Below are 57671 nucleotides of genomic sequence, written 5' to 3'. Positions count from 1 at the left end.
ATATCGGAGTGAAGCGAGTGAATCCAGGAAACAGGCAGCGAGTCGTCCCAGACCTCCGTTACCGAGTCCTGCATCCGCCTCCTGCTCTTCCACCTCTTCCAAGGAGAAACCCAGATCAGCTAAACTATCACGGACCAATTCCAATTCATTTACATTCAGCAGATTGTTGCCGAGCAGACGTCCAATCAGGAATTCCAGCGAGAAGTAATAGACCTGTTTATCCTGGCGCTGCTTGAACCCCTGATTCGACGCTGCCCAATCCTGGCCTGCATATTCACGAATCATGCTTCCCAGTACATGGTACACGTCTTCCTGTGTTGCTTCTTCAATCGGTTTGCCCAATTTGCTGACCAGATTCCGTGTAAATATGCTCTTGAACGTTTCCTTGTTGTCAAACAAAAGTAGGTTCCTCCCGGGGAAATCCTGCAGGATGGTGGCGATTCATACAAATCGAACTAAATTATATTTACACTGGCCACTTCGATGACAGAATAACCTTCCGATCGCTGTTATCCCCAGATTTTTTTGATTCCCTTTTTGAAATGGGAAAATCCGGGGATAAAGGCGAGCGCTACGCTTCTTCAGGTCATTTCTGTCCTCTCCGTTTTGTGTAATTATTCAAGTTGAATTTATATAATACAGGATAAAATTTGAAACCAGCATATGCTTTCGAAGCAGCTTTCTTGCAGAAAGCTTTTAGGCGACCGCTACGCTTCAGAATCGATTTCGTTCCCTTCACTACGTTTGCATGCTGGTGAGAACTTTCGAAGATGCAATTCATTCGTCGAAAGTGTATGAACCTTAAATCCATCCTACAGGATTTTTATTTTATATATATTTATAGAAGATATCGGTTACGTGTGGGCATTAGATAATAGTACTTTTCGCTAAAATGTATGGATTCGACGGGTCACCGATCAGCGTCTGTCCTCCGGTGAGCTTCACGTCTTTATCGAGAATGACGTTCTCAAGTACGGTTCCTTCACCAATGTAGCATTTTTGCATGATGATTGAACCCTTAATTTTGGCACCTTTAGCCACCTGTACGCCCCGGAATAAAATGCTGTCTTCCACCTCTCCAGCTACAATGCAGCCATTCGCGAGAAGTGAATGTTTAACATCGGCGGTATCCAGATATTTGGCAGGTGCTTCGTATTTAATTTTGGTCTGGATCGGATCTTCCTTGAACAGCTGTTCATATTGCCCTGTGTTCAGCAGATCCATACTGTTGCGGTAATAACTGTCAATGGAATTGATGACTGCGTGATAGCCATCATATGCATACGCAGCGATATTCAATCCATCCGGATTTTTTTGAATCACATCCCGAAAGAAATGGCTCTCGCCATGATCAATGCAGCGCTGCACCTGGCGCAGGAACAATTCCTTTTCCATAATGAAAATTTCTGTATATATATTCGCGTGATTAGCGCTTTGGTGAATGTCCACCACGTTACCGTCCCCGTCATGATCAACTTTGACACAGGCGTCATGCTCAGGCAGCAGCTGATCCACTTTTTTGCAGACCAGTGTAACGTCCGCTCCTTTACTGATGTGATACCTGTAGACATCCTGGAGGTCTGCTTTGGTCACATGGCGACTGCCCGCATGCACTACATATTGCCCTGCACCTCTGCGGAAGAAGTCCAGATTGTTATGGAAATGCTGCAAGTCCCCCTGTGATGTATCTGTTGGGTCGTTCCAGTCCGGCGGTAAAATAAACATGCCCCCATGCTTACGATCCAAATCCCAAGGCTTGCCGTCACCGAGATGGTCCATCAGCGAGCGATACTTACGACGGACAAATACCCCTATGCTCTCAATTCCGGCATTCATCATATTAGATAGAACAAAATCGATCAGACGGTAACGCCCGGCATAAGGCACCGCGGCTCCGCAGCGAAAGTACGTCAATTCCTTCAATTCCTCAAGTTCATGGTCAAGGTTAATAACTCCGATCAATGATTTCATCGCATGCACCGTCCTTTTGGCTTCAATTAGGCCTTGCTGGTTATTCCTTGGCGAAGCTGACGCTCCAGTTCTTCCTGATCGACGAGTAATATATCACTCTCATCTCCCGGTGCGGGCGAAATCTGTGTTCCATCCGGAATAACCAATCCTTCTGCAATGATTGCTCGGTGAATACGCACATTTTGCCCGATCTTCACCCTTGGCATGATGACAGAATCTATAACGGCGCTGTTCTCCCCAACCTCAATTCCGTAGAACAGAACGGAATGATTGACCTCTCCATGCACCACACTGCCTTCACTAATAATACAATTCCGCACTTTGGCCGAAGGCGAGATGTATTGTGCAGGTTGGTTCGGATTACGTGTGAAAATACGCCAGTCCGGGTCATTCAAATTAAACGGGGTATCTTCGTCCAACAAATCCATATTCGACTCCCACAGACTGCGAATGGTACCTACATCTTTCCAATACCCTTCGAACGGATATGCGTATAAGGATTTTTCATTTTCAAGCAATAACGGAATGATATCTTTACCAAAATCATAGGAGGTGGATGCCTGTTGTTCATCCTGGATCAGGAAACGTTTCAGTACATCCCACTTGAAGAGATAGATACCCATGGAAGCAAGTGTGCTCTTGGGCTCAGGAGGTTTTTCTTCGAATTCATAGATGCTATAGTCATCGTTGGTATTCAGCACACCGAACCGGCTGGCTTCTTCCAAGGAGACATCAATGACCGATATGGTGCAATCCGCATCTTTTTCTTTGTGATATTGGAGCATTTTTTCGTAGTCCATCTTATAGATATGATCCCCTGACAGAATGAGCACATGCTCAGGATCGAATTGTTCAATAAAGTTCAGGTTGCGGAAGATCGCATCCGCTGTACCCCGGTACCAGTTGCTACCGTCTTCACGTTCATGCGGAGGAAGTACGTATACCCCGCCGTTTTTCCGATCCAGATCCCAGTCACTGCCAATGCCAATATAGGAATGTAAGACAAGTGGTTCATATTGAGTTAATACACCCACTGTATCAATACCAGAATTAGAGCAGTTACTCAACGGAAAATCAATGATTCGGTACGTGCCCCCAAAATATACAGCCGGCTTAGCCAGTGATTTGGTCAATCCTTTTAACCTCTTACCTTGCCCTCCGGCAAGTAGCATCGCTACAACTTCTTTTTTCGCCATCATTACAGCCTCCTCCACGTGCATTCGTTCTGATTCATTTCAGAGCCCATAATCGATATTCTGTTGTGTGGACACTGTTGTCATGATTAGGAGCATGCTGTACAGATGTGTAACTGGATGAATCTTATTGCAGTTGAACTTCTTGGATTGTAAAGCCTGAAATAGAGATGATGCTGGTGTAGAATTGCCTTGACTGTCTTACAGAGGTGAATGTTAGATGCAGAACTTCAGGTGTAGCTCGTGAACAATGAAATAGACTACTCCTATTTACATTAAACACGAAACGGACTGGGGAATCTTACTGGAAAACATCGACATCAAGTTGCGGGTAAGATCACCCTTTCTCGTGCCGCTGTTATTCATATTATATTCGATAATAGAGAAGCAAAATCCTTTAGTTTTTGTACAATCATTAAATGGGAAAATAAGTAAAAAGTATGAGTTCACATGACAAAAAAGCCGACTTTCCATCCCGGCTCATTTTGTCTGTTATTTTTTGGACCCTGCTTGGTTCATGATCCTCTAGCTTCAACAAGATTGTACTTTGATGTATCCGTTTCTGAAACAGTCTATATAATTTTGCGGAACAACTCCATCACTTCATCCTTGGACGGTTGATAGGGATTGCCTGGTGCACAGGCATCTTTCATCGCGTTATCCGCAAGAAGTTCCACATCGGGATCTTTTACACCCAATTCAGACAGTTTCTCAGGAATGCCTACTTCCTTCGATAGCTGACGTATGGCCTCAATGACGTAATTGGAACACTCCTCATCACTTCTACCCTTCACATTCATACCAATTGCCTTAGCGATATGACGGAATTTGCCGGGTACATGCTTGGCGTTTAACTCTTCCACATAGGGGAGTAACATTGCGTTACAGACACCGTGCGGCAGATCATATACGCCACCCAGTTGATGCGCCATCGCATGGACATAACCCAGGCCCGCATTATTAAAAGCAATCCCGCCAAGGAAACACGCATACGTCATATGTTCCCGCGCTTCCAGATCACTGCCGTCTCTCACGGCTCTAGGCAAATATTCAAAGATCAATTCAACAGCTGCTGCAGCTGTCGCACTTGTCACTGTAAATCCACCCGGTGTAACCATCGCTTCTACGGCATGGGTCAAGGCATCCATTCCTGTAGCCGCTGTGAGACTTGCAGGTTTGCTGAGCATCAGCTCCGGATCATTAACCGACAGCGAGACCAGACTGTTGCGGTCTACCATAACCATCTTCACTTTACGTTCCTCATCTGTAATCACGTAGTTAATTGTCACCTCGCTCGATGTGCCCGCTGTTGTGTTAAAAGCCACAAGTGGTACGGACTTATGTTTCGATTGATGCAGTCCTTCATATTCACGGATATGCCCACCGTTCGTAGCTACAATACCAATCCCTTTGGCAGCATCCTGCGGTGAACCTCCGCCTATCGATATAATGGCGTCACAGCCATGATCCTGGAATACTTGAAGTCCATCATGTACATTCTGACATGTTGGATTAGGCTGAACCTCATCATATACAACATATTCTAACCCTGATTTTCTTAGTATAGACAGTACCTGTTCAGCAACGCCTGAAGTAATCAATTGACGATCACTTACAACCAGCGCCTTGCGGATACCCATCTGTTCAATCATCTGACCTGCTTCCTGTAAACAGCCTCTACCCATCAAGTTCACGGGCGGAACATAATATGCATGTGTTGCCATTTGAACCAGCCTCCTGTAACCCCTGATTTACTATCTCCATTGTAACTGAATCCGTTTTCAGATATAGTGAAATAAATCACAATGAGTCCGATAAATGTTACACTGAAGGTTGATTTTTACCTATAATGAAAAAGACGACCCAGACACCCGAAGGTCTCCAAGCCGTCTTACTTATCTATCTTAAAGCTTTATCCACTACTTATACCTTACTGAAGGTACTATTACTAAAAGCATCCTGACGAAGGCTTACAGCGCCTTATCGTTCACGCCGTCAAGCCATGCCTCAATATCGCCAATTACGGAGGATACACAGCCATCCTCGAATGGTGAGTTCAATCCAGCCAGTTCAACCAATCCGGTGAAGGACAGGCTTCCTCCCGCTTTGCACAATGTCAGATAGTCGGCCCATGCGGACTTCATGTCCTCATTGCTGCGTTTCCAGAACTGGAATGCACAGATTTGTGCCAACGTGTAGTCAATGTAATAAAATGGCGATGAGAAAATGTGACCCTGCTTATGCCAGAAACCACCCTGCTCCAGATACGCATTGTCTTTGTAATTGATGTGTGGCAGATAGGTCTTCTCAATGTTGCGCCATGCCTGCTTACGCTCCGCTGGTGTTGCATCCGGATTCGCATATACAAAATGCTGGAATTCATCCACGGCTACGCCATAGGGGATAAACAACAAACCGGAAGACAGGTGATCAAACTTGTACTTGTCCGTATCTTCCTTGAAGAACAACTGCATCCACGGCCATGTGAAGAACTCCATACTCATGGAATGAATCTCAGCCGATTCATATGTCGGCCAGTTGTATTCAGGCACTGCAAAATCACGGCTCTCATACACCTGGAAAGCATGACCTGCTTCATGTGTCAATACATCAATATCACCGGATGTACCGTTGAAGTTGGAGAAGATAAACGGCACTTTGTAATCGTTCAGGAACGTACAATATCCGCCGCCCTGTTTACCTTTTTTGCTTACCAGATCCATAAGCTCGTTTTCGGTCATCATCTGGAAAAAAGCATCCGTCTCTGGCGATAATTCAGCGTACATTTTTTTACCATGTTCGATAATCCAGTCCGCGTCACCCTTAGGTGTCGGGTTACCCGTCTTGAAGCTGAAGCCCTGATCGTAATAATACAGTGTATCCACATCGATCCGATTACGCTGACGCTCTCTGAGCTTGGTCGCTACAGGCACGATATAATCGCGAACTTGTGCACGGAAGTTGGCAACCATCTCGGCGTTGTAATCTGTACGGTTCATACGATCATAACCGAGTTCTACATAGCTTGGATAACCCAGTTTCTTCGCGATCTGTGTACGTACTTTAACCAGTTCATCGTAAATGCGATCGAATTCAGCCTCATGTTCAGCCATGAAAGTGTATCTGGCTTCCGAAGCGCGCTCACGCATGGAGCGATCCGTGGACAGTTCAAATGGATGAAGCTGTGGCAACGTGCGTTCTTCACCTTCGAACGGAATTTTGGCGGATGCGATCAATTGATTGTATTCTGTGGAAAGTTTGTTCTCCTTCTGGAGTTCTTCAATAATTTCCGGGCTGAATGTTTTCAGTGAAAGATCTGCCAGCTGGAACAGCTGTGAACCCCATTTCTGTTCCAACTCATTGCGGAATTTGGAGTTAACCAGTGCGCGGTAAAAATCCGTAATATATTCCTGCACAATTGGTGCATTCTCATCCAGAAATTCGTTCTCTGCCTTGTAAAACTCATCATTGGTATCAATGGAATGACGGATGTAGACCAATTGGGCTTGTGTCTCAAAATCACTGCGCAGCGCGTTAATCTGATCCATGAATCCACTCTGTTCTTCAACCGTTGCCGCAGCTTCAAAACCGCTCAACAGCTCACGGAAAGATGTCTTGATGTGTTCCAGATTCGGACGTGTATACGTATACTCACTAAATTTCATTATGTACACCCTTTCCTGTTTGGCAGAATTTCGGGAGCATCCCGAGTTAAACTACCCCCTATTATACAAAAGAGCAGCTAAAAAATCCCATCTTTACGAAAAATATTTGTCCATCGGTCAAATTGTGCAACACGACTGGTTACATATATTACGTACTTATGTAAGGTCAGTGCCTCAACATTTTCCCCACACAAATAAGCCCGCCTCGCGTTAGCGAAGCCAGCTTATAGGTTGTCTCTCTTCTTTTCACATTTAAACAATACTAGCTTTGGTCTTTATCCATAATCTGATAGAACCAGCCCATTCCGACCATGCCCACGACCATAATAACAGCCATAATAATGATATATGTCATGAATGTAACCTCCCTGCTTCCGTATATTCATCACACTACTACTAGTGTACACGGTGAAGCGCCATTTGAATTGACCGAACATTGACAAAAATACGAAATCTTTAATTTTAATAAATGGATTATTTCCCCGATCACACTAAATCATACGTACCTCGCTGCACGGTGCAAAGTTTCATCCGCCATGCTTACGGTGTATACTATACTTCTATGAAATGGAATTTGGATTTTTAAGCAGAAAGGTTGAAAGACATGTCAACTCGCATCCCCTTACGTCAGTTATTTCTTACTGTTTTATTAGCCCTTATGTTATCTGTTTTATCCGCTTGTGCTGATGGAGAAGCCCATCTAACGGTAAATATGGATGGATCAACGGATCTGGATCTCAATCTCAACGTAAAGAACTCCGCTCTTGGAAAAATTGGACAAGACAATCTCATGCCTCTGATTGCAGATGCATTGAATCGAAATAACTTCCAGGCAGAGGTTTCGGAACAAGGAGATCAGAAGCAACTCACAGCGACCACCCATTATGAAAAAAGCAATAAAACCAGCTTTAATACGTCCAAGTTACCACAAGGGATCAAGGTTGAACAATCAACTTCACCTGGCTTCTTCACTTCCAAAATGCATATTACAGCAGAAGCCGATCTCATGGAGTCCATGCCCGATGGTGAGATCAAAAATCAGATTAACAAGGTACCCAGCTTTCTTAAAAATCTCTTGTTAAAGGATGTTAACTTTGACTTTAAGTTGTCTTTGCCCATCAAGGCAGCTGATTCCAATGCAGATCAGGTAGAGGATGGCGGAAAAACGCTGATTTGGCACGTTTCACCCCTCCAGATGAATAAACTGGATCTGACTGTACAGGTTCCCAATATTCGGAACATCATTATCATGGCAGTCATTGGCCTACTATTAATCGCTGCTCTGCTCATTTGGTTTTTTGTTCGTCGCAGACGGGCCAGACAGCACCAAAGTGCAAGGTCACATCGCGGAAAAAATTAATTCTTCACACCAATTTTATTTGTGACTTGCCAAACGGTGTTATGGATAGTAGAATACATCCGTACTGTGTGAACGGTTAATTTTTTATTAAGCAAAGCTAAAGAGGTGACAAGTTTCATGAATATCCGCGAATGCCCACTACCTGGTATCGGAGTTAAGTACCAGTTTGATACAAAGGGCGGCCATCAGTTAGTCATTATTGTGCATGAGGACGGACGCCGTGAATTATTCTCCGTTGATCCACAAGACAACGAAGAACTCACTCTGATTGCAGATTTGGAAGATGACGAATGTGTGACTCTCTCCGGTTTAATCGGAGGCTGGTCGTAAATGACAGAATAACCTGTACCTTGAATTTCAAGGCGCAGGTTATTTTTCCGTTACGTTACCCTTTGAGAGCGAATATATGGAACCCATGTATTCAGTACGCGGCTAATCTCCGTGGAATGAAACGGTTTGCTGATAAAGTCCTGCATCCCGCATTTCAGACACTCCTCACGGTCACCGGCGCCTGCAAAAGCTGTAATCGCTGCAATAACCGGTATGTCTGGGTGGCTCTTTCTGATGTGGCAGGTCGCTTCAATCCCATCCATAACTGGCATTTGAATATCCATAAACACCAGGTCATATTGAACCTTGTTCAAAGAATCGACGGCCTGTGCACCATTCTCAACGATATCACATACTCCGCCAAACTTGCGCAGCATCTCCTCCAACAGATGACTGTTGACCGTTTGATCCTCAGCAATCAAAATTTTGATGTCATGGGCAAGACTAGCTCGATCCAATTGCAGTTCATCATTCGTGGTGATGTCAATCGGATCATTACTTTCCTCTAACCACCGCTCCACTACGAGGGTGAACTGGAATTCTGCCCCCTCACCGATCTCACTCTGTACGCCAATCGCTCCGCCCATTAACTCAACCAGTTTTTTGCTGATCGCAAGGCCTAGACCTGTCCCGCCAAACTTACGATTGATGGCCGGATCAAGCTGTGAGAAGGATTGGAACAATTGATGCTGCTTTTCTATTGGAATTCCGATCCCTGTATCTCTCACCTTAAAGGTCAACATCAGTTTATCCTGACCATGCTCATCTGAGAAATCAGCACCTACGCTCACCTCAATGCGGCCTTGCTCTGTGAATTTAACGGCATTACCCACCAGATTAATCAAAATCTGCCGGATTCGTGTCTCATCCCCTCGAATGCGTTCAGGAATGTGATCCGACACTTCACAATAGAGTTCAATATTTTTCTCTGATGCCTTCAGTGCAAACAGCTCGATCACCCCGCCCAGCATCGCCTTAATATCTACAGGTGCGCGCTCAAGATCCATTTTGCCGGCTTCGATTTTGCTGAAATCCAAAATTTCGTTCAAAATGTACAAAAGGGATTCGCCGCTATCAATCATAATTTCCGTAAAACCTTTCTGTTCATCATCCAGCTCGGTTTCCATTAACAGATGGGCCATGCCCATGATGCCGTTTAATGGCGTACGAAGCTCATGACTCATGATGGCGAGAAACTCGGACTTGGCTCGGTCTGCATGCTCTGCTGCTTCCTTGGCACGTATGATGTCCTTAACAGATGTCATATCACGGAAGACCAGAACTGCTCCGCGGGTTCTACCCTGATCCATAATCGGCTTCAATTGGAACTCCGCCAAAAAACTGGACCCATCCTGTCTCCAGAATACGGATTCGGTACGCGGCAGACCTCGTCCCTCACGAACAGCCTGTAGAATAGGTGTATCCCTGGATGGGTATGGGATGCCATCGCTCTGCATTTGGATCATCATCTGTTCTAATGGTTTGCCATTCATTTCACTTGGACAGAAGTTCATGATCTCCGCAGCGGCCGGATTGGCAAAGTTCAGATTCCCATCCAGGTCCAGTCCAATAACCCCCTCAGACATGCCATTCAAAATCAATGCCCGTTCATAACTAAGATTCTCGATCTCCTCGACGTAACGTTTGGACTCAGTAATGTCACTGGTAATCCCATAGACCCCGACAACTTTCTCCTCAAGTATAATAGGAACATTAATCACATTTGTTTCAATTCGCTGCCCATTTTTGTGAATTAGGCCTATCTCGTAACTCTGTGCATTGCCCTTCACCGTCTCCTCAAAATGGTATCGAGTCTTCTCCAGATCTACAGGATCAATGAGGTGATCAAAAGGTCGATTCAGCAGCTCCTCTTTGGTGTGTCCTGTCAACTGTTCCTGACCCATATTGGCTTTCAGCAGATTGCCTTCCAGATCAAGAGAAGCCACACCTAGGGGATTGCAGTCAAATAACGATCTGTACTCCTGCATGCTTAACTGTTGTTGCTGGCTGGCTGTGATATCCCGGGTTACGGCGACCATCTCCATCAATTCACCTGCATCGTCATATACATAGTGCGTAATCGTATCTGCCCATACCGTAGATCCATCCTTATGTAGCAGGCGATAATTGAGCCGTTTGGGAGCAAGACCCTTTCTCTGCTCTTCTACGTACGCTTCAACCAAAGGCACATCCTCCGGATAGATAACAAATGTTCCCGGCTTACCTATAACTTCTTCCAACTCATAGCCCAACATGCTTTTACATGCATTTGATACATATTTAAATGTACGACTAGAATCGGCATCATGTATTGCAATCAGGTCTAGTGAAGACTCCGCCAACAGCCGAGAGATGCGACTGCTCTCTTCCAATTGTTTACGTTGCACAATGAGGATTTCCTCTGCATCTTTTTGTTTCGTAATATCAGCAGCTTGTACCAGCAAATACAAGGGCTCACCATTCGTTTCATCCCTAACAATACAAGCTCTAATGGTTGCCCATAATAACGAACCGTCCTTTCGTTTCAGACGCACCTCCGTCTCGTACATCGGACTTGTTTCATGGGTCATTTCCCAAAACTTGCTGCGGAATTCCTCCATATGCAGATCTTCTTCGTAGATCATATGTATGACCGAAGTATCGATCAGTTCATCTTCACTGTATGCAAGCATCTCGCAAAATGCAGGATTAAGCTGCAACCACCGTCCATTTACATGCGATGCGACAGCAATGCCGATTGGTGCGTGCGTATACAACTGTTCAAACAGAGATCGGCTCTCTGTAATGGATTTCGACATTACATGTCCTCCTTTATGAGAATCTGAATGTATTCCGTATGAATAGATCGACCTGAACATAACTTCATCTATAGAGTACTACCCCAAATGCAAGGATTAATAAACGAGATCGGACAAAATTCCTGCATGAACCGACATATACTACACAATACCCGTGCTCTCCCGATTATACAAAGTTGAATATTCGAATAGGAACGGAGGTTATGGATCATGATCATTGTTGCTAATCAACCCGCCCAGCTGAACCGCTCGGAATGGTCTGCTTTTGAATGGCATTGGTTACAGCAACTCCAGAATCGGCCTACAAGGTATGTATACCAATCCATGGATCATCTTCGTTTTGAGTGGGACTTGAGGGGCTCTCTCGTGGATGCAGCGGAAGGATTGGATCGAAGTGGTGTGAGTTTTGCATCCTTTGAAAAATCCAGATGTAATCCTGCCTACTGGAATCGTAATGCGGAAGGTGGGTTCGAACTAAGATCAAACGTGTCCCCCGCCGACGGTATCCGGGATATCTGGAGGAATGGACACTTATATGCCTTTGAATGTGCAACAGCTACCGTTATTGTGCTGTATGGTGGCGTGCTGGGAAGCATTCGCGAAGACGCCTTTAATTCCCTGTTTCGAAATCTGTTACTCTTTGACTGGCATTATGACAGTGACCTGCGATTAACCGAAAAAAACGGTAGCGAAACCGCCCTGCCAGGAGATGTGCTGTATTTCAAGAATCCGGATGTTTCTCCGGAAACTCCCGAGTGGCAGGGAGAGAATACGTTCATGCTGCGCGAGAACTGGTATTACGGACACGGCATTGGTATTGCACGCGGCGAAGATATTATACGTACCCTGAATCAGTTCCGCGTTCCAGGTAGTCGGGTCTCCGCCTACTTGATGGATATGGTGATCTATCCGGACTTCTTTTATTTATCCCGATTCGCCAAAAACAACCAGAATAATATGGCCGCTGGTTCTACGCCTGTGTTACCCGGACAGTTATATGTACGACTTGGTGGCAGCCGTTATTTACGCAGCTGAACTACTGGAACAGAAACGGCTTTTACATTAAATTGCACGATACTTCAATCCAAGTGATGACAAACAAGCCCAATACAGCAGCAGTTAACCTGCCACCTCATTGGGCTTCTTTACATTCAAAAGATCATTACGGTATCAATATTCGCCTTACCTTTGTGCTACATCGAGGATCGCTCCTGGCAGTTTAAGCAATCGGGTCCAGTTGCACAACAACCTGTTTACCACTTACCTGAACACCTGTCGTTTTGCTACCGAATTCAGCCAGCGATTTGCTCAGTTGCTCAGCCCACTCCTTGCCTGCAACTCCTTCTTTGGCTCCATGCACCTGGATGACGAGTTTTACCGAATCACCCTTCTTCAGAATGCGCTCCGCTTGAGATTGCTTCGTCTCCCGGTCATGATCTTCCATCGCAAGGTTCAAGCGAATTTCCTTTACTTTACGTTTATCGGGGGATTTACTCGCTTTTTTCTTCGCCTGCTGCGCTTCCGCTTTGGCCGCTTCAGCTCCAATCAGCTTGCACGGAGGCGGACTCGTCATCAAGGACAGGCACACCAGATCTACCTTATGCTGCTTCGCAAGTAGAAGTGCTTCCTGCGTGGACATCACACCCAGATCTTCACCATTCAGGCCGGTCAACTGCACTTCGGCTGCTTTGATCTTTTCATTTTTGATCATGATTTCTTCCTCCTCTACATCAAAAGCCTGTCCTGACCATTTACGGATCAGAGCAGGCTAGGATGGTGTTGCTACGTATTTGTAATACATATCAGCGTACAAATACGCCAATCGGTTTGAGTTACAGCGTGTTGAATGCTTCCGTCAGGACCGGTACAATTTGTGATTTGCGTGATACTACGCCTTTCAAGATAGCTCTGCTATCAGACAGCGTCACATTGTAGGCTTTCTCCACTGCTTTAGTGGATGTACCATATGCCAGAGCTACGGAATCGTTGTTCAGAATGTCTGTTACGACAAATACAAACAGATCGAGACCTTTGCTGGAAATGATCGCTTCAATAGCTGCTTCAAGCTCAGGTTGCTTCACGAGAACATCATTCACGTCAACGGCATTAACCTGTGCAATTTCCACTTTGGATTGACCCATTACGAATTCTTTGGCATCCAGGGAGATTAGTTCAGCAATTGTTTTTTGGCTCAGATCCGCGCCGGCTTTCAGCATGTCCAGACCATATGTGTCTGCATCTACACCAGCAATGGCAGCCAGTTCACGTGCAGCGGCTACGTCCTGCTCTGTGCAAGTCGGGGATTTGAACAATAGGGAGTCGGAGATAATTGCAGACAGCATCAGGCCAGCAATCGGTGCACTCACTTCGATGCCATTTTCTTTGTACATTTTATTCAAAATGGTTGCGGTACAACCTACAGGCTCTGCACGGAAATACAGAGGTCCGCTTGTCTCAAAGTTAGCGATACGGTGATGGTCGATAACTTCAACAACAGTCACTTCCTCAATATCGCTTACACTTTGCTGACGCTCGTTGTGGTCAACCAGAATAACCTTGTTTACTTCATTTGCAGCTGTTTTAATCAGACGTGGTGCTGCAATTTTGAATTGATCCAGTGCAAACTGGGTTTCACCATTGACTTCGCCGAGACGAACAGCTTCAACGTCCTGACCCAATTTTGTTTTGAGATCCGCATAGGCAATTGCCGAACAGATCGTATCCGTGTCGGGATTTTTGTGACCGAAGATTAACGCTTTTTCCATATTCATAGCCCTCCGTCAATTCTGATTTATATAAGTTTAACCAAAGAATGTTTACACTTGCCACTCCGATGACAGAATAACCTTCCGATCGCTGTTATCCCCAGATTTTTTGATTCCCTTTTTAAAGGGAAAATCCGGTGATAAAGGCGAACGCTCCGCTTCTCCAGCTTTTTTCTGTCCTCTCCGTTCTCGTGTAAAAAGTTTAGTTGAACTTATATAGAAAATAAATGTCATATTTAATCATACCCTTACTGATTATAGCGCTAATAAGGCTTAATTCCAATCCCTTTACAGCGAATTAATTGCAAATCATTCTCAGGCAAGTCATTTTGAAAATAGCCAAACTTGGTCATACCCCTCAAGTCGATATGATATGTATCCTGTTTATTCCATCGTACAACCTTAAAAATTAGCATATGAAACTCTGATAAGCAACGAAAACATTAGATCTCAGGCTCTTCCGCGCTCTGCCCTTGCCGTACAAAAAGGGTCTGTAGACTCCCGTCTTCTCTAATCTCCAGCAGGTTCAATTGTGCTCCGTAGGCACAACCACCATCAATGCCAATTTTGTCTCCGCTCGGGTCAAACCAAATGCCTGTCTCATCATGCAAATGCTTCACGGGGGTGTGTCCAAATACGACCGTCTCTCTAATCGTCGTTGGTCTGGAATAGAATGATTCACGAATCCAGATGAAGTCCCGCTCGGACTGGCTTCTCCAATCCTCGATATCCGGGTTGATCCCGGCATGCACAAAAATATAACCCGGAATTTCGTACACCAGCGGAAGCTGTTCCAGAAAGCGTAGATGGTGTTCATAGTGTGTACGTATCCACTTTTTAGCTTCAGCATAAGCTTCCCAATCTATCTGTTGCTCATCAAAAGTAAGCTCCAGGTCCAGATAACTTGCCATCGTTTGTAATCCGCCATTACGAATCCAGTGTTGATCATATTGCTCAACATCCTGGGTAAGCGCCTTGACCATCATGGCATCGTGATTGCCTTTGATCACCATAATATGGTGCTGTTGTTGAAGCTGCATAATCTGTTCAATGACCTGTTTGCTGCTTGGACCACGATCCACATAATCACCGAGTAAAATTAATTCATCCTGCTGCGGATTATAATCTGCAAGCTTAAGCAGTGCATTAAATTCATCGTAACAGCCATGAATATCACTAATGACACATCTGGCATGTGAATCTCTCCTCTCCCTGATCACGCAAGAGTATAACCGGAACCTTGCAAGAGCAAGATTCCAGTCTGTTTAGAGTAGTTATTCCCGCTTGCTCACCATTAGTCCTGCTTGAGTCCAAAGGCTTCTGCAATCAAGCCGAATGAGCGCAGACGTGCTTCAAACGAATGGACTGCTGATGCAATAATGACTTCATCTGCTTCATGGCGTTCTGCCATTGCGGTAATTTTGTCTTTCACCTGATCCGGTGTACCCACGATGGAAAAAGAACGGCGCTGGTGGATCTGTTCCATCTCCATCGCTGTGAATGGATAGTTGTTCACCGTCTCCAGAGATGGGAATGAACTTTGTTCAAGACCTCGTCCAAGGCGTAAGAAGAAAAGTTCATTGCTGCGTGCAATTTCAGCGGCTTCCTCCTCTGTCTCCGCGCAGAATGCCGAGACAGCAATCATTGAATGTGGTTTGTCATTCAGGATGGACGGCTTGAAATGTCTGCGGTAATGTTTCATCGCTTCTTCGCCGCCTGGTGTTCCGAAGAATTGGGCAAACGCATACGACGTCCCTTGCGCTGCAGCAATTCTTGCACCTTCAGAGCTGGAACCCAGCAACCACACTTCTGGTACCGTGGGAACTGATGGTCCCGCCACAAGGGATGCGAACCGATGATCCTCAGGCAATTCTTCATGAAAGTATCCGCCGAGATCCGCAATCTGTTGGGGGAAAAAGTGTACATTCGAAGATTTCCCCTCATTCAGCGCTCTGCTGGCAATCGGCATGCCGCCTGGTGCTCTGCCAATCCCAAGGTCTATCCGCCCCGGATGCAAAGCTTCCAGCAGACGGAAATTCTCTGCAACCTTATAAGCACTATAATGAGGTAGCATAACGCCACCGGAACCTACGCGAATTCGATCCGTATGGGCAGCCACATGTGCAATCATAACTTCAGGACTGGAGAAAGACAGCGCACCACTACCGTGATGCTCCGACATCCAGAAACGGGAGTACCCCAATTGATCCGCATGTTGTGCGAGTTTGACCGTTTCCTGCAACGTATCCTGTACATTTCGACCTTCGTTGATATGTCCATGTTCAAGTACACTCAGTTTCATATATATTCAATCCTCTCGTCTGTTAGGTTCATAAGTACTTTGAATATGAGATCTGCGAATATTACGCGCTTTTGCTCACTTCATTCTTGCTCATTCCATTGTAACATTAATTATTACAGTTTCAAACTTTAGTTATTCTCTTTATTACCACACTTGTGCAAGAAACATGCAAAAAAACGTCACCAGCTTTTGAACTGGTGACGTTTTTGATCTGACCTGTTGCAGAAATTTTGATTTATGGTGCACGTTTTGGTAACAACTTCACATACTCGTCAGACAGTTTCATCAAGCTGAGCACATGTTCATAATCGGAACGATACGGTTCCAAATCCGTTACCGTCTCGTAAGTCTTCAGCGAATAGGCTGTTCCATCGTCAAAGCCCGCACCCGGGATAAACATAATGTCATCGTTGACAAATGAACCCGTCGGCAAGTAATACCGGATACCGAAGGCATTGTGGTCCATGTTGAGCAGATCATGTCCGAAGGCAGTAAACTTCTCATCTTGAAGGGAGACACCCATCAGGTTCATGATCGTTGGCAACATATCCAACTGACCGCCTGGCTGCTCAATCACTTGTCCTTTGGTCTGTTTCGGCGTATGAATCATTAACGGAATGTTGAATCGACTTACTTTACCGTCATAAGGGACGCCAAGATTCGCCTGGATTTGCTGTGTAATCTCTTCGTCAGCAGGCAGACCAAAGTGGTCCCCGTAGAGCACTAACGTTGTGTTATCCCATAATCCGTTCGCTTTCAACTCATCAATGAGCTGACCGACCGCGTAGTCCGTATAGTTGATCGCTTGCAGATAATCGTGAAGCAGTTTATTCGTGATGGTCGCAGGAATCGTGATCCGTGCACGATCAGCTGGAACCGTAAACGGCGAGTGACTTGAAGCCGTAATGAACTGAGCATAGAACGGCTGATTCGCAGCCTGATGCGCAGTCATTTTTTCCACACCTACACGATATAACTCTTCATCCGATGGTCCAAAGTCATTGAATCTGTCGTTCTCGAAGCTGGGCTTGTCGAAGTAACGAGTGAATCCGAGTGCCGGATACATTTTGTTCCGGTTCCAGAAGGTAACGTCATTCCCATGGAACGTCTCTGACTCATATCCCTTTTCCGCCAGTACCTTGGGTAGACTGGGAAGATCACGATCGCTATACCCGGCTGACATGGGAACAACGCCAGTTGGATAGATAGACGTGTTCGACATGAACTCCGCGTCTGATGTGTTTCCCTGTCCGATCTGTTGGAAGAAATGAGAGAAATAATAGCTTTCTTTGGCCAGATCATTCAGTACCGGTGTTAACTCCTGACCGTCTAATGAAGCATTAATCGGGAAATTCTGAAAGGACTCCAGTTGCAGTACAATCAGGTTACTACCTTTGGCCTGACCAAAATATTTGGCTTTCACGGCTGTACCATCACTTGACTTATTCTGATACGGATACTGGCTAACCAGCTCATTGATCTTGGCAATTGTTTCGTTAATGTTACCATTCGCAATGGCCTCATTCTCTTTGCTCGTTAGAATGGCAGACGATACCTGATAGTTCAGGAAACCGAGATTCTCGGCCCGAACCAGCTCATTATCAATTGTTTCACCTTTGACAATAAAACTGCCAGACAGCACGATGCAGAATGCGGCGGTAAGCGCGACGCCGAGCTTGCCCCAGTAACGTCTCCGGATTCTGCCAAACGTCAACCCGCTATCGTGATAACTGTTGCGGTTACGCCCGGCTGAACGTCTTCGCATAATTAGCCATATTGGCAACGCCAGGATAATGTCTACGAAAAACAAAAAGTGCGTTGGTCGTACAAGAGGCCCTATACTTCCCCGCACTTGAGCAACTTGCCCCAGTTCACTAAGCACAGTATAGGTGGGTACCGAACTGAAATGAACGTTATACAGCGTAGCCGCGAACAGCACCAGAGAAAACAGAACATTGAATCCTCCGTATACTGCTCGCTTCCAGCCTTTGGGCACGATCAGATCCAGCAGGCATACCACAGTTAGTGCGCCTAATGCGTCAGTTAACAGACCGATGCCGGACAGACCCTGGAAAAAGAAATACCGCAGCAGTGACAGCTTCAACAGCATAAGAATGAATAACACGGCGAATAAGGTCCGTGATGGAGTTCGTTCATTTTTGGAATTATACATGGTCGCCTTCAACCCTTACCCTGAAATTTTACGTTCATTTTACAAAACGCATATTTCAGTATAACAGTTTTCTGGTTGCTATTCCATGGAAGTTCCGTGTAAGACAGGGTGAGCGTTACGCAATTGTAGATATATCCGTGTTCTGCGTGTCCGCTCCCTCTCTCTGTCCCTTAATGGCTGCTTGTGCAGCAGCAATTCGTGCATAAGGGATCTGTTCAGGCAAACAGCTTACGTAATCCAGACCAATGCGGTGGCAGAACGTAATCGACACCAGATCTACAATATTTTTTCCACAGATCCCTGTCTTCAGATGAGGTTTTCGAATTCGACCTTGGACTACAGCCATCTCCACCAGTTGTCCAACTCCCTCGATGTCCAGCACATGGAATGGATTATTCGTTACCGTACGAGAGTCCGTATCACGTTGAAGGAATCGCTTCTCGGCTTCTTGGCGACTATATCCAAATGTCATCTCTGTCAGCTCATCCGCGCCAAACGTGAAAAAGTCTGCCTGGCGAGCAATGTGAGTCGCCGTTAGCGCTGCTCTCGGAGCTTCGATCATCGCTCCCACTCTATAGAGACAATGCCGCTTCTCCTCACCAAGTACTTGGTCAGCCACATGATCCACCAGATCTCTCATAACCTGAAGTTCATGCACATGACCGATCTGCGGGATCATAATCTCGGGACGTACCCACCAGCCTTGCCGGATGCCTTTCACCGCTGCGCGGAATATCGCTTCCAGCTGCATATCAACGATTTCCGGGAACACTGTACTCAGCCGACAAGCCTGTTGCCCCAATGTCGGATTATGTTCATGCAATTCACAGACTCTGCGAATTACGCGCTCCAGCTCCTCCAGTTCAATCTGATGGTCTTTTTGCTCCTGCCACTCCTCTGCTTGTAACCACTCACGTCGTTTCTCCAACACTCCCAGATCCGGTAGTAGTTCATGTAACGGCAAATCGAGCAAACGTATCGTTACCGGGCATCCATCCATCGCTTCGAATATCTGTTCAAAATCAGACTGCTGCATCGGCAACAGACGCTCCAAACCACGCCTGCGTTCGGATTCACTGTCTGCCAGGATCATTTTTTGTACAAATGGGAACCGCGCAGGTGATAACAGCATGTTCTCTGTCCTGCACAGACCTAGCCCCTCTGCCCCCAGTAGCCGTGCTTTCAGGGCATCCTGTGGTCGATCAGCATTGGCCAGTACCTTCAGCTCTTTCACTTCATCAGCCCAATCGAGCAGTAGTTGCAGATCTGCTGATAAAGGTGGACCTGAGTTGTTATAAGCTGGACATTCATCATTAGCTAATGGCTGGATCTGTATGGGCAGATGTCCATTGCTCGCTTCGCTGTTAGAATCTGTGTAGTATTGCTCCAACACTTCCGTGATATGCCCAGGCTCTATGCGTAACAGTGCATCCTCTTTGGTGATGAGTCCTTCATGCACAAAATATACAGTACTCCTTAGTGTGGCTGTGGAGGATAATCGTGCGGGCTGGGTCTGCACAACATACAACGCGCCGGATTCAATCACAAAGGTGATTTCCTGCACTTCTCCATTACGCGTCTCCAACTGGTCTCCAATCTCCAGCAAACTTGTGTACAGCTCAGGTTCGTCATCTCTTAACCGCTCTAGACCTTGATCCGTTTGATGGTAGGTCCCGGTTATGACGTATTGTCCAGTAATTCCCCTCTCTCCTGTCAGTGGGTTACGTGTATATATTGTTCCGGTCCCGCTTGATTCTCCGCATGTTCCATGCATCATCGTCTGTATAAGAACAGGAGCGCTTTGCTCCGAAGAGATGTAATATGGTTTACGCACGATCTCGTCCTGAGATCTGGATGCTATAATACGCTGTGAATGATATACCGCACGTACTGCTTCTTTGAATTGAATTTGAACATCTTGAGGAAAAGGGTTACGCCCCTCCCCTTCAATTAAATATTTAAATTTGGTAATGCTTAATTCAAGTTCCGTTTCATCCCGACCCTTGACGTGACTCGATATTTCTGTGAAAGATTCAGACGGAATTGCATATACCAGCTGTCCATATTCCTTTAAGTAATCTAGATAACATTGGAGTGCATACAACCGATCACCGGTTTGACGTGCGAGTCCTTCCACAGTAACATCATTCAGACCAACATTGAGCAGTGTCGCAGTTGCTGAGGCTCGATCCTGGTCCTTACGTACCGCGAGTAGTAGCGGGTTCTCCGAGTGTCCGAAGAACTTCCCGGTTTGCTGTTCCAGATGCCGGATCGCGTTAATAATCTCTTTCTCTCCTTCATTGGAAAGATGTCCAAGACGGGTACAGAACTCGCGACAGCATTCCGTAGTGACTACAAATCCGGCCGGCACAGAATACCCTGCATGGATTAGCTCTGCAAGATCAGCCCCTTTACTGCCCATTAGCCCTTTCATCTCTGCCGTACCTTCTTCCAACAGAATTACCCGTTTTGTCATTACAGTTCTCCCATCCGCCGTTCATGGCTATGCTTGAAGACTTCAAACCCTGCGTTACAGATCAGCCTTCATTCTAATGGTATGTCGCAATCGTTCAGTCAAGGACATTCGCTTTTGCATTTTGTGCTCGTTATCCAGTTTTTTTGTAAACGCTACACTAAAATAAGATCAAACTAGCCTTTTTGGTAATTGTATTGGCTCATTTATCAAAATAAACAACAAAGAAGCCCCTTCAGCTAAGCTGGAGGAACTTCACATTTTTAGTATTCACTTACCTCAAACGTGAGCACCCGATCAAACAGGATATAATCCTTCCGACTCTTAAAAGGCCCTTTGTTGTTGTCGTGTTTATCTATCGCATACGATGCCTTGCCACTTCCAGCTTGCTTGGCTTCATACCAGTTGATGAAATCATTTACTTCTTTCATGCTTAGGTCGAATTCCTTCTCCAAGCCCGTTGTCATGGTAACGACAAAAATGGCACGGTTAGTGGATGGTTCCTCTGGTTGTTCCGGAGTTGCAGGTTCTTCTGGTTCTGGTGTGGTTGGTTGCTCTGGTTCAGGATCAACCTGACCGTTGCTCTCAATAATTGCCGAGGCTTCATTTGAGTCAATACTTTCTCCAACAGGATTAACACCCGTCACTACGTAATAATAGGTGGTACCTGGAGTTACATCTAAATCTGTATAATTGGCCTTAGTTACTCCAGTTGCCAATGTTGTATATGGCCCATTTGCCGTAGTGGATCTTTTAATCGTGTAACTGGTTGCTGTCGTTACTTCATTCCAGGTCAATCCAATGGATGATTCATCTGCAGATGCTGCGAGATCTAATGGATTAGCTGGAGGTGTCATATTATACAGCTGAAACTCGGATACACTGACTGTCCGTGTATTGGAATAATTAAACAAGTTAACTTTTGCTATTCCTTTGTACGTTGTAGGAAGATAAATTAATCTTCCATCAGCCTGATTTGCTTTTACTGTGTACCAATACGTCGGTAAAATTGCCTTTCCAGTGGAATCGAATAATCCAATTGAAACATCAAAATCTGCTTTTACACGGATAGCATTCGCTGTAACTGTTCCATTAAAGATTCCAACTGCATGATCAACCGCTGTAGATGGAGTGTTCCATTTTTCTATAATCGCGCTTGTAGCTTCATTATTATCTGTTAATGCATATGTAGATTTACTTCCCTTGCTTTCAGTATCGCTGAGTGTCATTAACATCTTATCCATGAGCCCTCCGCTATAATCTACCGCAGCATGTACCCCTGAATTAGGTGCGAAACTGATAGCAAAAATTAATGCTCCAATCAATAATCCGACTTTCTTAAACAATGTTGTTTTCAAATGAATCCTCCTAAAGTGTTTATGTACAAACTCACTTTAGTGTACATAGGTTCATGTGTCTAAACATAAACTTGCTCATCTATAAAATTCAGCAAAATTCTTGAAATTTTATTTTTTTATTGGATATAAAAGAGCCCAAGAAGAATAAATCTCTCCTTGCGCTCCATATTATAAATCTGTTGCATGAGCTATTCCCATTCACCTTTTTTGATGTAAGTTGTATCATAAGCAACAATTACATTCGTTTTATCTGTTACCTTTTGTAAATCATCGAACACAACTTCTTCTTCGCCGTAATCTACTAAACTCGAATCAACTTTCTCGAAGACCCCACAATCCTTCACATAAATTATATCTGGATGGTTAGAATCATATCGTAAGCTTTCAGGAAGATCTTCACCCAAAATTTCATACGATTCGGCGACCGTAGTCGTTGATATTGCTGTAACAGGGGCCATTCCAATAACAGCTATTACTAAAAGCGAGGCCCAGATTTTTTTCTTCATAGGATGTCTATTCTCCAGTTCATTTTTCCTATATTATACAATAAATCAGATTAGTAGAATATTTTTTTATTTTTCTTCGAGTTTAATTTAATATTGAAACCAGCTAGTTTGTAGTTTTAACTCCCACCCCACACGCCATAAATCTCAGTACATCCTCAATCTTCTTCCCATGAGAGATCACACCGTAGTTCATCCACGGCATACGGCATGTTCTATCTATATTCTCATGCATTTTCCTTGAATCGTTTAGGCTGATTTTCACGGTTATTTAGCGGGTTCATCATACTTTAAAATCGTATGAATTCACCAGCATTCGCAGAGATTGTTATTTTTTCGTGATTTTTTTGTAGTTGTGTTACTCTGGCCTTAAAGGCTAGAGTACTTTTTTAGTTCCCGGCTGAAATAATTTCTTCCAATTTGATCCAACTGTAATCCTCATCACCTCTTACAAGCTTAATTCTCCTGTTGGTTTTTTCAATCGATGTAACAACCCCGCGCATAACTTCATCGTCGAACGAATTGAATACAGTCAACGTGATAGATCTACGAAAACACGTTACATGCAATTTTAGTCAGCTATTTAAAAGCTCGACTTATTTTAAATTTCAGGATAATTTTGTAATTCTCTTGATCTTCAGATGAAGAGAATTGTCCTAGCATCCGATGCATAATTTTTTCTATGATTTTTTCACCCAATTTATAACTTTCTACAGATTCATTATTTATTTTTAATTTGTTTTCTACACAAATCACAAAATGATTATCTTCTATATAAGTAAATAAATTAATATCCTGCTCTCGATCTGCATATTTCAGTATGTTCGACAGAAAATTATCAAATACACGCCCAATATTTTCCATATCTATAGTAATCATGACATCCGTAGGGGAACCATTTACAAGCACCTGAAATCCTTCCGCTCTGAGTACAGTTGTAATATCTGACAATACATCATGAATTGATTCCCGAACGGAAAGGGTTACTAAGTCTGCCTCCCTCTCTTTATCTAATAAAAAATATGAAAACAGATCGTCTGTACGATTCTTAAGTTGGAGAGCCTTTTGATACGCACTCTCGATTTGAGACCTTGTTTCTACACATAAATCTTCTGGTGTATTACGGGCAAACTCTAAATACATGATGAGAGATGTCAGTGGCGTACGCATATCGTGAGACATTTCGGTTGCAAGATTTCTACTCTCATTTTGCAAATTGTCTATCCTTTCTAACCTGCCTAAAAATGCTTTACGTAGTTCCTCTATACTTTCCGCAATCATCGCCAATTCATCATACCCTCGTACCGTTATAGAGTAGTCTAATGAGCCGCCTTCAAGGATATGAATTTCATTATTAATTGTGCGCAAATATTTGATCCCTCTACGTATTCCAAATAAAACAATGGTTATAAATAACATTGCGGACAGCAATATTTCAAGCATGTAGGCCACATTATAGTAGTGGGAAAAATAAAATCCATAGATTGAAACGTTACCTGTCCCATCCTTAAATTGTACTGGGTAAGAGTTCCGTCGATCATAATCAGTTTCAGGCTGACTTCCATATGCTCCTTCGTCATCAGCATGGTACAAGGAATCATATTGAAGCATCTGGTTCTGAAATACGTATAATAATAAATTGCTCTTCTGACTCTTAATCCAGTCTGAAAATGCAATACGATCTGTCGTTGACAGATCGTTTGCTGAAACATATTCTGAAAATTTTTGGACGTAAACTTGAGATTCGGACTTTAAACGCTCATCAGAAGTAAAATAATGATCCATAACCCGATTGCTTATGGACTGCAAAAGTAAAAAACAAAGAACACTTATGGTGAGAGCAATAATTATTAAAATTGTCAACTTTTTAGATATAGTAAGTTTATGAGTGGCCAAAACGGTAACCTCTTCCCCATTCTGTTAAGATATACGCAGGTTTTGCTGGATCGTCTTCGATTTTCAATCGTAATTTTCGGATGTGTACTACTACCGTATTATTTGAACTGTAGAAATAAGGTTCCTTCCAAATACTCTCATAAATATTTTGGGCAGAGAAAATTTTATTTCTTCTGGTCATCAACAGTTTGAGTAGACCGTACTCCAGATCGGAAAGCTCAATCTTCTGACTGCCTTTCCATACATCGTTAAATTGTTCACTTACTTTTAAGCGTCCTCCGATAAGAAATGTTTCGCCATAATCCTTTTTATCTTGATAAATCGTATACCTACGCAACAAAGCAATAACTCTTGCCAGAAGCTCCTGTTCAGAAAAAGGTTTAGTTAAGTAATCATCTCCACCAGCAAGCAAACCTTCCGTTTTGTCCAAAGTTCCGGATTTAGCAGTTAGAAAAAGAATAGGAACATTGTATCGTTCTCTGATTCGTATACAAGCCTCCAGTCCGTTTATTCCAGGCATCATAATATCCAGAATTACCAAATCCAATGACTCATTTACTAATTCAATTCCCTGTTCTCCATCTTTAGCTGTTGTTACTTCATAACCTTCACGGACAAGAGACATACGTAATAGATCACGAATTTCCTGATCATCTTCAACCACTAAAATCCGGCTTGTCATAGTTCACCTCATACTTGATTTAACTTTTAGCTATCCGTGCGAAGCAATGGCTGTGTACTGCAACGGAAAGCTCCGCCGAAAGAACGAGAAATTTCGTAATCAACATATTCTACTTTGATTCCTCTTTTCTCAAGCTCTTTTCCAATTGTATTTTTGAATGCAATGTCCGTAACATATACTTTGCTACTGATTGGCAATCCATTTACCGCCAAATCTTGAGCATCCTTGTAACTCACTTCGATTTTGTCCCAATTTTTAAGTTCTTCTGGGAGCCCATTGGCTAACGAATCCATGCTAACAATCATTAATCCATCTCTTACAAAACTGATAGCACAATCCAGGTGCAATGTGCCAGGCTCTAGCTTCACCTCAACCACCTTATACCCTGATGGTGTCAAATAGTTTCTGAGCCAATCAATACCGGCTTTGTTTGAAGCTAGACCAGAATTACCGACGAATACAGTCTTTCCATACACGAGGATATCTCCACCTTCAAGGTAAGGACCGGCAGCAGAGTTGATTCCTTTAGAAACGTCTGGTTGTGGGACAGCTACATGCGGAACGTTATTTTGGGCTGCTTCCTTATCCAGAATACTTCTAACAGGTAAAACCTCAAGTCTCCGGTAAGCCGATTTAAATGAACCTTCAATTAGATGATTTCCGATTGTGAAGAATGGATCTCTGACAAAGAAATTAGTTACTCCTTCGCCACCTGTAATGCCATCTTTCACAGCCCCTAGTTGTTTTTCTTTTTCATTTAAAAGGCGTGGACGTTGAACCTCAACCCCGTATTTTTCAAGAATTTTTTTAAGGTCTTCACGCTCTTTCTCCCACTTTTTCTGTGCCTCTACCGGATCCGTATTCATAGACATGCCTCCTTCAGGCATAGGCATGTCTCCTTCTGGAAAATCATCAAAATTGAAGTGCATAAAAGCTTCAGATTGTGTCAATACAACTCTTTTTAGCGTGGCGAATTCACTCTCTACATATACATTGTTTTTCTCACTTTTTGTAGTCACAGTTCCATTCACTTCCGTAACTCTATTAACTTTAGACACACCAGTCGCCCCTGCCACTGGTAATATGCTAGCTACCAGTACAAGTGATAATGCTGTTGATCCAACCCACTTCAAACTCTTTTTTTTCATATTAATGCCCTCCTAATAATTTGTTTTAATGCTTACAGTTTGAATTATAGAGAGCAATTCTTAACAGTTTATGAAGGCATACTATTTTAATTTAAGCAGATGAGATTCGGATATATTGCTTCTAATGGAACTTATAACTTTCTTAACTAATATTAACAAACAAAAAAGATACTGTGGGTGTTATGCCAATAGCGTCCTCTTTGACCGATGCTTTCGGATTCAAATCTTTAGTGCCACAATTATCCCTCTCCTTCAATCTTCTTCAGTCGTGGCATGAACATAGATGAACTTGCACAGCTCTTATTTTATAAGCCCGAGCGCATTACAGACTTTATAGATAAGAAGCGAATCATGCCTTTTAAAATTGCAATATCTATCGCCGACACAATTGGATGTAATGTGAACACTCTGTATGAATTAATTTCAATTGAGCTAAGTTGAAGCTTAAATATATATGTCTGTTTCAACAATTAAAAAGGATATAGAGTCTTATCTTAACTAAGAAAAGTTCTATATCCTTTAATATTTGTTCCGTGTATATTTAAAATTACATGTTCGTGGAACCATCATCGTAACTAAACTGCCAAGTAATCCCGAATTTATCTGTTAAGCCACCGTATAATTTGGACCAAAAGGTTTCTTGAAGCTCCATGACTACAGTGCAGCCTACTTTAAGTTTATCGAATGCAGCTTTAATTCCATCCATGTCAGCATTAACTAAGGAAAGGCTTATATTATTTCCAGCAATAAATGGCGAACCTTGATAAACATCAGAGAACATTACATTGCTTCCATCAATATTAAGTCTTAAGAGCATAACTAAATTTTTGGCTTCTTCAGGAAGCGGATAGTCAGGATAAGGAGCATAGCCAGAAACTCTATCAGGAGTTCCCCTTTGCTCGACTGCCTCCCGGTTGGCCCATCAGCTGTTTTGCTTTTGCTGAGAATTGGAAAAGACGAGATGAGGAACACACCAGTCATATGCCGCTATTGCAGCCTCCACGGTACTGGCTGCCACACCCTTCTCATAAAGAGAATGGTTTCCTTTCGGGTATACCCTTTAATAAACCGAATATCGATTGCTTCCTTCTCTTCTGGATCAAGAATTTAACTATGAGCCCTACGGATAAGAGCGGTTAAATGGTTTAGGTATAACCAGACTAGATTTAACTAAGTCACAAGAGAGCGATATAAGAACTTTCCAATATACTTTCAATGATGACTTAAGTATGGTTGATGTATTAAACTCCAATGAGGAAATACAGGAAGTTATGCTTATAGGAACTGGTGGTTTCAGTGAACATACTGACGGAACGCTAATGACAGCCATCGCTACTACAAATTAACACATCTCTCAGATATTGCATCATTTAACCCATATACCGCAGTATATCGTCGATTTTCTTCCCATGAGAGATCACACCGTAGTTCATCCAGCTCATAAAATCCACCTCATACACATTGCCACTCTTCACCGCAGGCAGACATTTCCATTCATCCCTTTCGAGCAGTTCGCGCTCATCTCCAGGTTTGGCCGAGTTTCCAGTGTCAAATGTAATCAACAAGTGATCCGCATGAAGCTGACTTAACTGATCCAATCCAATGAAAATCCTCCGCTCGTGTCTTGTCCATTGCTGCACACGGGAGTGTGGAGTCAGTCCAAGATCCTGATAAATTACAGGTCCGACGTAGCCCTGCTGATCCCCATAGAGAGTAATATCCGAAGCGGATATGCGTAAAAAAGCTACAGTCTGGCCACGCATATAACGTGATAACCGACTCTTACCTTCCATTGCCTTGTCCTCATACGCACCAATTACATCTTGAACCCGATTCACCTTCCCCAACACATCAGCTGTCGATCTCAGAATGGAGCGCCAATCTTCTCCCAGATGTTCTACGTAAAATGTAGGTGCTACCTGCTCAAAGCGGTCCAGATTCCATCGATCAAATCCCTTGTCCAGCATGATAAAGTCAGGTATGTTGCCCACATTAAATTGAGCATCCTGCTGGCTTACATCAAATTCGGGTACATCATCCAACCCCAAATATTGCTGTCTCCCCCAAGAATGATGGGAGCATTGCAGTACAGGTTTTACGCCAAGAGCCAACACAAAGTCCTCCAGATACGGAGCAAAGACACGAACCTCTTGACGGTGATGACGGCGGTATAACCCAGGTGAAATACCAGCATATTGCTTGAACCGACGACCAAAATAATACTCGCTGCTAAATCCCACATTCTGTGCAATTTCATGGATGCGATCATCCGTGAGCTGCAATAGTTGCTTCGAGCGCTCCAGCCGAACCGCATTTACATATTCAAGCGGGAGCTTACCCGTAATTTTTTTGAATTGCCGAGTGTAGCTGGCTCTTGTTAGACCAATATCTGCTGCGAGCTCATCCACAGTTATCGTCTGATCATAGTGGTCGCCAATATAACGAATTGAACTTTGAAGACGGGCACGGTCATCGGGTACTTCTGTTTCGGGGGCACTCTGGCGAAGCAAGGCACGGAACCACTCCTGGAAACGAAGCTGTACCTCCCATTGATCCAGCCAATCGCCAGTGACCTGTTGACGCAGTATTTGTTCCAAGGCTTCCAGACAGGTACTCCACGGGATGTAACTGAGTTGCATAAGAGGTAATAATGTTGGAGAAACTGGACTTTGTGAAAGTTCCTGCCGCTCCTCCGTGTTTCTTCTAGACAAAGCGTTCGAAGTCTCTTCGCTTAACTCACCCACCATCAGATCAAGCTTATAATACTGCAATTCACTTTCTGTCCAAGGCGAACCTTCTATTTTAACGGATGTTCCAGCCGGAACAAACATAATCATTCCTTTTTCCAAATGAGATTCCCGATCTGAGCAAACTATTGACCCCTTCCCAGACGTTACAACAAATATGGCGTGTGAAGACGACATTCTGTATAACAAACGTTTATCAATATGAGACTTATGGTGATCTACGTATTCCATATGCTGAAGTGAGCATAGCCAGGGCTTGGGGATAAGTTGTATTATGGTGTGGCACATGTTCATCGTCCTTAACTGAGAATTATTATCATTTAAAATAGTGTATACGAAAAAAGAAAGCTCTTCAACCCTGGCTGAAGAACTTTCTTTATGAGATTATACTTATGGAGTCATTTTTTCCAAGAGATCATCAATTTTCATGGAATTCGCTGTAATCGCACCTGATTGCCAATGTGATCTTTCCATTATATATACCTGATTGTTCTTAACGGCCGGAAGAGATTTCCACAATTTGCTGTCAAGTACCTTCAAGGCTTCCTTGTTCTCAGGAGAAGACCATTCACCATTGGAAGGGAAAACAATAAGATGATCTGCATCAAGTTGCGGCACGGCCTCCTCAGACAGAATTTCCTGGTATTCTTCCATCTTGCTAACCAGAGGATGAGGTGTTAGACCAAGCTCGGAATAAATAAATCCGGTAAATCGATTCTTCACACCGAACAAAGCCAGTGTGTCATCGTTAACATTCAGCCGGACAACTGCGACCGTCTCGTCTCCAACCGCTTCCTGCAGCTTCGCCTTAGCATCTGCAATCTTAGCCTCAAATGCCGCAGCAACTTCTTCACCCTTGTCCGGTTTACCTACAACATCGGCAATGGTTTTCAAAATTTGGTTCGAATCCTGCAGTACGCTCTCAGGCAGACGATACGTCGGTGCCACCTTGGAGTACATCTCATATTTCTCCATATCTACCCCACCATCTACAATGATGAGATCCGGATCATATTCCAACAAAGCTTCAATGCTCCCTGTGGTATCAAATTGAGGAACATCCAGTCCTAAATAATCCTGTACACCCCACATCGGATTATACCACTGCACTACAGGGTTAATATCGAGCGCCTTCAGATAATCTTCCACATATATTCCAGCAATCCGCTGTGGCTGAACCGGAATTGTCACATCTCCAAATTCATCCTGTACAACCCGTGTAGTAGGCTCTGTTTCGGTTTCAGTAGTATTTTCTCCAGAGGCTGCACTTTCAGTTGCAGGAGTCTGTTCCGCATCCGTAGCGGTATTTGTACTACATCCTGAAATAACCAGACCCATGAGCAGTAATGTAATCATCCACCCTTTGAAACCTTTAACTAAACCTACCATGTTACCCTTCACCCCTATGTGATCTGTTGATGTAACCGTGAGAATATTTCACATATAATGATTATCATTCTCATCGATTGCTTAGGTGAATTGTACCTTATGCCTCAGTCGACCCACAATGTACATTTGATGCTGTTTTTTTATACAAACGAAACAACCCTGTGGTCCTCCCCCGCTTATCGCAGGGGCAACCTGCCTTGACGATAACTTTCCAACAGCTTCTCCACAAAGGAATCGTTCGCCGTACTCTGTAACAATGCAGCACCAATTAAACCCATATCATCACTTACATACCCCGCTAACTCAGGTTCGCCGGTGAGAGCCAAGGTCTGTTTGAACGCCTGTTCCCTGCATGCGCGAAGCACCTCTTCTTCAGCCACCGCGGTATCTTGAGCCCATCGTTCAAAAGCTTGCATCCACTCGTCAGCAAATGCAGAGGCATCCCTTTTATCCAGGTAAATTTCCACATCCAATCCTTCGAATGTCTGCTGGGTCAGAATCCGCCCCTCGTTAAGATCCCCCAGTAGCTTCTCCACGTCTGCTTTGCTCATTGATCTCCCCTCCAGTTCATCATCATGTCAGATACATCTCAGGTATAACAAACCGCTTCATCATTCGATTAGAATCAGCTGTAAAATGATCCAATTGAAGTTCCTCGTATTCGCTAAGGATACTTTCAAAGATACGAGCAATCACACCACAATCTGCCAAAGCATTGTGCCTGTGTATTCCATCCGTATTCAGATCGTAATACCGAATCAAAAAATCCGTAGAGACGACCTCATTAATCTCAGGATGAATGTAGGTGAACATCGCTTTTGTATCGAGTACCGGGTTAGTCAACATCGGAAGCCCATACTCATCACAATGCCGCTTCAAGATGGGTAGGTCATACTCATATCCTGCTTGTGTTACAAGCACATTATCCCCAATAAATTTCAGAAATTCCTGAAATGTTTCTACGAACGATGGAGCCTCTATCATATCCTCATTCGAAATGCCTGTTAATTTTGCCACAGCTTCTGGTATAGGTTTGTTTGCACGTGCAAGTGAAGAAAATGTTGTGTTACACCGTTGACCTCTTTGGTAGTGCATCCCACCAAATTGAGTCACACTCTCCACCACGGGATTAATGCCCGTCCCTTCGAGATCAAATATGCAGTACATTCTATCCTGTAATGAAGATACGATTAGATTTTCAATAAAGTATGTATCAGGCAACAGCGTAATTTTCATCCGTCCAAGTCACTCCTCCCCACTATCATTCTGGCTAATGCATTCCTCATATATAACTCTGTCACTCCCACAATCGGGTGACCTGGACCAACTTGCGCGTTCCATCAAACTGCAACTTATAGATATCCGGCATCGTAGTCTTCTCCCAGAAATCATACCCGTAGGAAGAATCATAATGTTGTAAAATAAGCGTCATGACATCTCCATGGGTTCCAATGACTACCTTGTGACCCACATGTGTATCCAAAATTTTCTCGATCACCGCTACTGCCCTTGAGCGAGCCTGTTCACCAGACTCCCCACCTGGATACGCATACGTAGGATTACGGTACAACCGCTGCTTGGCTTCACGAAAATTATCATGCTTCACATCTGAACTCGACAACTGGCGTTCACGCAGATCTTCCTCTGTCACCACAATTCCACCTGACCGATCTGCCAGAATCTGAATCGTATCCACCGCTCGCCTGTAAGGGCTAGAATAGAACAGTTGAATCTGCTCCCCATGGAGCAGACTGGCAACCGTTCCTGCATCTAGATGACCTTGCTCTGTGAGTCCACGCTCGCGTTCTCTTCCTTCAACATATCGAGACTCCGCATGTCTGACAAAATACAAAAACGTACTGGCCTCACTCATCATCCATCCGCCAACCCTTTTTTCTTCTCAATGACAATCAGGCAGGTACTGTCTGGCAAAGGCGCAGGTTCACCATTTTCCTTCATGAAGATCATTCGTTCTCCGAGTGCTTCCGTGTACCCCTCTTGAAGGAAATGTCGGAGAGTAATAATTTCGGCTTGTTCACCCAGCGCTTCTCGAATACAGCTCTCATAGGCTGTCGGCGTGAATATACCGAACTGCTCCTGAATTTCATGCACGTATGCCTCTTCACCCCACGTATACGTGTAAAGAAATTCCATCGCATCGTTAATCGGCAATACGACCTCATCGTCTGAGATCCGCTCATATTCAATTGCACGTCCCTGAAAATCCTCTGCATACCGCTCCAGCCAGCGCATCCCATCCTCTTCCAGGAAACGAATCCGGCGCTTCTGTGCCTCCGGTTCACTCATGATCCCATCCCGAATCAGAATTCTTCCTCCAGGTGACAGCACACGGAATGAACTTCTCAGCGCTGCTACAACCGTATCGGAATTAAATCTTCGACCGTCCAGTTCAATATATGAATATAATTCATGCAGAATGGATGAAAAAATAACCGTATCCACTGTGCCTGGCTGCACATATTGCTCCAGTTGCAGGGCATCGCCTTTCATCACTTGCCAGCGATGTCCCTCACGCTGTTTTTTGCGCTCCAGCGCTTCAATGACATTGGCTGAGATATCGATACCAATCGGCTCCACTTCCGGTTTTTCCTGCTCAATCAGATCCAGCAGAATTCCTCCACCTGGACCGATATCCAGTACCCGTTTACCAACGATATAGTCGAGCAGTACTTTTTTATAATCACCGGAGCTGTTCATATCGGACAAATACGTTTCTTCGTTGTGGAAGCGGTCATAGGCATCCCGGCGCAATCCGAACAGGTCAAATAACAGCAGTACAGCCTTCTCGTATAACGGTGACTTTTCTGCTTCAATACAGAATGCAATCAGCTTCTCCGCCGCTGGAGAAAATTCAAAGGTCACAAACAGTGTATCCGGCAGATCCGCATGACGCTCAATGCGATGTGTTAGATGGGGATAGACGATCTGCTCCCCTGCCGTAATCTGTTCCCACGCATACTGTTCCAAATATTTTTCAATCATTCGTTTCTTGTAAATATTGAGCTTCTTGACGCCTTTGTAATCGTAATACATCGTATTCATCAATGGTTCGAAGCTGATATGGCGAACGATTTCAGATCGACTCTCCATGCATGCGGGATGCATGCTATCGCTGCGAAGCGTCAACAGGAACACTTTCACCATCTCTTGCAACGAAAAATCCTGCATGGCCGACTCCACATACCACAGAGTACGATGAGCCAGCGGAGCCAACGCCTGTTCTACATCCAGTTCGGTTTGGAGTTTGGCGTACGCCGTATCCATTGCCTCTCCCTGCCGAATGGATGAACTTCTTAAGCGGGATAACCGTTCCTTCACGTTCCAGTCCTCATGATCCGGTCCAGCGATAATCCAGCCTACAATTCGCTGTACCTCAGCCTGAACCTGATTCCATAACGCTCGATCAACACCTGCGATAATGCACTCATTTAGTGCCATCAGTATGGTGTGCAACTCATCTGTAGTAAGCCATCCTTTGACGATCAAGGCGTGGAGCGAAGCATTCTCGGCAAATGGAATCTCGCCGCGTATGTATTGACCAATAAGTCCATGCGTAGCAATTAGAGTACGAATAACCTCATGCCTTGGTGTGTGTGAATTCAGCGCATCATGCTCGTTTATATCCGCATTTTTACTTAAGGCATCGCCCGGAGATCCAAGTTGATTTAAACTCGTCTCCCTGCTCTTACCGATGTCATTATCCAGGTGGTCTGCCCCTGCGTATAGATCATATAACTGAGCGGACCCCACATTATGTACAAACAAGTTAACGCCCTGCTTTTGCCATACCCGCCGCTGCTCCAATGATCCGGCCTTCGCCGTCTCTGACCAGATTAATACGTCCTCCATAATTTCTCGCACCCAAAAAGAAACCTGAAGCTCCTCCAGCACGTGAAGTGTACGCTCTGTGTAGTCCAGCACCGGATTTGTTCCCTCAAGTTCGGCAATGGAATGAATGCGTTCGAGGTTAATATGGGGCTTCTCTGCTGCTGCCAGCAGTTGCAGCCATAATGGCTGGGCTTCCGGCGTGTTTCCTGACTTGTATGATTGTATGGCCTTTAATGAATGCAGCATTAATATGTCCCCTCTCTTTCTCTACCCTTATATATAAAATCATTAGATTCGTCTATAGATGTTGAACTAATCATTAACACGATAACGGAGAGGACAGAAAAAACCTGAAAAAGCGAAGCTAAAAGCTTTCTGCAAGAAAGCTGCTTCGGAAGCATATGCTTCGCCTTTATCCCCGGATTTTCCCCTTCGGAAAAGGGAATCAAAAAAATCTGGGGATAACAGCGATTGAAAGGTTATTCTGTCATCGTAGTGTCAGTGTAAATAATATGTAATTCAACTTTTATAACAGACGAATTCGTTCCTGAACAAACTTGAGCAGCTGTTCCACCTCTTGAGCAGGCAGATCCTCGTCAAGACGCGCGGCGGCAACTGGCAGCATCCAGGACTCTATTGCTACACGTGTAATCCCGGAAAGTTGCATATAATGATGGATGTAATATTTGACCAGCGATTCACGAGCCGTTTCAAACCCCATTCGTATAGCAGGATCTGTATCTTCCGGCAATGTGGCACTCATTAATATTACCCAGCTTCGAGCCACATCACCCGCAGGATCACCGGACATTCCAGTCATCCAATCAATGACCCGGTATTGATCGCCAGCCTCACTGAGCATAACATTATCAGGGTGAAAATCGCCATGACAGATCTGCTGTCTATCAGGCAATGTTGTTAAGTAAGAAAGGACTCGCGCTTGATCGTCCTCCGACAATAATCGAACATTGCGGATCGCTCCCGATAAAATCTGCTTCTGTAAGGGGAGTGTCCCTTCATCATCTCGCTCACAATGAAGTCTGTAATGGCAGTCAGCCATTTTAAACGCCAGCTGCTCTAGGAACTCCGGTTGCTGAATGATAAGTGATAACAGGGTAATCCCTTGGATTCGCTCAAAAACAATGCCAGCACGCGACGTAGTATGTTCTATCAAGGATACTGCCTGCGGGACGGGTAGTCCTTTTTTGTATGCCAGCTCACTTATTCTAAATTCATTTTGAACCGCTTCGTGAGGAAAATCCATTCGATATAACTTCATAATGTGCTCGTTCGAATAGGCATAGATTTCCGCAGTTCTTCCCTGACCAATTCGCTCCATATCTACCCTCCCTTTACTCGAACTCACTGCCTCTGACTTTGGAGAAAACCATACAATCAACCAGCGTACCTGTGCTGTCACGCCGCATCTTGCGCAGTATACCTTCCAGCGTATAACCCGCTCGTTCGGCTACTTTGGCACTTCGCACATTGCGGGCATCACAGCGGATCTCCAGCCGGTTCGCCTCCAGATGAGTAATGGCAAAATTCTCTATCCCTTTCACCGCTTCTGTCATCAAACCCTCACCAGCTCGCGATGTTCGAATCCAGTAACCGATCTCAAAACAGCGTGCATTCCAGTCGATGCGATGTAACCCGCTGCTGCCTACGAATTCATCCGTATGTCTATCACGCAAATGTAACATCATGTCGGTACGTTCCAGATATTGCAGTCTTGCTTTGCGAACAGTGACTTCTGACTCTTCCAATGAAGGAATTTTCTTGGCAAAAGGTAACCACAACCGCAGCTGCTCCGCACTCTCACGGACGGCTTCATTAACAGCCGCACCGTCCCCCCACTTCGGTGCTCGAATTGTGAGGCGTTCCGTATGGAAGCTCTCGGGTATCGTTAACATAATTGGATTAAATGAAGACGATTCGGTCATCGTTATACTTACTCCTCTACCTGAAATATGGAATCAATGATCAGCGGAAAATTATCCCTTACGGACACTGCACCGAATACGGAACGAGCGTGTACCCCCTGATCCCCAAATACCTCCATCATCAGATCCGAGAATCCATTCAGCACTTTATGATGCTCCTGATACGAAGCGGACGCATTGATAAACCCCTGCACTTTAACCACTCTCTTCACCCGATCCAGTGAACCCAGCACGTCTCGAACGACAGCGAGTACCTCCAGTCCAGCGTTCCGGGCAAATTCATATCCCTGTTCTGTTGTGAAGTCTGCTCCAACTTTACCGCGTTCGGAGGTATCAGGCCCTTTCCCGGATACATACATGATTCCATTCACAATAACGGCATTGGCATATTTCGCTGCGGGGGCGCTGGCCTGTGGTAAAATAATCCCCAGTTCATTTAATCTCGCTTCAATCATCGTACATTCTCTCCCTCTTTTAAGGTCCTCACGGAACCCGATTCATTGTATTCCTGCCTATAGACTCTTGGTGATACCTGAACGGTACGCTTGAACATCTTGCCAAAATGAGAGAAGTTACTGAATCCCGCAAGCCAGGCGATGTCCGTAATGGATTCTTCACTTTCTCGCAGCAAACGCTGTGCTTCCTTCACCCGTAACAGATTCAGATAATCACTGAAGGTAAAGCCCGTCGTTTGTTTGAACAATCGACTCAGATAATGCGGACTAATGCGAAACATGCTCGCCACCTCCGGTAATGTCAGTGGTTTCTGATAGTTCTCATTCAGGTGACGTACAACTGCCTGTGTCTTGGGGTGAAGAACCGGCTCACGATCATCGGAGCTTAACCTGCCCAGGTGTTGATTACGATAGGCATGCAGCAACAATTCAATAGCCCGGTGACGAAGCAACAGGTTGCTTCCAGGTTGAGGACGAAGCATTTCATCCACCATTTCGCTAACCATCCGTTCCAGAACCTCAGTGACTTGAGATGGAAACCTTACAATAGGAATCTCCCAGCAAAAGGGTTCCTTCAATCCTTCAACTAACTCTGCGGAAATAGCTATGGCTTCAAAAAGCTCAGGCTTCATATACAGCACCATCCGCTCATGGTCAGGCATGCCGCTCTCCAATGTCTTGTGAACCGTATTTCGGTCAACAAACACTAGGTCGCCAGCCTTTACCCGATAGGTTCGGTCCTTAATGAAATAAATACGCTCGCCAGACAACAGGTAATACAACTCATAATGATCATGCAGATGGTCATCCGTCATCGAGAAATATCCAATGCGACGATCATATTCGATGTGCAGCAAATCCGTAGGATCATGAAAATCCGCACGAAAAGGTTCTGTCATGTCTCCCTCTCTCCTTTCCATAAATTATAGCAAAATATGCGGCATTTGAAAGCGGTTACGCATAAAATGCGGCGAAAGAAGTACTCCCTTGTTATAGTCTAGAGCTATATTCAAGGAGGCGATAGACATGAGTAACAAGAAACGTTATGTATTAGTTGGAACCGGCGGCCGCGCCGAATTTTTTTATGGTGCTTTAACCCGGGATTACAGGGATACTTCCGAGCTTGTCGGCTTTTGTGATATAAATCAAGTCCGTATGAATTACGCGAATCAACTGTTGAAGGAAAAATACAATTATCCCGAGGTACCTACTTATCCTGCAGATCAGTTTGATCAGATGATTGAGAACGAGAAGCCTGACTATGTCATCGTAACGAGCGTTGACCGTACCCATCACAAGTACATCATTCGCGCGATGGAACTGGGTTGTGACGTTGTCACCGAGAAACCAATGACGATCGATGAGGAGAAATGTCAGGATATTCTGGATGCTGTCAAGCGAACTGGCCAGAATGTAAGGGTCACCTTTAACTACCGTTATGCACCGCACCATACTAAGATTCGGGAACTTATTCAAAATGATACCATTGGAAAAGTCACTTCCGTTCACTTCGAGTGGCTGCTGAATACCCGCCACGGGGCAGACTATTTCCGCCGTTGGCATCGGGACAAGCGTAATAGCGGCGGACTGCTCGTGCATAAATCTACCCATCACTTCGACTTGGTGAATTTCTGGATCGGCTCACAGCCGGACACCGTGTTTGCATTTGGTGATCTCATGTATTACGGCAGAGAAAACGCAGAAGAACGCGGTGTAACGCAGTTCTACAATCGGGCAACTGGCAATCCGATCGCAAAAGAAGATCCTTTTGCACTTCATCTGGATTCGGATGCTCATATGAAGTCCATGTATCTGGATGCTGAATCAGAAGATGGTTATCAGCGGGATCAAAGCGTATTTGGGGATGGCATCAACATTGAGGATACGATGGGTGTTCTGGTGAAGTATCGGAACAAAGCCATTCTGACCTACTCCCTCGTTGCCTACCAGCCATGGGAAGGTTACCGCATTGCCATTAATGGCACCAAAGGCCGGATTGAAATGAACATTGTGGAGCAATCCTATGTCAATTCATTGGGTGACAAAAGTAAAGAAGGTGCTTTGATCGGTAAAACGTTACGGGTTCTTCCAATGTTTGATGCGCCATATAAGGTTGAAGTGGAAGAGAAAGCAGGTGGACATGGCGGAGGTGACCCGGTTCTGCTGAACGATCTGTTTGGAGAGCCTGTAGAAGATCCGTTCCATCGTGCAGCTAACCACGTGGACGGTGCCAGATCCATTCTGACGGGTATTGCGGCCAATCGCGCTATCGCCACGGGCTTGCCTGTCAACGTCAATAATCTGGTTCGTTTCTAAGTCTCCCAGGCCTGCACTACATTATTAATTTCATTTAAAGGCTGCGCATGTTACGCAGTCTTTTTTATATTTTTATAATTAATTTGCACGAAAGTCGACTCGTTAGAAGGAGGAAATCTATGTTCTTCTCTTTAAAAAACCGCCTGATTGCCTTTATCGTTGTCCTGTTTGTCCTCGCTTTTGGCACACTCTCCTACCTGCTCTTCAAGGAATCACGCACGGTCATCCGCTCTTACATCGAATCCTCTGCTCTTGAGAAAATGGAGGAATACGGTTCATACGTAGACATGGTGCAGATGCAGATCTATGATGTCGCCTCTCTTGTTTTCAATAGTGATATGGGCAAAAACTGGGATAATGCGATCGGTGATCCGAACCTTCCCGAAGGAGAAAAGATGCTGGCCAACCTTGCGATGAGCCGTTTTCTCACTCAGGCAACCAACAGTTACACCAGCATCTCGGATGTATCCATCTATCGACGGAATGGACTGCGAATTGGCATCGAGAATCAGGTAGTCTATGACCCTGCCTTTGTACAAGAATCCTGGTATACGAATTTCTACACGTTGGGAGAACGCTGGTTACCTGCACACACTGATCAACAGGAACGTGTCAGAGATCATGGTAATCCGGTGGTCAGTCTGCTGATGCCCATTGGCACCTTTCATCATGCTACAGCGCAGAATGTCATGAAGGTGAATGTCAGTGAATCTTATTTTCTGGAACCGCTCCGGCGCATACATCTTGCGGAGAATAGCACTATTTTTCTACTGGGCGAGCAAGGAAATCCCATTCTTTCACAGCAGGTAGACGCGTTAGGTGCTATAGCTACCGCAGAGATCGATCGTATTCGAAACAGCCCGCTCAAATCCGGTGTAACATACCTCACGAACCAGGAAGGACAGAGAGACATCCTTGTATTCAAGAAACTGGGACGTACCGGCTGGATGTTGGCGGGTCTGGCCCCCGAAAAGGAAATGTACCTCTCTCTCCATAAGCTCCAAAGCACGATTGTGGTCGTGACGATTGCCCTGATTCTGGTCTCCCTCTTGGCTGCTGCATGGTTATCCCACGGCGTAACCAAACCTTTGACCAGACTGGTACTGGCGATGAGACAGGTTCAACGAGGTGCTTTTGACCAAGCGGATTCACTTCTGCCTCCGGATAAAAATGTAAAAAGTGAGATCAGTTATGTGATCTTCACTTTCCGTTATATGATCAGCCAGCTGCGCCAGCATATCCAGAATGAATTTGAACTGAAACTTCTTCGCCAGCAAGCAGAGTACAAAGCACTTCTCATACAGATTAATCCACATTTTATGTTTAATACTCTGGAGCTGGTAAGCAGTCTTGCCATTCAGCGCCGAACGGATGATACGGTTCAGGTCATTGAGGATTTGGGTAAAATGATGCGCTTTTCTATCAACACCAATGACGACCTTGTTCCCCTAACCGAAGAGCTGGATTATGTACAGCGTTATATCTCCATTTTGCAGACCCGTTTCGGACATAAGCTCAACATTTCGATAACGACGGAAGGCACACTGAACACCTTGGTCATCATCAAGTTTATTCTTCAACCACTTATTGAAAATGCAGTGAAATACAGCTTCCAGCATCAGACGACAGCTCAGGTACGGATACGGGTTAACCGGATGTATGATCGTCTGCACGTCAGCGTTTCAGACAACGGACCGGGTATTCCAGCAGAAATCATCCAAAAGTTGCAACATCCGGTTGCTCCCTCCTCATTGGAATCCATATTGCATAATGAAGGCTGGCATATTGGACTGGGCAATGTCATTGCTCGTTGCCGTCTGCATTATGGTGGCTTGTTCACGGTCCATATGGAGAACGATGAGCGCGGAGGCGCATGTATTGAACTGATTCTACCCTTACAGGAGGAATATGATGTACAACGTATTAATCGCAGATGACGAGATCGAAGTTCGCGAAGGCTTGAAATTGAAAATCGATTGGCATGGCATGGGTTTTGTCATAACAGGAGAAGCCTCTAATGGGATTGAAGCGGATGAACTTATGAAATCTGAACATTTTGACTTGCTGATTACCGATATGAACATGCCTGTCATGGATGGCGTGCGATTACTGGATGCCTGCCGCAGTTATAACCCTTCCATTCAGATTATCATTATCACGGGTTATGAGGATTTTCAATATGCCAGAGCGGGGGTCCGCAGCCAGGTGATGGATTATTTACTGAAACCTGTAACCCGGGATGAACTGAAAGCCACATTAGGCAAAATCAAAGCGGATCTGGATGAACAACGTAAAGTTCGAGGTGATTCCGAATTGCTGCAATGGCGACTCTCTCAGTATTACCGGGAAATGAAGGAACGTTTCCTTCTTGATCTCGTCAAAGGCAATCGCCTACCGCCTTCCTCCATGCCAGAACGGCTCAGATTATTCCATCTCGAATCATGGCAGGATCAGAAGGTCTGTTTTATCACCGCCAGTATAAGTCACTCGAACAAGCAGGATATTCGAAATGATCGATTACACGAGCAGATGCATCTTCCTTTCGAAATGGTATGTTACGAAATCGCCCAGTCTGATTCAGAACATGTCCAGGTTTTTCATGATTCGGCACACGGAGGGATCATGCATTTCATGGTACAAGACGGTATGCAGCACGAATTCATCCCACAGCTCACGAGACATACGGCATCTGTTTTTTCCATGGAACTCAAGATTGGGGTGGGAATTTCTGTATCTGGGCTTGAGCACTGGAAAGAAGGTTATATCCATTCCCTTCTGGCATGGAATTCAGCTGAACGGGCTGGCATCGGTCCAAATCCTCAGGCAGGAACAGACCATAGTCCATTACTACCTGAAGAAACGACACGCAAGCTGCATCGTTGCCTCATTCGAGGGGAATTGGACTCCTTCCGCAGCATCATCCGCAAGGAACTTCACGAGGCATTCCAGCTTTCTCCCTCCCGAATGACACGAAGTATTTTTCAAATTTCATTGTTGATGGATTTTCCTATCGCCCCGGAATGGATACTGTGGCTAAAGACGCCAGATCAAGCAGAACGCTTATTAATGCAATGGGCTCAAGACTTCCTGAGTCAACAACTCCCCTCGGAAGATAGGGATGGGACGGTTATAGAGTTAGCCAAGCGATATATTGAGGAGAACTACATGCAGGAGCTAACGTTGACGTTACTCGCTGAACGATTTAACTATTATCCTACCTATTTCTCCGAATTGTTTAAGGAAGGTGCAGGTACCTCTTTTATTCAATATGTGACGGGTGTTCGGATGAAACACGCCTTGCAACTGCTGAAGGAAACCCAATTAACCGTGTGGGATATTACAGAACTGACCGGTTTCAGTTCACCAAGTTATTTCAGCTCGAAATTCAAAAGAATGTTCAACATGAGTCCTTCAGACTATCGCTTGCAGCATTCCGAAAAAATCGATAGTCATGATCCGAAGAAATGAGATTCAAGCGGCTCCCCTTCCCCGGTATGATGTGGTTACCAAGAGAACGCTATATGTTGTAAGCGGATTCATATTTGGTAACCATTATTCTTAACCATTCAGAAGGGAGGCACATGATGAGAAAACAGACCAAACCCTTATACGGTCAGCAGAATACTACAGCCTACTTGTTTCTTCTGCCCTGGCTGATCGGACTCTTCTGTCTGACACTTGGACCGATGGTTGCGTCCCTGTACTTATCCATGACCAAATTCAATCTGCTGTCATCACCGACTTGGACTGGACTTAGCAATTATGTTCACATCTTTACCGAGGACGATACTTTTCGCAGGTCACTCGGGCTGACGTTTTATTATGTTTTTCTATCTGTTCCACTAAGGCTTGCTTTTGCTTTACTGGTGGCGATGGCACTGAACAAAGGTATTCGAGCCCTTGGCATCTACCGGACCGTATATTACATCCCTTCTCTATTGGGCGGCAGTATCGCGATTGCAATCGTCTGGCGTCAACTTTTTGAGGGGAACGGTCTGGTCAACCAGTTTTTAAGCTGGTTTGGTATCTCAGGTCCATCCTGGATTGCGCATCCGGATTATGTAGTCTATACCATCATCACACTATCCGTGTGGCAATTCGGGTCTGCCATGGTCATCTTTCTTGCGGGCCTGAAGCAGATCCCGGCAGACTTATATGAAGCGTCCGATGTCGATGGAGCGGGAAAGATACGTCAATTTTTCGGAATTACCCTGCCCATGCTCTCCCCCGTTATCTTTTTTAACCTGATCATGAGCATGATTAATTCATTCCAGGCGTTTACACCAGCTTACGTGATCGGAGATGGCCGCGGGGGTCCACTCGACGCAACAATGTTCTATACCTTGTATCTGTATCTGAAAGGTTTCTCGTTCTTTGATATGGGTTATGCTTCGGCTCTGGCTTGGATCATGTTGGTCATTATCGGGGTATTCACCGCAATCGTCTTTGTTACATCCCGATTTTGGGTGTTCTACGGGGACAATCAGGAGGGGAGGTAATGCATATGCCAATCAAACGACAACTGGTTCAGGCCGGGAGGCATGCCGCCATTATACTCTTCGGTCTGCTGATGTTATATCCAGTACTATGGTTGATTCTCAGTTCGTTCAAACCGAACCATCTCATTTTCACCAGTAGCAATCTTTTCCCTACCAGTTTCACGCTGGAGCACTATATTAATGGCTGGAAAGGTCTGCAAGGTATCTCCTTCGGCCGTTTCTTCGGCAACTCCGTGCTGATCTCGGTCATGAGTGTGTTAGGTAATGTGATCTCCTGTTCCCTTGCAGCCTTTGCCTTCTCCAGATTAAAGTTCAGATTCAAAGGCCTGTGGTTCAGCATGATGTTGGTCACAATTATGTTGCCTTACCATGTTACTCTGGTACCTCAGTACATTCTCTATAATGAGCTTCAATGGATTAATACGTATTTCCCGCTGATTCTGCCTAAGTGGCTTGCGCAGGATTCTTTCTTCATCTTGCTTATGGTTCAATTCATACGTGGTATACCGCGGGAGCTGGACGAGAGTGCAAACATTGACGGTTGCGGGCAATCACAGATCTTTTTCCGAATCGTAGTGCCTCTGCTCGTTCCGGCCCTGATTACAACAGCGATCTTCACCTTCCTGTGGAGCTGGGATGATTTTTTCAGCCAGATGATCTATCTGAGCAAAATTGATCTGTTCACCGTGCAACTGGGCATCCGATCTCTCTTCGATCCGTCAGGACAATCCGATTGGGGTGCATTACTCGCCATGTCCACCCTGTCACTGCTTCCCGTGACCATCATCTTTTTACTGTTTCAGCGATATTTCCTTGAGGGCATTGCAACAACAGGTCTGAAGTAACAACATGCTTCTCATATCAATAGACAGGGGGATTAACCATGATCAAACGTTTCATGATTGGTATGATCACTTCACTTTTGTTATTCGTAACAGCTTGCTCTGGAACCGACCATACAGGGGCTAATGATAATGCAGGCAATGGTAATGATAATGGAACAACCGAGGGCGGACAGGTCGAACTGCGCATCATGTGGTGGGGTGACCAGAAACGGGCAGATATTACGAATGAAGCGCTGAAGATCTTTCAGGCAAAACATCCGGATATTAAAATTTCAGGTGAGTTTGCACCTTCCTCCGGGTATTTCGACAAGCTAAATACCCAGTTGGCATCAGGCACAGCACCGGACCTCTTTTTCCTTGGTGGAAATGTCGTGGATTATGCCAAAAAAGATGTCCTGCTTAACCTGGACCCATATGTTGGCAACGAACTGAATCTGGACGGTATGGATGAAACCATGATCGAATATGGACGTCTCGACGGGAAGTTACAACATATTTCTGCCGGTGCAAACGCACGGGGAATTGTTATTAACAAGGCACTCTTTGAAAAAGCCGGCGTGCCTTTGCCAGCTTCGGATTGGGACTGGGCAGAGTATGCCTCCATCAGCAAGGAGTTGTCCGACAAGCTCGGAGACGGCTTCTATGGAACGTACAATTTTACCGTCGACGGGATGGATATTTATCTAAAACAACGGGGTAAACAACTGTATGACATGAAAAACGGTACACTTGGATTCGCCAAGGAAGATATTCTGGAATGGTTCCAATATTGGGAAAGGACTTCGGCATCCGGCGGTGTAGTCACACCGGAATTGCAGGTATCCAACCCGCATGATGACACCAGTAAGTCCCTGTTGATCACAGGCAAAGCAGCCATGACTCTACTGCCATCCAACCAACTCGCTGCATTCCAGAGCTTGACGGAAGATCCTTTGGTGCTGCTCCCTGTACCACGAGGCCCTAAAGGAACGGGTGTTGTATTTGAATCCAGTCAGGGATTATCAGGTTACGCAAATACCAAACATCCGAAGGAAGTGGCCATATTAATGGACTTCTGGATTCATGATCCTGAAGCAGCCAAAATCCTCGGTAATGACCGTGGTGTGCCCGTTACGGAAGCCAACCGAAATCTTCTTCAGGAAGGTGCAGGCCCTGTGGAGGAGATTGTCTATAATTATACGAGCCTTGTCTCCGAGGCTACGAAGACTGAACCTTTTGACGTAAGTTACAATCCTCCGGGATTTGCAGAGTTCTCCAAGTTAGCTCAAACGACGAATCAGGAGATCGGATTTGGACGAAAAAGTGTGGAGCAAGCTGTCTCCGACTTCTATAACGGTACCGTTCGGATCTTTGAATCGAATCAATAAGCAGACGCTACAAGGAGGGACAAATGACAGAAGATATACTGAATCGGCTGCGCAACATTTCGATAATGGATCAAGTTCAGCCAGTTAAACCGGAAGATCAGCAGTTATTACAGGAATGGCATGCGTCGGGTATTCGGTTTGCGGCATCGGGTGGTCGAATGGAAGCTACGTATTATGCGGCAGTGGAGAAATTGCTTGCTTGTATCCTGCCCATGGGAGACAGTGATCCCATTTTACAAGAAGGTGGCATCTATCTGGGATGTTGGTTAGAGAGCACAGGTACCATCAATGCGGAGCTGCTGTCTCGCCTGCTGCCTTCCGTATCCGAAACAACGCACCTCGCATTTGCCAAGCAGCAAAGAGATGATGGATTGCTTCCGTATAAACTCACGGCAAACGGGCCATCATTCAGGCAAATCCAGTTGGTCACTCCGCTGGCACGCAGTGTATGGAACCACTATCAGCTTCATGGCAATCATGGCAAGCACTCGTCTTTCCTGAATACGATGTATAAGGCTATGGTTCGTTACGATGAGTGGATTGCCCACAACCGTAATACCCGAGGAACCGGCTGTGTAGAGGCCTTCAGTACGTTTGACACCGGACATGACTTATCCCCGCGTTTCTGGCATGTTCCGGATACACCTTATATGAATGATGCTTCTGCCTATCACCCGGATTCTCCAATTCTGCCTTTTCTGGCACCTGATCTAACTGCCAATATCTATTGTCAGCGCATGTATCTGTCCCGCATAGCTGAAGAACTGGGAGAATCGGAAACGGATTGGAAAGCAAAAGCCGAGTCCAGCCTGGAAAGTCTCTTTCGTTATTGTTACGACGAACAGGATATGTTCTTCTATGATCGGGACCGCAATGACGAAATGGTCCGAGTCCAATCCGATGTGCTGCTTCGCGTGATGGCCTGCGAGGTGGGCGACCGTGAATTGTTTGATAACCTACTGCGTCGGTACCTGTTGAATACAAGCAAGTTTTTCGCTAAATACCCGTTTACATCGATTTCAATGGATGATGCCAGATTTGATCCCTTTTCCTCCTATAACAGCTGGGGAGGGGCATCCAATTTCCTGAGTCTGATCCGGGCACCACACGCATTTGAGTATCATCACCGATATGTGGAGCTAACCTGGGTAATGCAGCCAATCTTGTCCGCGCTATCCAAAGATAAGCGATTTGGTCAGGTACTAAGCCCATGGACCGGAGAACAAGGTTTTACCGAGACTTACTCACCCTCCATCCTCTGTCTCCTTGATTATGTGGAGCGATTATGCGGAATTATGCCTGTTGGATCGAATCAGCTCTGGTTTACCGGACTGCTCCCCGCCGATATGGATTATGGTGAGATCGTATCTGGTAACACGGCTTATAGCCGGAAAACCAATGGACTAAGATATGAATTGGTCAACACGCCAGATCGCATGACGGTATATCTGGAAGGCAAGGTTCATCTGGACGGCCCGTCAGGGATTCGGCTTGTAACGGATCATAGTGGGCATCTGGAGGCAGTCATCGGAATGACCGTTCGTACCGTCGAGGGGGAGCTTTACTATCAAGGGGAGTGTATCCCGATTCGGATCAAAGGAAATGAAATGCAGCGTTACGCTGATGGAAATTTGAAAACTGAACGCGATATTGGCATCATCCATCCTACGTATCGTTAATTGTTTGTATGTAAAAGCGCAAGTTGCGGAGGGTTACTGCCCCTAAACTTGCGCTTTTCCCTTTTGTGTATTTACATTTCATTATTTCTTATTGATAAGGACACAAGATAGCAATTGTCTGCCACTGTGGAAATCATTCTCTCTCTGGTTACAAAGGAGATGAGTTTCGCCTTACACCTTCCGGTTCCACGCCGGGTGACGATAAAATTCAATCGTATCAATATAATTCACCGTGAACTGCTGTTCCACATCCGACAGGTTCAACAGCTTGCGGTCGATTTGCTTCATCCCCATGACCACATCGTGCCTGAGCAGGTCCATCGCAATTTTGCCTACAAACCCGCCTTCCATCTCTTTATGTTTGGTACGAAACTCTTCATTGTAGATCAGTTCAGGTGTGAATGCCGCTTCAACAAATGCATTAACAAGCGTAAGCTCATTACCATCCATCTGTACTGCCAGATAATAATTGCCACGCTCATCCTGAATGAGGTCTTTATACATCTCTACGATCATGTGAATCACTCCTCTATTATAAAATGAAACCCCGTTAGCCGTAACGAACATGGGCTATCAAACGTACACCTTCCTACCCCGTTCCTTCATATACTAGGTATAAATGGCGAACGGAGGAATACTTATGAGCTGGCAGCATCTCCATACTGGAAAAACACTTCAGCAGCGTCTGGCAGAACTCCAGGGGCACCTTGCAGAACTGAATACTCCACTCTCCGGCTTGGAACCGGGACGTATTCGTCGTGTCTATCCAAGGCAGTTTATCAAAGTAAACCGGCAGTTATTCATTCCACTCAGTCTGAATTCCATTCGGGTATTCGATATTCCTCGAACACGGCAGGGCGTCAGAGTGGGAATCCGCACGACTTTCCCTTCCAGGAATGCATTTAACAATATCAGACTTGTGGGCGTGGGACTGGATTATCTTGAACTCCAGGGAAAAGGCAGAGTTCCTTCCCGTATTTTATTTCCTCTCTCCAGCGTCGAGTCGATCTATCGACCAACCGTCGGAAGAAAAAAACTGAAACGACCTTGTAGGCGGAAGTAAAGCTGGTTCTTTTTGCAAGCCATACAAAGGTTCCCAAATGTCTGCATACGGGTGCTCCCTTCCAATATATAATTATACCCCATGCAACCACTCATCTGCTGAAGAATCATTTTATGTCAAAAAGCGGTGAGAACAGAACTGCTTCTGTATCTCACCGCTCAGCCAGTTACGGATCAAGCTGACCCTTCACATGTGTACATCAGATTCCTGTCCATACATCCTTGGCATAACGACCTTCCTGCTGGAGCTGATTAAGCCAGTCTTCTGCTTCTTTCGCGGACTTGCCATGAATATCAGCGTATGCCTGCTGGAGTGTAGCTTCCACATCAGGTGCCATCTTGCTGCCATCACCGCAGATATACAGATGCGCACCCTCTTCAAGCAAAGGAATCAGATGATGGGCATCATCTCTCATCAGATGCTGTACATAACATTTCTCCTCCCCGTCTACACGGGAGAAGGCCGTATGAAGTTTCACAAGCCCTTCTTGCTGGGCTGCTTCCAATTCATTTTTGTACAGATAATCATGCTTGGGATTCCGGCATCCAAAGTACAGATGGGCTTCGCCAACCTCTTGGCCTTGTTCCTTCAATACATGCCTTGCCTGCAAGAAACCTCGGAATGGAGCAATACCTGTACCCGGACCTACCATGATGACGGGAACCTGTGCATCCTCCGGCAGTTGGAACCCGGATTCCGGTGTCCGCGTGAACATCACGATCTCGTCACCCGACTTCAGGTTAGCCAGATAGTTGGACGCAATACCTTTGTACTCTCCCTGCCCACTCCATGCCGGGGCACGCACAACACTGACCGTAATACTCGCTTGATCGGGCTGAACACGCGGTGAACTGGAGATCGAATAATATCTGGCTTTTAATGAAGGCAGTAATTCAAGGAAACGCTCAAACGGCAGTTCACATGCCTCATATTTCACCAGATAATCCAGCATGGAGATCCGTTTGTTCCGCACTTCATCCATATACACAGATTCATCAAGCAGCGCTTCAAGCTCCTTCTTATGCGGTGGACATACGGTGTATGCTGCCATTTCTCTCAGTTGCGCACGAGTTGCCGCTTCCTGAAGCTCAACGCTATGACTAAGCAGATCATACAGGTTAACCGGTTGATGCAGCGGCAGATGCGCGGCACTTCGACCGGATGCATCCAGAACCAGATGCTCCGTTCCGGTGAATCCATAACGACGCAATACACGTTCCACCAGCTCCGGTGGATTCTGCGGCAGAATACCCAGATGATCCCCTTCCTTGTAGGTTATGCCTTCAGGCAATTTGATCTCCAGGTGACGTGTACTGCGTTCACTGCCTGCGTCGTGAAGCTCTCTGTTCTCCAGTACTTCCGCTACATGTGCATCATACGTATCCGCAAGCGGTGTTACGGCGAGCCCACTGACAAACTGTACAGATAGTGAACTGCGTTCGCTATTGGAGCTTGTGTTCAGTTTCAGTCCCATCGTTCGTGCGAGATCCGGCCATAATTGCTCCGTCCAATCCCCCACCTGTTTCTCAAAATCACCGCTGGCATCTGACTCACCCAGCGGTGATAACCGCTCTGCTCCTCTGGAAGATAACTGTTCATCTATTAAACGCGGAATACGCTGATAGGTGCTGGCCCAGTTGTGGTCACCGCATCCAAGAACGGCGAAACGCACACCTTTGAATTCATTGGCATCCGCATGTTCAATCCACTCGACAAACATCTTGGCATTACTTGGCGGCTGACCGTTATAGGATGCACTGACAATAATGACGGCACCCTCCTTTGGTAGTTTGCCAACACGATCATCCAGCGTAGCGACCTCACTCCGGAAACCCTGATATCTGGCGGTATCCGCAATTTCACGTGCAATGCCTTCAGCGGTACCCAGATTGGAACCGTACAGAACAAGCATCGGTGTGTGGTGGGCATTCGCTGCATCCGGCTCCGTTCTTTTGGCAACCGGCTTTGGTTCTTCGACCGCTACACCCGGAACGGCCATGACTGGCTGCCCCCCACGCGCACGTACCCGAATTGTGAAGTTATCCGGTTTAAGCGTCAGCGTTTCTTTCACCTTTAACTGATAATCAGAATGATCTATGAAGTCAAAATGCTTCAATACCATGCCCAGTACCAGCGTTGCTTCCTGAAGTGCAAACTGCTGACCAATGCAGGCCCGTTGACCGTTACCAAAAGGTTTGTAGGCATCATGCGGCACTTTGCTCGGATCTTCGAACCGTTCCGGGCGGAATTCCTCTACGTCGTCTCCCCAGGCTTCGCGGTCGCGATGCAGTTTGGGAATAAGTACACTAACGCTGTCTCCTTTTTGCAAAGGATATTGACCCGCAAGTACCGTGTCCTCTTTTGCATACAGAGAAAATGCCGGGGCCGTTGGCCATAACCGCAATGCTTCGTTCAAAACCATGCGGACGTACTTCAGATTGCGAACCTGGTTGTACGTGGGAACCGGATCTTTCAGAATCTGATCCACCTCAGCTTGGGCTTTAGCCAGCGTATCCGGATTCTTCATCAGATAATAAACGGCGAAGGATAACAGCCCACTTGTGGTCTCATGTCCAGCAATCAGGAATGTAATAATCTGATAACGGATGTTCTCATCATCCAGTGTTTCTCCTGTCTCGGGGTCCTTGCCGCTGAGCATGTGGGACAACAGATCATCTGCGCCTTCCTGCGGTTTCTCTTTGCGTTCGGCAATAATGTGATCCACCAAGGAGAACATGGAACGGATATCCTGTTCAAACTGTTTCTTTTTGGTGATCATTAGCTTGTCTTGCAGACGTAGTCGCTGCAATGAACTCATGGATTCATCCAACGCACGAACCATGCTCGTAATGAATGGATGTGGTTCTTCCCGATAGAAGCTGTTAAACCGGTAGTTGAACCCACACAGGCCAATCGTGTCGAGCGTAAGACGTGTCATATCATCCGGAACGTTAACTGTCTCATCCGGGTTCAATCGTGACCATTTCTGAACCAGCTGCACAGCCAGATCAATCATTTTGTTGTGATATCCCTGCATCGCACGTTGACTGAAACTTGGCAGCAGTACGTTATGGGCTTTTTTCCAATTTGGCTCCTCGGTCCAACTCGTAAATAGTCCATCTCCTGCAAATGCACGAACCTTCGCAAGGGGTGCCCACACACGTTTGTCGAATTTGGATTCATCTGTTACCTCGGCGACCAGTTCGTGACCTGAAATATACAATTCACTTCGCCCGGGGTACTCCATACGAAAGATCGGTCCGTATTCTTCCGCAAGTTTCACCAAGGATTGCACCGGCTCTTCAAAATTCAATTGCGGCAGATTGCCCAGTGGGCCAAATGTTTTTGGTTGAGGCACTGAAATTGGTGGCATGACACTCACTCCTTCTTTCCAAGTTAAGAGTTCTACAACTAAAAAATAATGACTTGATTTACAGACTTGATTACACTTACTCTTCAGATCAACAGATTCAAGTTATTTTTTGCACTTTTTTATATTTCATCCAGATAACGACAAAACCATCAAAGAACTAACTGACCGGAATGGTATATTGGTCATTTTTGATTAAAAAAAATGGAGGACTTCGTTATCTTCTTTTACCCTAACATTTCCAGTTCCAATCTTCAACAGTCCCAAAGTCATAGGACCTCAGGACAGTGATTAAGGGTTACTTATGATTTCTTTAACAGAATCTGAATTGCCGACTCCATCTCTAATGGAGCAACTGTCGTTTCATAACGGCCATGGACGTTACCACTTCGGTCAATCAGGAATTTGGTAAAATTCCATTTGATCCCGTCCCCTTGATACAATTCTGGATGCTTCTCTTTCACAAAGCTGTCCATCCACTCTCCTTCCTTCGTGTCCAGATCATAACCTTGAAATGGCGCTTCTGTAGTCAGATAACGAAACACAGGATGCATCGATTGCCCAACGACCTCAACCTTCTCCAAAATCGGAAAGGATATCTGAAACTGACTTCTGCAATACTCAGCTACCTCAGCGCTACTACCAGGTTCTTTGTCGTTAAACTGGTTGCACGGGAACGCCAGAATCTCCAGCCCCTGATCACCATATTTCTCATACATCTGCTGAAGTTCACTGAATTGGCGGGAGTAGCTGCACCGACTTGCTGTATTCACAATAAGCAGTACTTTCCCTTTAAAAGCAGAAAAATCACCCTTATGTCCATCCATAAACGGAACTTGGTAAGAAAATATACTCATCTGTATTCATCCTCCTCTTTCTCTTTTGTATCTCATATGAATTCTCTCTTGAGATGGATTATACACCTCCATCATTAATAGGTGAAATATATAATTGATATAATTATAATAGTTTTTAACTATAATAGATAAAATAAAAAACTGCCCTTAGCAGTCAAATACTGCATCTCGGACAGTTATCAAAATCATGATGTGCCATAACACTCGACACCGTTAACCCATAATTAAACCATATACAATGCCTGGTCCGTGTACGCCAATGGTTAAATCATTTTCAATATCGGAAGATCGGCTTGGCCCTGAAATAAAGTGGATGCCTGCTGGAAGATTCTCTCTTCCCGCTTCGTCAAATCGATCCAGCGTCTCACCCAGTCTGGTGTACAGTCGATCTACTGGAATAATGATGATGAGTACCGTAGGCAAAAGACTGACTGAACGACCTTTTTCTGGTGAAGAAAGCACAGTAACCGAGCCTGTGTATGCTGTTGCATAATCCGCCATAACCACACCGATATCAGCCTCGGCTGCCCGAGCCTTCCAGTTCTCATCCGCCTGACTATTCCACACTGAGATCTGTACGTCCGGAAGCTGCTCTTCCAATCCGAGATCCTGTAACGCCTGTTCATTCTGCCGAATGATATATTTGGCACTCAGTTCATGAGATTTGTTGGCTATAAATTGAGACACTTCTTCCATGTTCTGAACCCGGGCAATGTGTGCGCCTACACTCACAAAGTTATCCGTAAATGCTTGAATACGCTTCTCTTCATCCCATTCCAGTTCAGTCCAAAAGTCGGGTGCTCCCCGAAAGGGTTGGGTCGGCGCATGGCGTTGCCTTGGTCTCTTCAATTTCGAAGCAATGTCATTCATGAACTGCTCCTGTTTCTCCATGGACTTCTTCTCCAATTGTGCCAGCCATTGCTGATGTTCAGTGACCATGCTTAGTACCCTCCCCTTCCTCTCGTTCACGAATAATTTGCTCCATGCGACTGCGAACAGAAGAATCCATGGCCGGTTGCTCTTGGTTCAGTTCCTGATCCAGCTTGTTCCATTGTTGCCGGAAGGATTTCTTGGCGAGGCTTGGCGCAACCCGATAATTGTTCCAGCCTTTAAGTGGTCCCAATTTGAGAGAAATGCCGTTGTTGCGTACAACTGCCTTCTGCCCGATCTGTCCCAGACGTATGGCCGCACTGAAACGTTTGGAATTGGATACAACAGCGGCAAATCCCTTCATGCCCATGCTTTCCATTTTGTTTCCATGGCCGTCTTCCACTTTACGCCTACGTAAATAAACGAGCATATCATGCAGCGGAATTTTAACTGGACATGCTTCATAACAGGCTCCGCACAGACTCGAAGCACCCGCAATATCGTTCCATTCATCAATGTTGCCATTGAGTGCAGGTGTCAGTACCGCGCCAATCGGACCACTATAGGTGCCACCATAGGCATGACCTCCAATATGACGATATACTGGACAAGCATTCAGACAAGCACCACAGCGAATACAATTCAACAACTCCTGGAATTCAGGATCACCAAGCTGTAGGGATCGACCGTTGTCCACGATAATAATGTGCATTTCATCCGGTCCATCTCCATCCGCTGTACGACGCGGACCTGTGATGCCTGACATGTACATCGTTAGTTTCTGACCTGTTGCGGAGCGTGGTAACAAGGTTGCCATGACCTCCAGATCCGTCCACGACGGGATGATTCGCTCCATGCCCATCAGTGTAATCTGCGTTTTGGGAACAGTGGATACCATACGGGCATTACCTTCATTTTCGAACAAAACCATGGAACCTGTCTCTGCAATCGCAAAATTGCAGCCGGTCATGCCGATATCTGCTTCGAGGAACTTCTCGCGCAGCTTTTTGCGAACAAATCCGGCAAGTACCGTTGTATCCGGCTCCAGAATTTCACCCGCTTCCTTGGATAACAACTCGGCAATCTGGTAGCGGTTCTTATGGATGGCTGGAATGACAATATGAGATGGAGCTTCGCCTGCCAACTGAATGATATATTCACCCAGGTCCGTCTCGATGGCTTCAATGCCCGCCGACTCCAGCACATGATTCAGATGCACTTCCTCCGACACCATCGATTTGGATTTCACCACCGTAGAAGCCTGTTTATGCGCCGCAATATCCAGCGCAATTGCCGCTGCTTCCACCGATGTATCTGCAAAATGAATATGAACCCCGTTCGCACGGGCGTTATTCACAAATTCATTTAGGTAATAATCCAGATATGCAATTGTGTGCAGACGAATCTGACGGCCACGCTCCCGCCATTCATCCCAATTTCCATGTTCTTCTGAGGCAGACTTCTTCCCGTTACGCAATCGTTCTGTCGTGAATTTGACCGCTTTACGCAGAAAATCATCATTCAAGGCCAGTCCGGCACGTTCTTTGACCGTCGTATCCATAACTCCCGGTTGGCTCATCCTGTTCGCACCCCCTCATACAGTAGTTCCGCCAGATGCATCACACGCACCGGTTCATTCCGATAACGCAGATTACCTGCGATATTCATCAGACAGGCCATATCCAGCCCAACCAGTACTTCGGCTTGTGTCTCTTTGACATGATCGACTTTCTCCGTCACCATCGCTCCTGAAATATCGGACATTTTGATGGCAAACGTACCTCCAAACCCACAACAATCCTCAGCAAATGGGAGTGGAACCAATTCCAGTCCTTTCACCTGAGAGAGCAGCGCCATCGGTTCATCCTTTACACCCAGCAAACGGCTACCATGACAGGATGGATGATAGGTTACTTTGTGCGGAAAATGTGCGCCCAGATCGGTTATCCCGAGTACTTGAACGAGGAATTGAGTAAACTCATAAGCTTTGGCTTCCAATCGTTTTGCCTTCTCCAACCATACTGGTTCATCCGCGAACAGTTCGGGATAATGATGAATCATGTACGTACACGATCCCGAAGGACATACCACAAAATCACTGTCGTCAAACGCTTCAAGAATGGTCTTGGCCGCTACCCGAGTCTCATCCCAGTACCCGCTATTGTAGGAAGGCTGACCGCAGCAGGTCTGATTCGGCGGAAAATCCAGCCGAACACCATGAGCCGCGAGCAATCTGACCATAGCCTCCCCCACTCGGGGATAGATGGCATCGCTGAGGCAGGTAATGAATAAGGAGACCTTCATAATTACACGCTCCTATTAACTGATTAGTAGATGAATTGACTAAGAATATTTACACTGGACACTCCGATGACAGAATAACCTTCCGATCGCTGTTATCCCCAGATTTTTTAATTTACTTTTGTAAGGGTAAAATCCGGGGATAAAGGCGCAGTATATGCTTCCGATGCAGCTTTCTTTCAGAAAGCTTTTAGCTTCGCTTCTTCAAGTTATTTCTGTCCTCTCCGTTTCGTGTAAATGTTTAGTTCAATTAATATAAGTAAATTCTAAAATCTTAAACTGTAATGATCCCTATGTTGTATCCGCTCAACCGGTCTGTCTGTTCAGCCTCCAATGGCTGATCGGTAACGATCATATGGACTGCATTTAACCCGGATACCCGGGCGAAAGCACGGACACCAAATTTACTGGCATCTGCAAGTAAGATGACCTGATCGGAAATGCCAACCATCTTCTGCTTCAGCCTTGCCTGGAGTTCATTGGATTCACTGATTCCGCCACCTTCGAGATGTACACCTTTGCACGACATAAACATTTTATCCACGTGATACGTTTCCAGAGAACGCTCCGCCAGCGGCCCAACAAAAGATAACGAGCGCGATGCCAGCTGCCCCCCTGTTGAGATGACCTCAACCTTGTCACGGCTGCTGAGTTCAGTGGCGATTTGAATCGAATTGGTTAAGACCGTCAGCGGGAAATCCGGCATATTCGCTGCCATATAACCTGCCGTTGTGCTGGCATCCAACAGAATGCGATCACCCGGATTAATCATCGCCAGAGCCGCTTGTGCAATCCGCTTTTTCTCTTCCGCATGTGTTGTCTCCCTGATCCGGTAAGGGATCTCCGGTTGATCTTCCTTCACACTCACTGCACCACCGTGAGATCGGCGCAGTCGCCCTGCCTGTTCCAGCCGATCCAGGTCCCGCCGGATGGTTTCCTCCGTCACCCGGCAGCGCTCACTAAGCTCGGATACACGCATACTGCCCTTTACGTTCACCATCTCCACAATTCGGTCATACCGCTCGGCTGCCAGCATGTTACACCTCACTCCCCGCTTGTGAATTGGATGAAGCCGTCACACGCAGAAATCTGCCGTAAGCATCTTCCCAGATTGACTTGTCCTGCGGCTCATACGTAGTTACCGGAAATGAATCTCGAATGGCCTTACGAGCCTCCCAGATATCTTTAAAAGCTCCGCTCGCCATCCATTGCACAGCCATATTCCCGATGGCACTTCCCTCTGCCGGACCTGCCCATACCGGCTTGCCAATGGAATTTGCAGTCCACTGACATAACAGGCGGTTCTGGATGCCTCCACCGACCATATGCAATCCGTTGAACATCTGACCCGACAATTGCTCCGTCCATTCCAGAACTCTCCTATACTTCAATGCCAGACTCTCCAGAATTGCCCGGGCAATAGCCCCCTGATCCTCTGGTACCACTTGCCCTGTATCACGGCAATACTGACGTATACGCTTCGTCATATCTCCTGCGGGCATGA

General features: G+C 45.5%; 47 protein-coding genes and 1 pseudogene (2 of these 48 running past the window's edge). 11 read left to right on the top strand and 37 right to left on the bottom strand.

Annotated features, from left to right (window positions below; genetic code table 11):
• From AC4E8D_RS13095 to AC4E8D_RS13075, 5 genes are all read right to left on the bottom strand, one after another.
• Nucleotides 1–399, bottom strand: the beginning of a protein-coding gene (locus tag AC4E8D_RS13095; protein ID WP_339184434.1) for a glycogen/starch/alpha-glucan phosphorylase. The gene continues 2034 nt to the left of window position 1, outside the view; only the first 399 of its 2433 coding nucleotides appear in the window; it begins with the start codon at nt 397–399; its stop codon lies beyond the left edge, outside the window.
• Between the two features lie 468 nt (nt 400–867).
• On the bottom strand, nt 868–1971 hold the full coding sequence (glgD, locus tag AC4E8D_RS13090) for a glucose-1-phosphate adenylyltransferase subunit GlgD (protein WP_221824932.1): 1104 nt from the start codon (nt 1969–1971) through the stop codon (nt 868–870).
• Nucleotides 1972–1997: 26 nt separating this feature from the next.
• A complete protein-coding gene (locus tag AC4E8D_RS13085; protein WP_076217121.1) occupies nt 1998–3167 on the bottom strand; it encodes a glucose-1-phosphate adenylyltransferase in 1170 nt (389 codons plus the stop codon).
• 569 nt (nt 3168–3736) lie between these two features.
• Nucleotides 3737–4888, bottom strand: a complete 1152-nt coding sequence (locus AC4E8D_RS13080) for an iron-containing alcohol dehydrogenase (RefSeq protein ID WP_221824933.1) — start codon at nt 4886–4888, stop codon at nt 3737–3739.
• Nucleotides 4889–5134: 246 nt separating this feature from the next.
• The gene (locus AC4E8D_RS13075; protein WP_339184427.1) at nt 5135–6829 is read right to left on the bottom strand and encodes a M3 family oligoendopeptidase; all 1695 of its coding nucleotides are present in this window, start codon (nt 6827–6829) and stop codon (nt 5135–5137) included.
• Nucleotides 6830–7433: 604 nt separating this feature from the next.
• On the opposite strand from AC4E8D_RS13075, the gene AC4E8D_RS13070 reads away from it, so the two are divergent.
• Both AC4E8D_RS13070 and AC4E8D_RS13065 read left to right on the top strand, forming a co-directional pair.
• Nucleotides 7434–8189, top strand: coding sequence for a hypothetical protein (locus tag AC4E8D_RS13070; protein WP_339184425.1), 756 nt, complete (start codon nt 7434–7436; stop codon nt 8187–8189).
• 117 nt (nt 8190–8306) lie between these two features.
• Entirely contained in the window at nt 8307–8519 is a 213-nt protein-coding gene (locus AC4E8D_RS13065; protein ID WP_017688899.1) for a cation:proton antiporter regulatory subunit, read from the top strand.
• 50 nt (nt 8520–8569) lie between these two features.
• Here the strand turns inward: AC4E8D_RS13065 and AC4E8D_RS13060 are convergent, their stop codons facing one another.
• Entirely contained in the window at nt 8570–11317 is a 2748-nt protein-coding gene (locus AC4E8D_RS13060; protein WP_221824940.1) for a PAS domain-containing hybrid sensor histidine kinase/response regulator, read from the bottom strand.
• 210 nt (nt 11318–11527) lie between these two features.
• On the opposite strand from AC4E8D_RS13060, the gene AC4E8D_RS13055 reads away from it, so the two are divergent.
• The gene (locus AC4E8D_RS13055; protein ID WP_221824942.1) at nt 11528–12352 is read left to right on the top strand and encodes a protein-glutamine gamma-glutamyltransferase; all 825 of its coding nucleotides are present in this window, start codon (nt 11528–11530) and stop codon (nt 12350–12352) included.
• 184 nt (nt 12353–12536) lie between these two features.
• Here the strand turns inward: AC4E8D_RS13055 and infC are convergent, their stop codons facing one another.
• The 23 genes and pseudogenes from infC to AC4E8D_RS12940 all read right to left on the bottom strand — a co-directional run bounded on the left by infC (nt 12537) and on the right by AC4E8D_RS12940 (nt 37899).
• Nucleotides 12537–13028, bottom strand: coding sequence for a translation initiation factor IF-3 (infC, locus tag AC4E8D_RS13050; protein ID WP_221824943.1), 492 nt, complete (start codon nt 13026–13028; stop codon nt 12537–12539).
• A gap of 121 nt (nt 13029–13149) precedes the next feature.
• A complete protein-coding gene (locus AC4E8D_RS13045) occupies nt 13150–14082 on the bottom strand; it encodes a manganese-dependent inorganic pyrophosphatase (RefSeq protein WP_076217128.1) in 933 nt (310 codons plus the stop codon).
• A 443-nt stretch (nt 14083–14525) separates the two neighbouring features.
• A complete protein-coding gene (locus AC4E8D_RS13040) occupies nt 14526–15302 on the bottom strand; it encodes a metallophosphoesterase family protein (protein WP_313771518.1) in 777 nt (258 codons plus the stop codon).
• Nucleotides 15303–15376: 74 nt separating this feature from the next.
• Nucleotides 15377–16384, bottom strand: a complete 1008-nt coding sequence (locus AC4E8D_RS13035) for an LLM class flavin-dependent oxidoreductase (RefSeq protein ID WP_221824944.1) — start codon at nt 16382–16384, stop codon at nt 15377–15379.
• Nucleotides 16385–16619: 235 nt separating this feature from the next.
• A complete protein-coding gene (locus AC4E8D_RS13030; protein ID WP_221824945.1) occupies nt 16620–18557 on the bottom strand; it encodes an LTA synthase family protein in 1938 nt (645 codons plus the stop codon).
• A gap of 115 nt (nt 18558–18672) precedes the next feature.
• Nucleotides 18673–21033, bottom strand: a complete 2361-nt coding sequence (locus AC4E8D_RS13025; RefSeq protein WP_221824946.1) for a putative PEP-binding protein — start codon at nt 21031–21033, stop codon at nt 18673–18675.
• A 260-nt stretch (nt 21034–21293) separates the two neighbouring features.
• A complete protein-coding gene (locus AC4E8D_RS13020) occupies nt 21294–22388 on the bottom strand; it encodes a fibronectin type III domain-containing protein (protein WP_221824948.1) in 1095 nt (364 codons plus the stop codon).
• Between the two features lie 188 nt (nt 22389–22576).
• The gene (locus AC4E8D_RS13015) at nt 22577–22894 is read right to left on the bottom strand and encodes a hypothetical protein (RefSeq protein ID WP_490206296.1); all 318 of its coding nucleotides are present in this window, start codon (nt 22892–22894) and stop codon (nt 22577–22579) included.
• Between the two features lie 386 nt (nt 22895–23280).
• Nucleotides 23281–23460, bottom strand: coding sequence for a YolD-like family protein (locus AC4E8D_RS13010; protein ID WP_076217134.1), 180 nt, complete (start codon nt 23458–23460; stop codon nt 23281–23283).
• Nucleotides 23461–23470: 10 nt separating this feature from the next.
• Entirely contained in the window at nt 23471–24787 is a 1317-nt protein-coding gene (locus AC4E8D_RS13005) for a sensor histidine kinase (RefSeq protein ID WP_490206295.1), read from the bottom strand.
• Complete coding sequence (locus AC4E8D_RS13000; RefSeq protein WP_076217136.1) at nt 24774–25469, bottom strand: response regulator transcription factor; 696 nt, start codon at nt 25467–25469, stop codon at nt 24774–24776. Before AC4E8D_RS13000 ends, AC4E8D_RS13005 begins: the two co-directional genes overlap by 14 nt.
• A gap of 26 nt (nt 25470–25495) precedes the next feature.
• A complete protein-coding gene (locus AC4E8D_RS12995) occupies nt 25496–26617 on the bottom strand; it encodes a dimethylarginine dimethylaminohydrolase family protein (RefSeq protein WP_490206294.1) in 1122 nt (373 codons plus the stop codon).
• 547 nt (nt 26618–27164) lie between these two features.
• A pseudogene (locus AC4E8D_RS12990) lies at nt 27165–27479 on the bottom strand (VOC family protein); the annotation flags it as partial.
• Nucleotides 27480–27987: 508 nt separating this feature from the next.
• Nucleotides 27988–29466 (bottom strand): AraC family transcriptional regulator, encoded by a 1479-nt coding sequence (locus AC4E8D_RS12985; RefSeq protein ID WP_221824962.1) that lies wholly within the window; start codon nt 29464–29466, stop codon nt 27988–27990.
• Between the two features lie 288 nt (nt 29467–29754).
• Entirely contained in the window at nt 29755–30753 is a 999-nt protein-coding gene (locus AC4E8D_RS12980) for an ABC transporter substrate-binding protein (RefSeq protein ID WP_221824964.1), read from the bottom strand.
• Nucleotides 30754–30929: 176 nt separating this feature from the next.
• Nucleotides 30930–31304: a hypothetical protein gene (locus tag AC4E8D_RS12975; protein WP_221824966.1), complete on the bottom strand. Its 375-nt coding sequence runs from the start codon at nt 31302–31304 to the stop codon at nt 30930–30932.
• A 22-nt stretch (nt 31305–31326) separates the two neighbouring features.
• Nucleotides 31327–31989 carry a 3'-5' exonuclease gene (locus tag AC4E8D_RS12970; RefSeq protein ID WP_221824968.1) on the bottom strand — a complete coding sequence of 221 codons (663 nt, stop codon included), beginning with the start codon at nt 31987–31989 and terminating at the stop codon, nt 31327–31329.
• A gap of 61 nt (nt 31990–32050) precedes the next feature.
• On the bottom strand, nt 32051–32629 hold the full coding sequence (locus AC4E8D_RS12965) for a histidine phosphatase family protein (RefSeq protein ID WP_260633022.1): 579 nt from the start codon (nt 32627–32629) through the stop codon (nt 32051–32053).
• Complete coding sequence (locus tag AC4E8D_RS12960) at nt 32626–34848, bottom strand: class I SAM-dependent methyltransferase (RefSeq protein WP_221824970.1); 2223 nt, start codon at nt 34846–34848, stop codon at nt 32626–32628. The genes AC4E8D_RS12965 and AC4E8D_RS12960 overlap by 4 nt, the downstream gene beginning before the upstream one ends.
• A 280-nt stretch (nt 34849–35128) precedes the next feature.
• Complete coding sequence (locus tag AC4E8D_RS12955; protein WP_221824972.1) at nt 35129–35941, bottom strand: aminoglycoside phosphotransferase family protein; 813 nt, start codon at nt 35939–35941, stop codon at nt 35129–35131.
• Between the two features lie 13 nt (nt 35942–35954).
• Nucleotides 35955–36545 (bottom strand): GNAT family N-acetyltransferase, encoded by a 591-nt coding sequence (locus tag AC4E8D_RS12950; RefSeq protein ID WP_221824975.1) that lies wholly within the window; start codon nt 36543–36545, stop codon nt 35955–35957.
• An 8-nt stretch (nt 36546–36553) separates the two neighbouring features.
• Entirely contained in the window at nt 36554–37000 is a 447-nt protein-coding gene (locus tag AC4E8D_RS12945; protein WP_221824978.1) for a RidA family protein, read from the bottom strand.
• Complete coding sequence (locus tag AC4E8D_RS12940) at nt 36997–37899, bottom strand: AraC family transcriptional regulator (protein WP_221824981.1); 903 nt, start codon at nt 37897–37899, stop codon at nt 36997–36999. The genes AC4E8D_RS12945 and AC4E8D_RS12940 overlap by 4 nt, the downstream gene beginning before the upstream one ends.
• 127 nt (nt 37900–38026) lie before the next feature.
• On the opposite strand from AC4E8D_RS12940, the gene AC4E8D_RS12935 reads away from it, so the two are divergent.
• The 7 genes from AC4E8D_RS12935 to AC4E8D_RS12905 all read left to right on the top strand — a co-directional run bounded on the left by AC4E8D_RS12935 (nt 38027) and on the right by AC4E8D_RS12905 (nt 47706).
• Complete coding sequence (locus AC4E8D_RS12935) at nt 38027–39316, top strand: Gfo/Idh/MocA family oxidoreductase (RefSeq protein WP_221824983.1); 1290 nt, start codon at nt 38027–38029, stop codon at nt 39314–39316.
• Between the two features lie 119 nt (nt 39317–39435).
• Complete coding sequence (locus AC4E8D_RS12930) at nt 39436–41253, top strand: sensor histidine kinase (protein ID WP_490206293.1); 1818 nt, start codon at nt 39436–39438, stop codon at nt 41251–41253.
• Entirely contained in the window at nt 41225–42784 is a 1560-nt protein-coding gene (locus AC4E8D_RS12925; protein WP_490206292.1) for a response regulator transcription factor, read from the top strand. Before AC4E8D_RS12930 ends, AC4E8D_RS12925 begins: the two co-directional genes overlap by 29 nt.
• 116 nt (nt 42785–42900) lie before the next feature.
• Nucleotides 42901–43815: a carbohydrate ABC transporter permease gene (locus tag AC4E8D_RS12920; RefSeq protein WP_490206485.1), complete on the top strand. Its 915-nt coding sequence runs from the start codon at nt 42901–42903 to the stop codon at nt 43813–43815.
• A 5-nt stretch (nt 43816–43820) separates the two neighbouring features.
• Nucleotides 43821–44660, top strand: coding sequence for a carbohydrate ABC transporter permease (locus tag AC4E8D_RS12915; protein ID WP_237175808.1), 840 nt, complete (start codon nt 43821–43823; stop codon nt 44658–44660).
• 38 nt (nt 44661–44698) lie between these two features.
• Nucleotides 44699–46027, top strand: coding sequence for an ABC transporter substrate-binding protein (locus tag AC4E8D_RS12910; RefSeq protein ID WP_490206291.1), 1329 nt, complete (start codon nt 44699–44701; stop codon nt 46025–46027).
• Between the two features lie 23 nt (nt 46028–46050).
• A complete protein-coding gene (locus AC4E8D_RS12905) occupies nt 46051–47706 on the top strand; it encodes an MGH1-like glycoside hydrolase domain-containing protein (protein ID WP_490206290.1) in 1656 nt (551 codons plus the stop codon).
• Between the two features lie 171 nt (nt 47707–47877).
• On the opposite strand, the gene AC4E8D_RS12900 is transcribed toward AC4E8D_RS12905, so the two are convergent.
• A complete protein-coding gene (locus AC4E8D_RS12900; RefSeq protein WP_215075235.1) occupies nt 47878–48222 on the bottom strand; it encodes a hypothetical protein in 345 nt (114 codons plus the stop codon).
• A 124-nt stretch (nt 48223–48346) separates the two neighbouring features.
• Between AC4E8D_RS12900 and AC4E8D_RS12895 the strand changes: the two genes are divergently transcribed.
• Nucleotides 48347–48769 (top strand): hypothetical protein, encoded by a 423-nt coding sequence (locus AC4E8D_RS12895; protein WP_221824998.1) that lies wholly within the window; start codon nt 48347–48349, stop codon nt 48767–48769.
• Between the two features lie 199 nt (nt 48770–48968).
• On the opposite strand, the gene AC4E8D_RS12890 is transcribed toward AC4E8D_RS12895, so the two are convergent.
• The 7 genes from AC4E8D_RS12890 to AC4E8D_RS12860 all read right to left on the bottom strand — a co-directional run.
• On the bottom strand, nt 48969–52142 hold the full coding sequence (locus AC4E8D_RS12890) for a bifunctional cytochrome P450/NADPH--P450 reductase (protein WP_490206289.1): 3174 nt from the start codon (nt 52140–52142) through the stop codon (nt 48969–48971).
• 299 nt (nt 52143–52441) lie between these two features.
• Nucleotides 52442–52996, bottom strand: a complete 555-nt coding sequence (locus AC4E8D_RS12885) for a glutathione peroxidase (RefSeq protein ID WP_490206288.1) — start codon at nt 52994–52996, stop codon at nt 52442–52444.
• 213 nt (nt 52997–53209) lie between these two features.
• Nucleotides 53210–53935 carry a LutC/YkgG family protein gene (locus AC4E8D_RS12880; protein WP_221825005.1) on the bottom strand — a complete coding sequence of 242 codons (726 nt, stop codon included), beginning with the start codon at nt 53933–53935 and terminating at the stop codon, nt 53210–53212.
• Nucleotides 53925–55445 carry a LutB/LldF family L-lactate oxidation iron-sulfur protein gene (locus tag AC4E8D_RS12875; protein WP_221825007.1) on the bottom strand — a complete coding sequence of 507 codons (1521 nt, stop codon included), beginning with the start codon at nt 55443–55445 and terminating at the stop codon, nt 53925–53927. Before AC4E8D_RS12875 ends, AC4E8D_RS12880 begins: the two co-directional genes overlap by 11 nt.
• Nucleotides 55442–56170: a (Fe-S)-binding protein gene (locus AC4E8D_RS12870; RefSeq protein WP_221825009.1), complete on the bottom strand. Its 729-nt coding sequence runs from the start codon at nt 56168–56170 to the stop codon at nt 55442–55444. The genes AC4E8D_RS12875 and AC4E8D_RS12870 overlap by 4 nt, the downstream gene beginning before the upstream one ends.
• A gap of 271 nt (nt 56171–56441) precedes the next feature.
• Nucleotides 56442–57203 (bottom strand): DeoR/GlpR family DNA-binding transcription regulator, encoded by a 762-nt coding sequence (locus AC4E8D_RS12865; protein ID WP_490206287.1) that lies wholly within the window; start codon nt 57201–57203, stop codon nt 56442–56444.
• A gap of 1 nt (nt 57204) precedes the next feature.
• Nucleotides 57205–57671, bottom strand: the 3' end of a protein-coding gene (locus AC4E8D_RS12860; RefSeq protein WP_076216147.1) for a rhamnulokinase. The gene runs 1027 nt beyond the window's last position; the window shows 467 of its 1494 coding nt (coding positions 1028–1494); its start codon lies off the right edge, out of view; the stop codon is at nt 57205–57207.

It is taken from the genome of Paenibacillus sp. SRL342 (assembly GCF_984798905.1).
This window is presented reverse-complemented; position numbering and strand designations above follow the sequence as displayed.

What these genes read in the sequence shown, in the direction of transcription:
- AC4E8D_RS13030 (WP_221824945.1), bottom strand. Translation starts at nt 18,557, where the DNA reads ATGTATAATTCCAAAAATGAACGAACTCCATCACGGACCTTATTCGCC.
- AC4E8D_RS12865 (WP_490206287.1), bottom strand. Translation starts at nt 57,203, where the DNA reads ATGCTGGCAGCCGAGCGGTATGACCGAATTGTGGAGATGGTGAACGTA.
- AC4E8D_RS12940 (WP_221824981.1), bottom strand. Translation starts at nt 37,899, where the DNA reads ATGACAGAACCTTTTCGTGCGGATTTTCATGATCCTACGGATTTGCTG.
- AC4E8D_RS13055 (WP_221824942.1), top strand. Translation starts at nt 11,528, where the DNA reads ATGATCATTGTTGCTAATCAACCCGCCCAGCTGAACCGCTCGGAATGG.
- AC4E8D_RS12975 (WP_221824966.1), bottom strand. Translation starts at nt 31,304, where the DNA reads ATGAGCAAAGCAGACGTGGAGAAGCTACTGGGGGATCTTAACGAGGGG.
- infC (WP_221824943.1), bottom strand. Translation starts at nt 13,028, where the DNA reads ATGATCAAAAATGAAAAGATCAAAGCAGCCGAAGTGCAGTTGACCGGC.
- AC4E8D_RS13035 (WP_221824944.1), bottom strand. Translation starts at nt 16,384, where the DNA reads ATGAAACTGAGTGTACTTGAACATGGACATATCAACGAAGGTCGAAAT.
- AC4E8D_RS12945 (WP_221824978.1), bottom strand. Translation starts at nt 37,000, where the DNA reads ATGATTGAAGCGAGATTAAATGAACTGGGGATTATTTTACCACAGGCC.
- AC4E8D_RS12995 (WP_490206294.1), bottom strand. Translation starts at nt 26,617, where the DNA reads ATGAAAAAAAAGAGTTTGAAGTGGGTTGGATCAACAGCATTATCACTT.
- AC4E8D_RS13025 (WP_221824946.1), bottom strand. Translation starts at nt 21,033, where the DNA reads ATGACAAAACGGGTAATTCTGTTGGAAGAAGGTACGGCAGAGATGAAA.
- AC4E8D_RS13075 (WP_339184427.1), bottom strand. Translation starts at nt 6,829, where the DNA reads ATGAAATTTAGTGAGTATACGTATACACGTCCGAATCTGGAACACATC.
- AC4E8D_RS12950 (WP_221824975.1), bottom strand. Translation starts at nt 36,545, where the DNA reads ATGACCGAATCGTCTTCATTTAATCCAATTATGTTAACGATACCCGAG.
- AC4E8D_RS12935 (WP_221824983.1), top strand. Translation starts at nt 38,027, where the DNA reads ATGAGTAACAAGAAACGTTATGTATTAGTTGGAACCGGCGGCCGCGCC.
- AC4E8D_RS12965 (WP_260633022.1), bottom strand. Translation starts at nt 32,629, where the DNA reads ATGATGAGTGAGGCCAGTACGTTTTTGTATTTTGTCAGACATGCGGAG.
- AC4E8D_RS12870 (WP_221825009.1), bottom strand. Translation starts at nt 56,170, where the DNA reads ATGAAGGTCTCCTTATTCATTACCTGCCTCAGCGATGCCATCTATCCC.
- AC4E8D_RS12875 (WP_221825007.1), bottom strand. Translation starts at nt 55,445, where the DNA reads ATGAGCCAACCGGGAGTTATGGATACGACGGTCAAAGAACGTGCCGGA.
- AC4E8D_RS12885 (WP_490206288.1), bottom strand. Translation starts at nt 52,996, where the DNA reads ATGAGTATATTTTCTTACCAAGTTCCGTTTATGGATGGACATAAGGGT.
- AC4E8D_RS12890 (WP_490206289.1), bottom strand. Translation starts at nt 52,142, where the DNA reads ATGCCACCAATTTCAGTGCCTCAACCAAAAACATTTGGCCCACTGGGC.
- AC4E8D_RS12905 (WP_490206290.1), top strand. Translation starts at nt 46,051, where the DNA reads ATGACAGAAGATATACTGAATCGGCTGCGCAACATTTCGATAATGGAT.
- AC4E8D_RS12930 (WP_490206293.1), top strand. Translation starts at nt 39,436, where the DNA reads ATGTTCTTCTCTTTAAAAAACCGCCTGATTGCCTTTATCGTTGTCCTG.
- AC4E8D_RS12960 (WP_221824970.1), bottom strand. Translation starts at nt 34,848, where the DNA reads ATGCTGCATTCATTAAAGGCCATACAATCATACAAGTCAGGAAACACG.
- AC4E8D_RS12895 (WP_221824998.1), top strand. Translation starts at nt 48,347, where the DNA reads ATGAGCTGGCAGCATCTCCATACTGGAAAAACACTTCAGCAGCGTCTG.
- AC4E8D_RS13045 (WP_076217128.1), bottom strand. Translation starts at nt 14,082, where the DNA reads ATGGAAAAAGCGTTAATCTTCGGTCACAAAAATCCCGACACGGATACG.
- AC4E8D_RS13070 (WP_339184425.1), top strand. Translation starts at nt 7,434, where the DNA reads ATGTCAACTCGCATCCCCTTACGTCAGTTATTTCTTACTGTTTTATTA.
- AC4E8D_RS12925 (WP_490206292.1), top strand. Translation starts at nt 41,225, where the DNA reads ATGATGTACAACGTATTAATCGCAGATGACGAGATCGAAGTTCGCGAA.
- AC4E8D_RS12970 (WP_221824968.1), bottom strand. Translation starts at nt 31,989, where the DNA reads ATGAAAATTACGCTGTTGCCTGATACATACTTTATTGAAAATCTAATC.
- glgD (WP_221824932.1), bottom strand. Translation starts at nt 1,971, where the DNA reads ATGAAATCATTGATCGGAGTTATTAACCTTGACCATGAACTTGAGGAA.
- AC4E8D_RS13015 (WP_490206296.1), bottom strand. Translation starts at nt 22,894, where the DNA reads ATGAAGAAAAAAATCTGGGCCTCGCTTTTAGTAATAGCTGTTATTGGA.
- AC4E8D_RS13085 (WP_076217121.1), bottom strand. Translation starts at nt 3,167, where the DNA reads ATGGCGAAAAAAGAAGTTGTAGCGATGCTACTTGCCGGAGGGCAAGGT.
- AC4E8D_RS12910 (WP_490206291.1), top strand. Translation starts at nt 44,699, where the DNA reads ATGATCAAACGTTTCATGATTGGTATGATCACTTCACTTTTGTTATTC.
- AC4E8D_RS13000 (WP_076217136.1), bottom strand. Translation starts at nt 25,469, where the DNA reads ATGACAAGCCGGATTTTAGTGGTTGAAGATGATCAGGAAATTCGTGAT.
- AC4E8D_RS12915 (WP_237175808.1), top strand. Translation starts at nt 43,821, where the DNA reads ATGCCAATCAAACGACAACTGGTTCAGGCCGGGAGGCATGCCGCCATT.
- AC4E8D_RS12900 (WP_215075235.1), bottom strand. Translation starts at nt 48,222, where the DNA reads ATGATCGTAGAGATGTATAAAGACCTCATTCAGGATGAGCGTGGCAAT.
- AC4E8D_RS12955 (WP_221824972.1), bottom strand. Translation starts at nt 35,941, where the DNA reads ATGGAGCGAATTGGTCAGGGAAGAACTGCGGAAATCTATGCCTATTCG.
- AC4E8D_RS13065 (WP_017688899.1), top strand. Translation starts at nt 8,307, where the DNA reads ATGAATATCCGCGAATGCCCACTACCTGGTATCGGAGTTAAGTACCAG.
- AC4E8D_RS12920 (WP_490206485.1), top strand. Translation starts at nt 42,901, where the DNA reads ATGAGAAAACAGACCAAACCCTTATACGGTCAGCAGAATACTACAGCC.
- AC4E8D_RS12880 (WP_221825005.1), bottom strand. Translation starts at nt 53,935, where the DNA reads ATGGTCACTGAACATCAGCAATGGCTGGCACAATTGGAGAAGAAGTCC.
- AC4E8D_RS12980 (WP_221824964.1), bottom strand. Translation starts at nt 30,753, where the DNA reads ATGGTAGGTTTAGTTAAAGGTTTCAAAGGGTGGATGATTACATTACTG.
- AC4E8D_RS13060 (WP_221824940.1), bottom strand. Translation starts at nt 11,317, where the DNA reads ATGTCGAAATCCATTACAGAGAGCCGATCTCTGTTTGAACAGTTGTAT.
- AC4E8D_RS13080 (WP_221824933.1), bottom strand. Translation starts at nt 4,888, where the DNA reads ATGGCAACACATGCATATTATGTTCCGCCCGTGAACTTGATGGGTAGA.